Annotated in this window: 61 protein-coding genes (1 of these 61 running past the window's edge); 29 read left to right on the top strand and 32 right to left on the bottom strand. The window is 64.5% G+C overall.

Going from position 1 to position 54294, the window contains the following annotated elements; all coding sequences use genetic code 11:
- Nucleotides 1–207, bottom strand: the beginning of a protein-coding gene (gene dacB, locus L0V05_RS00815; RefSeq protein WP_234867455.1) for a D-alanyl-D-alanine carboxypeptidase/D-alanyl-D-alanine endopeptidase. Its footprint begins 1311 nt before the window's first position; the window shows 207 of its 1518 coding nt (coding positions 1–207); its start codon is at nt 205–207; the stop codon falls past the left edge of the window.
- Nucleotides 208–251: 44 nt separating this feature from the next.
- Nucleotides 252–845, bottom strand: a complete 594-nt coding sequence (locus L0V05_RS00820; protein ID WP_234867457.1) for a nicotinate-nucleotide adenylyltransferase — start codon at nt 843–845, stop codon at nt 252–254.
- Nucleotides 846–1031: 186 nt separating this feature from the next.
- Here L0V05_RS00820 and L0V05_RS00825 point away from each other — a divergent pair, with 186 nt between their 5' ends.
- The 6 genes from L0V05_RS00825 (at nt 1032) to L0V05_RS00850 (ending at nt 6119) form a co-directional block, all read left to right on the top strand.
- Nucleotides 1032–1418, top strand: a complete 387-nt coding sequence (locus L0V05_RS00825; protein ID WP_234867458.1) for a GNAT family N-acetyltransferase — start codon at nt 1032–1034, stop codon at nt 1416–1418.
- A gap of 72 nt (nt 1419–1490) precedes the next feature.
- Nucleotides 1491–3146, top strand: coding sequence for an energy-dependent translational throttle protein EttA (gene ettA / locus L0V05_RS00830; RefSeq protein WP_234867459.1), 1656 nt, complete (start codon nt 1491–1493; stop codon nt 3144–3146).
- A gap of 168 nt (nt 3147–3314) precedes the next feature.
- Nucleotides 3315–3860, top strand: a complete 546-nt coding sequence (locus L0V05_RS00835) for a DUF4256 domain-containing protein (protein WP_234867460.1) — start codon at nt 3315–3317, stop codon at nt 3858–3860.
- A gap of 149 nt (nt 3861–4009) precedes the next feature.
- Nucleotides 4010–4309 carry a YciI family protein gene (locus tag L0V05_RS00840; protein WP_234867461.1) on the top strand — a complete coding sequence of 100 codons (300 nt, stop codon included), beginning with the start codon at nt 4010–4012 and terminating at the stop codon, nt 4307–4309.
- Nucleotides 4310–4537: 228 nt separating this feature from the next.
- A complete protein-coding gene (locus L0V05_RS00845; RefSeq protein WP_234867462.1) occupies nt 4538–5482 on the top strand; it encodes an ATP-grasp fold amidoligase family protein in 945 nt (314 codons plus the stop codon).
- A gap of 118 nt (nt 5483–5600) precedes the next feature.
- Nucleotides 5601–6119 (top strand): hypothetical protein, encoded by a 519-nt coding sequence (locus L0V05_RS00850; protein WP_234867463.1) that lies wholly within the window; start codon nt 5601–5603, stop codon nt 6117–6119.
- A 33-nt stretch (nt 6120–6152) separates the two neighbouring features.
- On the opposite strand, the gene L0V05_RS00855 is transcribed toward L0V05_RS00850, so the two are convergent.
- Both L0V05_RS00855 and L0V05_RS00860 read right to left on the bottom strand, forming a co-directional pair.
- On the bottom strand, nt 6153–6470 hold the full coding sequence (locus tag L0V05_RS00855) for an antibiotic biosynthesis monooxygenase family protein (RefSeq protein ID WP_234867464.1): 318 nt from the start codon (nt 6468–6470) through the stop codon (nt 6153–6155).
- Between the two features lie 20 nt (nt 6471–6490).
- Nucleotides 6491–6745, bottom strand: coding sequence for a GlsB/YeaQ/YmgE family stress response membrane protein (locus L0V05_RS00860; protein ID WP_234867465.1), 255 nt, complete (start codon nt 6743–6745; stop codon nt 6491–6493).
- A gap of 124 nt (nt 6746–6869) precedes the next feature.
- Here L0V05_RS00860 and L0V05_RS00865 point away from each other — a divergent pair, with 124 nt between their 5' ends.
- Both L0V05_RS00865 and L0V05_RS00870 read left to right on the top strand, forming a co-directional pair.
- Entirely contained in the window at nt 6870–7508 is a 639-nt protein-coding gene (locus L0V05_RS00865; protein WP_234867466.1) for a nucleoside triphosphate hydrolase, read from the top strand.
- 66 nt (nt 7509–7574) lie between these two features.
- Entirely contained in the window at nt 7575–7853 is a 279-nt protein-coding gene (locus L0V05_RS00870) for a hypothetical protein (protein WP_234867467.1), read from the top strand.
- A 180-nt stretch (nt 7854–8033) separates the two neighbouring features.
- Here the strand turns inward: L0V05_RS00870 and parA are convergent, their stop codons facing one another.
- The gene (gene parA, locus L0V05_RS00875; RefSeq protein ID WP_234867468.1) at nt 8034–8708 is read right to left on the bottom strand and encodes a ParA family partition ATPase; all 675 of its coding nucleotides are present in this window, start codon (nt 8706–8708) and stop codon (nt 8034–8036) included.
- A 97-nt stretch (nt 8709–8805) separates the two neighbouring features.
- Nucleotides 8806–9093: a hypothetical protein gene (locus L0V05_RS00880; protein WP_234867471.1), complete on the bottom strand. Its 288-nt coding sequence runs from the start codon at nt 9091–9093 to the stop codon at nt 8806–8808.
- A 139-nt stretch (nt 9094–9232) separates the two neighbouring features.
- Between L0V05_RS00880 and L0V05_RS00885 the strand changes: the two genes are divergently transcribed.
- Nucleotides 9233–9655: a CBS domain-containing protein gene (locus tag L0V05_RS00885; RefSeq protein WP_234867473.1), complete on the top strand. Its 423-nt coding sequence runs from the start codon at nt 9233–9235 to the stop codon at nt 9653–9655.
- A gap of 4 nt (nt 9656–9659) precedes the next feature.
- Here L0V05_RS00885 and L0V05_RS00890 read toward each other — a convergent pair whose 3' ends face one another.
- A complete protein-coding gene (locus L0V05_RS00890; protein ID WP_234867475.1) occupies nt 9660–9824 on the bottom strand; it encodes a hypothetical protein in 165 nt (54 codons plus the stop codon).
- Nucleotides 9825–10301: 477 nt separating this feature from the next.
- On the opposite strand from L0V05_RS00890, the gene L0V05_RS00895 reads away from it, so the two are divergent.
- Entirely contained in the window at nt 10302–11345 is a 1044-nt protein-coding gene (locus tag L0V05_RS00895) for a hypothetical protein (RefSeq protein ID WP_234867477.1), read from the top strand.
- Here the strand turns inward: L0V05_RS00895 and lepA are convergent.
- A complete protein-coding gene (gene lepA, locus L0V05_RS00900) occupies nt 11340–13139 on the bottom strand; it encodes a translation elongation factor 4 (protein WP_234867480.1) in 1800 nt (599 codons plus the stop codon). The genes L0V05_RS00895 and lepA overlap by 6 nt on opposite strands.
- A 211-nt stretch (nt 13140–13350) precedes the next feature.
- Between lepA and L0V05_RS00905 the strand changes: the two genes are divergently transcribed.
- The gene (locus L0V05_RS00905; RefSeq protein WP_406565938.1) at nt 13351–13668 is read left to right on the top strand and encodes a hypothetical protein; all 318 of its coding nucleotides are present in this window, start codon (nt 13351–13353) and stop codon (nt 13666–13668) included.
- Here L0V05_RS00905 and L0V05_RS00910 read toward each other — a convergent pair.
- From L0V05_RS00910 to meaB, 4 genes are all read right to left on the bottom strand, one after another.
- Nucleotides 13653–14147 carry a low molecular weight protein-tyrosine-phosphatase gene (locus tag L0V05_RS00910; protein ID WP_234867482.1) on the bottom strand — a complete coding sequence of 165 codons (495 nt, stop codon included), beginning with the start codon at nt 14145–14147 and terminating at the stop codon, nt 13653–13655. The two genes, L0V05_RS00905 and L0V05_RS00910, sit on opposite strands and share 16 nt — an antisense overlap.
- Complete coding sequence (locus L0V05_RS00915) at nt 14128–14679, bottom strand: 2OG-Fe(II) oxygenase (RefSeq protein WP_234867484.1); 552 nt, start codon at nt 14677–14679, stop codon at nt 14128–14130. Before L0V05_RS00915 ends, L0V05_RS00910 begins: the two co-directional genes overlap by 20 nt.
- A 73-nt stretch (nt 14680–14752) precedes the next feature.
- A complete protein-coding gene (gene rpmB, locus L0V05_RS00920; RefSeq protein WP_234867486.1) occupies nt 14753–15040 on the bottom strand; it encodes a 50S ribosomal protein L28 in 288 nt (95 codons plus the stop codon).
- Between the two features lie 244 nt (nt 15041–15284).
- Nucleotides 15285–16262 (bottom strand): methylmalonyl Co-A mutase-associated GTPase MeaB, encoded by a 978-nt coding sequence (gene meaB / locus L0V05_RS00925; RefSeq protein WP_234867488.1) that lies wholly within the window; start codon nt 16260–16262, stop codon nt 15285–15287.
- Nucleotides 16263–16381: 119 nt separating this feature from the next.
- Between meaB and L0V05_RS00930 the strand changes: the two genes are divergently transcribed.
- From L0V05_RS00930 to L0V05_RS00940, 3 genes are all read left to right on the top strand, one after another.
- Entirely contained in the window at nt 16382–17095 is a 714-nt protein-coding gene (locus tag L0V05_RS00930; protein WP_234867490.1) for a DUF3108 domain-containing protein, read from the top strand.
- 7 nt (nt 17096–17102) lie between these two features.
- Entirely contained in the window at nt 17103–19544 is a 2442-nt protein-coding gene (gene hrpB, locus L0V05_RS00935) for an ATP-dependent helicase HrpB (protein WP_234867492.1), read from the top strand.
- An 85-nt stretch (nt 19545–19629) separates the two neighbouring features.
- Entirely contained in the window at nt 19630–20817 is a 1188-nt protein-coding gene (locus L0V05_RS00940; protein WP_234867494.1) for an MFS transporter, read from the top strand.
- A 23-nt stretch (nt 20818–20840) separates the two neighbouring features.
- Here L0V05_RS00940 and L0V05_RS00945 read toward each other — a convergent pair whose 3' ends face one another.
- The 4 genes from L0V05_RS00945 to L0V05_RS00960 all read right to left on the bottom strand — a co-directional run bounded on the left by L0V05_RS00945 (nt 20841) and on the right by L0V05_RS00960 (nt 24225).
- Nucleotides 20841–21335, bottom strand: coding sequence for a DUF1993 domain-containing protein (locus L0V05_RS00945; protein ID WP_234867496.1), 495 nt, complete (start codon nt 21333–21335; stop codon nt 20841–20843).
- A 74-nt stretch (nt 21336–21409) separates the two neighbouring features.
- Nucleotides 21410–21955 (bottom strand): cysteine hydrolase family protein, encoded by a 546-nt coding sequence (locus L0V05_RS00950; RefSeq protein ID WP_234867498.1) that lies wholly within the window; start codon nt 21953–21955, stop codon nt 21410–21412.
- A 4-nt stretch (nt 21956–21959) separates the two neighbouring features.
- Nucleotides 21960–22886: an ornithine carbamoyltransferase gene (gene argF, locus L0V05_RS00955; RefSeq protein WP_234867500.1), complete on the bottom strand. Its 927-nt coding sequence runs from the start codon at nt 22884–22886 to the stop codon at nt 21960–21962.
- Nucleotides 22887–23028: 142 nt separating this feature from the next.
- Nucleotides 23029–24225: an aspartate aminotransferase family protein gene (locus L0V05_RS00960; protein WP_234867502.1), complete on the bottom strand. Its 1197-nt coding sequence runs from the start codon at nt 24223–24225 to the stop codon at nt 23029–23031.
- A gap of 234 nt (nt 24226–24459) precedes the next feature.
- Here L0V05_RS00960 and L0V05_RS00965 point away from each other — a divergent pair, with 234 nt between their 5' ends.
- A complete protein-coding gene (locus L0V05_RS00965; protein ID WP_234867504.1) occupies nt 24460–24693 on the top strand; it encodes a hypothetical protein in 234 nt (77 codons plus the stop codon).
- Nucleotides 24694–24849: 156 nt separating this feature from the next.
- Complete coding sequence (locus tag L0V05_RS00970; RefSeq protein ID WP_234867506.1) at nt 24850–25464, top strand: GcrA family cell cycle regulator; 615 nt, start codon at nt 24850–24852, stop codon at nt 25462–25464.
- Between the two features lie 12 nt (nt 25465–25476).
- Here the strand turns inward: L0V05_RS00970 and L0V05_RS00975 are convergent, their stop codons facing one another.
- Both L0V05_RS00975 and L0V05_RS00980 read right to left on the bottom strand, forming a co-directional pair.
- On the bottom strand, nt 25477–27477 hold the full coding sequence (locus tag L0V05_RS00975) for an AsmA family protein (protein WP_234867508.1): 2001 nt from the start codon (nt 27475–27477) through the stop codon (nt 25477–25479).
- Nucleotides 27478–27570: 93 nt separating this feature from the next.
- Complete coding sequence (locus tag L0V05_RS00980) at nt 27571–28596, bottom strand: hydroxyacid dehydrogenase (protein ID WP_234867510.1); 1026 nt, start codon at nt 28594–28596, stop codon at nt 27571–27573.
- Between the two features lie 110 nt (nt 28597–28706).
- On the opposite strand from L0V05_RS00980, the gene rimO reads away from it, so the two are divergent.
- Nucleotides 28707–30101, top strand: a complete 1395-nt coding sequence (rimO, locus tag L0V05_RS00985; RefSeq protein ID WP_234867512.1) for a 30S ribosomal protein S12 methylthiotransferase RimO — start codon at nt 28707–28709, stop codon at nt 30099–30101.
- A gap of 124 nt (nt 30102–30225) precedes the next feature.
- The gene (locus L0V05_RS00990) at nt 30226–30603 is read left to right on the top strand and encodes a hypothetical protein (RefSeq protein ID WP_234867515.1); all 378 of its coding nucleotides are present in this window, start codon (nt 30226–30228) and stop codon (nt 30601–30603) included.
- Nucleotides 30604–30624: 21 nt separating this feature from the next.
- Here the strand turns inward: L0V05_RS00990 and L0V05_RS00995 are convergent, their stop codons facing one another.
- The 3 genes from L0V05_RS00995 to L0V05_RS01005 all read right to left on the bottom strand — a co-directional run bounded on the left by L0V05_RS00995 (nt 30625) and on the right by L0V05_RS01005 (nt 32456).
- Nucleotides 30625–31281: a PEP-CTERM sorting domain-containing protein gene (locus L0V05_RS00995; RefSeq protein ID WP_234867517.1), complete on the bottom strand. Its 657-nt coding sequence runs from the start codon at nt 31279–31281 to the stop codon at nt 30625–30627.
- A 112-nt stretch (nt 31282–31393) separates the two neighbouring features.
- Nucleotides 31394–31648 carry a DUF6455 family protein gene (locus L0V05_RS01000; RefSeq protein WP_234867519.1) on the bottom strand — a complete coding sequence of 85 codons (255 nt, stop codon included), beginning with the start codon at nt 31646–31648 and terminating at the stop codon, nt 31394–31396.
- Nucleotides 31649–31733: 85 nt separating this feature from the next.
- Nucleotides 31734–32456, bottom strand: a complete 723-nt coding sequence (locus L0V05_RS01005; RefSeq protein WP_234867521.1) for a M48 family metalloprotease — start codon at nt 32454–32456, stop codon at nt 31734–31736.
- Between the two features lie 131 nt (nt 32457–32587).
- Between L0V05_RS01005 and L0V05_RS01010 the strand changes: the two genes are divergently transcribed.
- On the top strand, nt 32588–32830 hold the full coding sequence (locus L0V05_RS01010; protein WP_234867523.1) for a DUF8831 family protein: 243 nt from the start codon (nt 32588–32590) through the stop codon (nt 32828–32830).
- On the opposite strand, the gene L0V05_RS01015 is transcribed toward L0V05_RS01010, so the two are convergent.
- Nucleotides 32831–33085, bottom strand: a complete 255-nt coding sequence (locus tag L0V05_RS01015) for a DUF167 domain-containing protein (protein ID WP_234867525.1) — start codon at nt 33083–33085, stop codon at nt 32831–32833. It lies immediately after the preceding gene.
- A 276-nt stretch (nt 33086–33361) separates the two neighbouring features.
- On the opposite strand from L0V05_RS01015, the gene L0V05_RS01020 reads away from it, so the two are divergent.
- From L0V05_RS01020 to L0V05_RS01035, 4 genes are all read left to right on the top strand, one after another.
- Nucleotides 33362–34015: a VPLPA-CTERM sorting domain-containing protein gene (locus L0V05_RS01020; protein ID WP_234867527.1), complete on the top strand. Its 654-nt coding sequence runs from the start codon at nt 33362–33364 to the stop codon at nt 34013–34015.
- Between the two features lie 120 nt (nt 34016–34135).
- Nucleotides 34136–35233, top strand: coding sequence for a class II histone deacetylase (locus tag L0V05_RS01025; RefSeq protein WP_234867529.1), 1098 nt, complete (start codon nt 34136–34138; stop codon nt 35231–35233).
- Nucleotides 35234–35330: 97 nt separating this feature from the next.
- Complete coding sequence (locus L0V05_RS01030) at nt 35331–35909, top strand: nitroreductase family protein (protein ID WP_234867531.1); 579 nt, start codon at nt 35331–35333, stop codon at nt 35907–35909.
- On the top strand, nt 35909–36610 hold the full coding sequence (locus L0V05_RS01035; RefSeq protein ID WP_406565954.1) for an EI24 domain-containing protein: 702 nt from the start codon (nt 35909–35911) through the stop codon (nt 36608–36610). Before L0V05_RS01030 ends, L0V05_RS01035 begins: the two co-directional genes overlap by 1 nt.
- On the opposite strand, the gene L0V05_RS01040 is transcribed toward L0V05_RS01035, so the two are convergent.
- Together L0V05_RS01040 and mce are read right to left on the bottom strand one after the other, a co-directional pair.
- Nucleotides 36561–36857 carry a DUF1467 family protein gene (locus L0V05_RS01040; protein ID WP_234867535.1) on the bottom strand — a complete coding sequence of 99 codons (297 nt, stop codon included), beginning with the start codon at nt 36855–36857 and terminating at the stop codon, nt 36561–36563. The genes L0V05_RS01035 and L0V05_RS01040 overlap by 50 nt on opposite strands.
- Complete coding sequence (gene mce, locus L0V05_RS01045; protein ID WP_234867537.1) at nt 36857–37261, bottom strand: methylmalonyl-CoA epimerase; 405 nt, start codon at nt 37259–37261, stop codon at nt 36857–36859. The genes L0V05_RS01040 and mce overlap by 1 nt, the downstream gene beginning before the upstream one ends.
- A 143-nt stretch (nt 37262–37404) precedes the next feature.
- Between mce and L0V05_RS01050 the strand changes: the two genes are divergently transcribed.
- Complete coding sequence (locus L0V05_RS01050) at nt 37405–38397, top strand: aldo/keto reductase (protein ID WP_234867539.1); 993 nt, start codon at nt 37405–37407, stop codon at nt 38395–38397.
- Between the two features lie 70 nt (nt 38398–38467).
- On the opposite strand, the gene L0V05_RS01055 is transcribed toward L0V05_RS01050, so the two are convergent.
- The 3 genes from L0V05_RS01055 to aspS all read right to left on the bottom strand — a co-directional run bounded on the left by L0V05_RS01055 (nt 38468) and on the right by aspS (nt 41640).
- Nucleotides 38468–39190, bottom strand: coding sequence for a GNAT family N-acetyltransferase (locus L0V05_RS01055; RefSeq protein WP_234867541.1), 723 nt, complete (start codon nt 39188–39190; stop codon nt 38468–38470).
- Nucleotides 39191–39280: 90 nt separating this feature from the next.
- Nucleotides 39281–39793: a DUF1993 family protein gene (locus L0V05_RS01060; protein WP_234867543.1), complete on the bottom strand. Its 513-nt coding sequence runs from the start codon at nt 39791–39793 to the stop codon at nt 39281–39283.
- Between the two features lie 50 nt (nt 39794–39843).
- Nucleotides 39844–41640 carry an aspartate--tRNA ligase gene (aspS, locus tag L0V05_RS01065; protein ID WP_234867545.1) on the bottom strand — a complete coding sequence of 599 codons (1797 nt, stop codon included), beginning with the start codon at nt 41638–41640 and terminating at the stop codon, nt 39844–39846.
- Nucleotides 41641–41863: 223 nt separating this feature from the next.
- Between aspS and L0V05_RS01070 the strand changes: the two genes are divergently transcribed.
- Nucleotides 41864–43036, top strand: a complete 1173-nt coding sequence (locus L0V05_RS01070) for a cyclopropane-fatty-acyl-phospholipid synthase family protein (RefSeq protein ID WP_319937668.1) — start codon at nt 41864–41866, stop codon at nt 43034–43036.
- Here L0V05_RS01070 and L0V05_RS01075 read toward each other — a convergent pair.
- Both L0V05_RS01075 and L0V05_RS01080 read right to left on the bottom strand, forming a co-directional pair.
- A complete protein-coding gene (locus L0V05_RS01075; protein ID WP_406565941.1) occupies nt 43012–43659 on the bottom strand; it encodes an aminotransferase class IV family protein in 648 nt (215 codons plus the stop codon). The genes L0V05_RS01070 and L0V05_RS01075 overlap by 25 nt on opposite strands.
- The gene (locus L0V05_RS01080; protein WP_234867551.1) at nt 43617–44759 is read right to left on the bottom strand and encodes an aminodeoxychorismate synthase component I; all 1143 of its coding nucleotides are present in this window, start codon (nt 44757–44759) and stop codon (nt 43617–43619) included. The genes L0V05_RS01075 and L0V05_RS01080 overlap by 43 nt, the downstream gene beginning before the upstream one ends.
- Nucleotides 44760–44992: 233 nt before the next feature.
- Between L0V05_RS01080 and L0V05_RS01085 the strand changes: the two genes are divergently transcribed.
- The 4 genes from L0V05_RS01085 to L0V05_RS01100 all read left to right on the top strand — a co-directional run bounded on the left by L0V05_RS01085 (nt 44993) and on the right by L0V05_RS01100 (nt 51700).
- The gene (locus L0V05_RS01085; RefSeq protein ID WP_234867553.1) at nt 44993–46552 is read left to right on the top strand and encodes an amino acid permease; all 1560 of its coding nucleotides are present in this window, start codon (nt 44993–44995) and stop codon (nt 46550–46552) included.
- 64 nt (nt 46553–46616) lie between these two features.
- Nucleotides 46617–47378, top strand: coding sequence for an MBL fold metallo-hydrolase (locus L0V05_RS01090; RefSeq protein WP_234867555.1), 762 nt, complete (start codon nt 46617–46619; stop codon nt 47376–47378).
- A gap of 76 nt (nt 47379–47454) precedes the next feature.
- On the top strand, nt 47455–50784 hold the full coding sequence (carB, locus tag L0V05_RS01095) for a carbamoyl-phosphate synthase large subunit (protein ID WP_234867557.1): 3330 nt from the start codon (nt 47455–47457) through the stop codon (nt 50782–50784).
- Between the two features lie 343 nt (nt 50785–51127).
- The gene (locus tag L0V05_RS01100) at nt 51128–51700 is read left to right on the top strand and encodes a hypothetical protein (RefSeq protein ID WP_234867559.1); all 573 of its coding nucleotides are present in this window, start codon (nt 51128–51130) and stop codon (nt 51698–51700) included.
- Here the strand turns inward: L0V05_RS01100 and L0V05_RS01105 are convergent, their stop codons facing one another.
- From L0V05_RS01105 to L0V05_RS01115, 3 genes are all read right to left on the bottom strand, one after another.
- Nucleotides 51701–52441 carry a hypothetical protein gene (locus L0V05_RS01105; RefSeq protein WP_234867561.1) on the bottom strand — a complete coding sequence of 247 codons (741 nt, stop codon included), beginning with the start codon at nt 52439–52441 and terminating at the stop codon, nt 51701–51703. It lies immediately after the preceding gene.
- Between the two features lie 45 nt (nt 52442–52486).
- Complete coding sequence (locus L0V05_RS01110) at nt 52487–52714, bottom strand: hypothetical protein (RefSeq protein WP_234867563.1); 228 nt, start codon at nt 52712–52714, stop codon at nt 52487–52489.
- 144 nt (nt 52715–52858) lie between these two features.
- A complete protein-coding gene (locus L0V05_RS01115) occupies nt 52859–53953 on the bottom strand; it encodes a choloylglycine hydrolase family protein (RefSeq protein ID WP_234867565.1) in 1095 nt (364 codons plus the stop codon).
- Nucleotides 53954–54294: the final 341 nt, after the last annotated feature.

A 54294-nucleotide genomic window follows, 5' to 3' on the forward strand; every position in this document is an offset into this window, starting at 1 on the left:
CAGCCGCGCCGCCTGGATGATGTCGTCTGCCGCTGCCGCGACCGGCTTGGTCAGAACAGCCGGGGCACCCACCGTTCCGCCGGGCACTGGTCGGGGAACCGGACGGACAGAGGTCGTGGGGGCCTCAGCCAGCGCGGGTACGGCCACACCCGCCATCAGCGCGCCGAGAAGCCAGCGCCGGGAAACGTCAGAGTCGGTCTTTGTCATGGCGCGGACCCTAGTCCACCGCCCACCCCGGCATCAAGCCGCGCCTAGCGCCGCCACTCGCCCCGGGCACGGATTTGTGAAGACGACAAGTCGCTCTGCGGCATCAGGGCAAAGGCCCAGGCCGGAGGCGCCGACCGCGCGAGTTGCCCGGCCTCGACCCGCGCTGCCGGAAAAACCCTCGCCGCCACCGAAAGCTGCGCCCGGATGTTGCTGCCCGGCCGCGCCAGCACTCCGACAGGCGCCAGTGCAAGGATCCGCTGCCACCGATCCCATCGGTGGAATTGCGCCAGGTTGTCCGCCCCCATGAGCCACACAAAGCGCACGCCGGGATAAAGCGCTGTCAACCGCTCCAGCGTTTCGGCCGTGTAGCGCGTGCCAATCTTCTCCTCGATCCCCGTGATGACCACGCGGGGGTCCCGCATCACCGTTCGCGCCCGCGCGATCCGGGCCGCAAGCGGCGCCGGCCCCTCGGTCTTCAGAGGGTTTCCCGGCGACACCAGCCACCAGACGCGATCAAGGCCGAAGCGCTTGAGAGCCTCGCGGGTGATATGCACATGCCCCTCATGCGCAGGATCGAACGACCCGCCCAGAAGGCCGATCACCATGCCTGACGGCGCTATCGGGAATCCTTGACGCACCACGCCCCCTTTGCATCGGGACAGACTGCCGACAAGCGTCGCCGCGTCAAGGACTTGCGCAGCATTCCTGCTTGCCGGAAGCAAGAGATCGGCTAGGCTCAGTGAATGGACCATTCCGTCACCATAGCCATGGTGGACCCGGAAGACCCACGGGCCCGGGATTGTCTGGCGGCATATTTCCGACTGTTGACCGAGCGGATCCCGGGCATTTCGGTCGGCCATGTGCCAAATCCAGACCCCGAAGCCTCGTCATTCCGGCCGCCAAAGGGTGCATTCCTTCTGGCCCTGCGCGACAGGGAGGTCCTCGCCTGCGTCTCGGTAAAGACGGTCAACACCGAGACCGGCGAGGTCAAGCGCCTTTGGGTTGCACCAGGCGCGCGGGGAATGGGCCTTGCCCGGCGGATGATGGAGGCGATAGAGGCCGAGGCCCGCGCTCTGGACCTCGCGCGTCTTCGTCTCGACACGAACGAGAACCTGCCCGAGGCGATCGCGCTCTACCGCAAGACCGGCTGGACCGAGGTCGCGCCCTTCACCGACTTCCCCGCGACCCACTGGTTTGCCAAGGACATCTGATGCGGCCCGTTGCAGATCGCGCCCCGCGCCGGTAGAAGCCCCTCCAACCCCTGAATTCACGGAGCGGACGCGATGGCCAGCTATCAGTATGTCTACCACATGGATCACGTCTCCAAGACCTATCCGGGCGGCAAGAAGTGCTTCGAGGACATCAGCCTGAACTTCCTGCCCGGCGTGAAGATCGGCGTCGTGGGCGTGAACGGCGCAGGGAAATCCACGCTCCTGCGCATCATGTCCGGCCAGGACAAGGATTTCAAAGGCGAGGCCTGGGCCGCCAAGGGCGCCAAGGTCGGCTACCTGCCGCAGGAGCCGTGGCTTGACCCGAACCTCGACGTGAAGGGCAACGTCATGCTCGGCGTCGCCGACAAGACCGCGATCCTGGAGCGCTACAACGAACTCGCCATGAACTACTCGGACGAGACCGCCGAGGAGATGGCCCAGCTGCAGGACCAGATCGACGCCCAGAACCTGTGGGAACTCGAGGCGACCGTGGGCGTGGCGATGGACGCGCTCCGCTGCCCGCCCGACGATGCCGATGTGACGACCCTTTCGGGTGGCGAGCGCCGCCGCGTCGCGCTCTGCAAGCTGCTGCTTGAAGCCCCCGACATGCTGCTCCTCGACGAACCGACCAACCACCTCGACGCCGAGTCCATCGCCTGGCTGCAGAAGCACCTGATCGACTACAAGGGCACGATCCTGATCGTGACCCATGACCGCTACTTCCTCGACGACATCACCGGCTGGATCCTCGAACTCGACCGCGGCCGCGGCATCCCCTACGAGGGCAACTACTCGGCCTGGCTCGACCAGAAGGCCAAGCGGATGCAGCAGGAAGCGCGCGAGGACAAGGCCAAGCAGAAGGCGCTCGAGAAGGAACTCGAATGGATCCGCGCCGGCGCCAAGGCGCGGCAGGCCAAGTCCAAGGCACGGATCCAGAAATACAACGAGATGGCCGGCCAGACCGTGCGCGAACGCGCCACGACCGCGCAGATCATCATCCCGAACGGCGAACGCCTCGGCAACAAGGTGATCGAGGTCCAGGGCCTGAAGAAGCACATGGGCGACAAGCTCCTGATCGAGGATCTGTCCTTCACCGTGCCGCCGGGGGCCATCGTCGGCATCATCGGCCCGAACGGCGCCGGCAAGTCGACGCTGTTCCGCATGATCACCGGGCAGGAGCCGCCGGACGAAGGCACCATCACCCTCGGCGACACCGTGAAGCTCGCCTATGTCGACCAGTCGCGCGACGCGCTCGACCCCAACAAGACCGCCTGGGAGGAAATCTCGGGCGGGGCCGAGGTCATCCACCTTGGCGATTTCGACATGAACAGCCGGGTTTACGCGGGGGCCTTCAACTTCAAGGGCACCGACCAGCAGAAAAAGGTCGGCCTCCTGTCAGGCGGCGAGCGCAACCGCGTCCACATGGCCAAGCTCCTGCGCTCGGGCGGCAACGTCCTGCTCCTCGACGAACCGACCAACGACCTCGACGTCGAAACCCTGCAGGCGCTGGAAGCCGCCATCGAGGACTTCGCCGGCTGCGTGCTGGTCATCAGCCACGACCGCTTCTTCCTCGACCGCCTCTGCACGCATATCCTGGCTTTCGAGGGCGACGCGCATGTGGAATGGTTCGAGGGGAACTTCGAGGCCTACGAGGAAGACAAGGTCCGCCGTCTGGGACCGGACTCGATCGAGCCGAAGCGGGTGAAGTACAAGCGGTTCTCGCGGTAAGTGCCGCAGGCAACTGCGGCGGCATTCCCTCTTAAACCGGCTGGGTGCGCGCGGAGGCGCGCCTGGCCGGGGGCCCTCCCCTTGATAAGGACCTGCTAGCGTCCCAAGCTATCGCTTGGGCGGATGCGGTTGTTCGTTCGATGGCTCGCGAATTCAGGAGATGAACAAATGGAAGCGCCTGAACGCACCCAGTTGCTGCAAATCCTAGCGGACCGCTTCACCGCCAACCGGGCCCGCCACCCCGGCATCGACTGGGCGGCGGTCGAGGCGCGGCTCCACGCCCATCCGGAGAAGCTCGCCACGCTTTCACTGATGGAACAGACCGGCGGCGAGCCCGATGTGATCGGCCTCGACGCGGCCACCGGGCAGGTGATCTTCTGCGACTGTTCCCCCGAAAGTCCGGCCGGCCGGCGCAGCCTCTGCTTCGACCGCGCCGCCCTCGACGCCCGCAGGGAGAACAAGCCCACCGGCTGCGCGACCGAGCGCGCGGCCGAGATCGGCATCACGCTGCTCGATGAAGACCAGTACCGCGCCCTGCAGAGCCTCGGCGCCTTCGACCGCAAGACCTCAAGCTGGGTCCAGACGCCGGACCGCATCCGCAAGCTCGGTGGCGCGCTGTTCTGCGACCAGCGCTACGATACGGTCTTCACCTATCATAACGGCGCGGATTCCTACTATGCGGCGCGTGGGTTCCGCGGGCGGCTTCTCGTCTGACCTGCGCAAGATTTGTTTCGAGCGCGGCGAAGGGCGGGGGCGACATTCTGACGGTCAGAACTTCCCCTCCTTTCCGATTGAACAGAGATGCCATAGGGTTTGACCATTGGCGCCAAGGGTCTGGCAGATCAAGAAAGCGGGTGTTCGCAATGGCGTGGCTCATCCTGTCAGAAGACGGCCCCGATGGCCCCCGCCTTCGCGCCGACGCCGAACTGATGGCGGCCCACTGGGCCTATGAGCTTTCGATACAAGACCGGATTCTCGCCGCCGGCAGTCTTCGCTCGGACGACGGCGAGACAAAGACCGGCAGCCTGCTGATCGTCGATGCATCCAGCCGTAAAGAGGCGATGGCGCTCATCTCGGCAGATCCCGCCACGAAGGCCGGGCTGCGCGGCCGGGTCACCATCCGCTATTGGAACCCGGCCATCCTGAACCGCGCCGAAGTCTGATAGCTCCGACGAATCGGCCGCGCTCTAGGCAGTGACCTCACGCAGTTCGGACGACCCATTGTGGCCGCCCGCAGGCCGCCGTGACACGCCACCGCGATCCGATCGCCGGCGACGAGCCCGGCACGCTGAACCGAACGGGCGCCGACGGCATCAAAAACGGATTGTTCACGAATCTTCGGCTTCCGGGATTGTGAAATTTGCGTAACTAATTTGTGACCAAATTGTGTCATGAGCCCCAAAGTGCGAATCCTTTCCAAGTTCCGCGATACCCTGTCCGACCTCCGCGAGCGCGTTGCCCATGACCTTTTGGTCTTGAGCGGAGTTGGCACACCGCTTTCGTTCAGCGCCATGGTTCGCGCCCGGCAGACCCGCTGGCGGCGGGGCAAGTACCGCCCACTTGCACGGTTATTCACCAGCAAGGTCGAGGGTGCCGAACTGGTCCGGAACCTGGGGTTCAGCATACCGGAAACCCTGCATTGGCTGCCCCGTGCCGAGAAGCTTCGGGATGTCGAACTGCCGGCGAATTACGTCTTGAAGCCTGAGCGCGGCCATTCCAGCCGGGGCGTGTTCATCATGCGTGATGGCGTCAACCAGTTCGGCGGGGAACGGCTGGATGTCGAGGCGCTCATCGCGCGGGCGTCAGAGGCAACGGATGGTGCCTATCTTGTCGAGGAGTTGCTCACTAACTTCGACGGAAATCCAGGAATTCCTTATGATTACAAGTTTTTCTGCTTCGGGGCGAAAGTCGTCGCGATCCAGGTGATTGACCGCAACGGCGCCGAAGTAGGTGAGATGAAGCGATCCTGGAGCCTGGGTCCAGACTGGCGGCCGCTTCCCTTCCACCTGCACCGCTCAGGCCGGTCCGATTGCGGCCCCGCGCCTGTTCCGCCTTTCGCGGACGAAATGGTTGCGATGGCCTCGGCGATCGGTGCCGAGATCGGGGTGTTCATGCGCATTGACCTTTTTGCGACAACCCGTGGGCCGGTCTTCGGAGAATTCGAGCCCTTCAGCCATCGCAACTACACATCTCAGGCAAATACCTGGCTCGGATCCTTCTGGAAGGGGCTCGAAGGCGGGCCGGTCAGGAAGACGCGGGTCCCTGCACTTCGGCCTCCCCACCTTGGCGCGCAGGCCAAGGGTTTTGCCGTCGGTCGCGATCAAGTGACGAGTTGATTGCGCTCTACTCCAGTTCGCAAGGACCGGCGCTTCTGCTCAGGTGCTGTTCGGGTGCCCTTGCCTAGGCCCGGGGAGTGGGTCTAGGCAAGGGCAGACCGACGCCAAAGAGTGACCGATGTCCGATACCCTTAGCGCCACCGTTGAACCCCTTGTCGAAACGGTCGGGGTCGCGGTTTCAAACGATCTGGCAAATCCTTCGCCGCTGACCGAGATAAGCCTTGCTGTTCCCGGCGTGGTTCTGGTGATCGGCTTGCACGGCTGGTTCCTGGGGCGCATCTCGCGCCGCTTTGCTCAGTCCTTCAAGAAGGTAGACAGCCATACCCCCCATTGGCGTGTGAATCTGCTCATGGGGTTGACGGTCGCAGCCCTCGCCAGCGCCCATCTGATCGAGACCTTCATCTGGGTCGTCCCGATCTGGTATCTTGGTCTGACGGACACCTTCCGTCACGCCTACAGCTTTACGCTCGAACAATACACAACACTAGGTGCCGGAACCGTAACGCTCCCTCCGGGGTGGAGTCTGCTCGGGCCATTGATCGCGATATCCGGGCTGTTCACCTTCGGATGGACAGGGTCTGTCCTTGTCTATGTCATGGGCGAGTTGTCGAAATGGCACGGCAACGACGACAAGTAACCTCGCGCGTGCCCATCGCAGATTGCCGTCAGGTCAGAACACACTCATCACGTCGTACATGACTGGCTCGAAGCGGGAACAGAGCGCCGAGATCTTTCGGTTGCGTTCACGCATTTCAGGTGTGCGGAGCATCGCCATGAAATCCTCGCGCCGCCGCCATTTCGAGTAATTGGCGATGCGGGTCTGCGCATCGTTCATGTGCAACCCGGCGCCGAGAAACCCGGGCTGATGGCGGATGAACTCCGAATAGGCCGATTGCAGCGCCTCCATCAGATCTGCTGCCGTGCCTGGCGTCATCTCGAAGGTCGTGATGACGGTCTGGCCATCGAATGATGTCGAGATCTCCGGCATTCCCTCCTCCTTCGGGTCGATCAGACCTTCTTCACAAGTCGTACCAGAGCAAGGAAAATCACGGCGCCAATGGTCGAATGGATGATCGAACTGAATACGCCCCCCGGGCCGCCGAAGCCAAGACGGGGCAGGACGAACCCGGCAACCAGCGCGCCGACGATGCCGACGACAATGTTGCCGATCACCCCAAACCCATAGCCCGCGACGATCTTGCCAGCCAGCCAGCCGGCGATCGCCCCGACGATCAGCATGGCGAAGACGCTTTCGACACCCATCTTGATTCCCCTCTGTTTGCTTTGAACTTACGGTGGAACCTCTGACACCAGAAGTCATTTCCGCGACGTCCTTGCATCCCTGACGCCAGTTGGCCAGTCTCTTGCGGACCGGGAGGAGCCTGTCATGCCAAGCGAAGAGATCGATACCAACCGTCTGGCTGACCTGCTGGCCAAGCGGGCAAGGTCGGGGCGGGTGATCGCCGCCATCGCCGGCGCGCCGGGGTCAGGCAAGTCGACTTTGGCAGAAGCCCTGGTAGAGACCTTGAACGCGGGTCAGCCCGATTGCGCGGCTGTGCTGCCGATGGACGGGTTTCACTATGACGACCTCTACCTCGTGCCTGCGGGCCTGCGCCCGCGAAAGGGCGCGCCCGAGACCTTTGACGTTGGCGGGTTCGCCCATGTGCTGAAGCGGCTGCGGTCCCGGGACGAGGCCTTTGTCGCCGTGCCTGTTTTTGACCGGTCCATCGAAATCGCAAGGTCCGGAGCGCGGCTGATCCCGGCCGAGGTGCCCATCATTGTGGCCGAGGGCAATTACCTCCTGCTCGACCGCAGTCCCTGGTCAGACCTGCGCCCGCTCTTCGACGTCACGGTGATGGTCGATGTGCCGGAGGAGATCCTGCGCAAACGGCTGACGGCGCGCTGGCAGGGCTACGGCCTGTCAGAGGCCGAGATCGCCTGGAAGCTTGATGGCAATGACCTGCCGAACGGGCGATTGATCCAAGCGGAGAGCGCCCTGGCAGATTACCGCATCCTGTCGGAGTGAGCGCTTGCGTCAGCGGCCCTATGCCCTAGCTTTCGCAGGCCGCGTCATCAACTTGGAAACACCCCAATGCGACTGCTGATCGTCCCCTTGCTTCTTCTGCCAGCCACGCTCGCCGGGGCCTCCACGGGTGACGCCTGGGATGAATTCCGCGACAATGTCAGGACGGCTTGCCGAGCCCTTGTCCCCGACACGCCGGGCGTGACGGTCGAGGTCAATCCATTCGGGTCCGAACACTACGGCGTCGCCATCGTTACGGTTGACGACGGGGCCGGTACGGACCGCATGATCTGCATCTACGACAAGGCAAGCCACGCTGCCGAGCTGTCCTCCCCTTTCGCCGAGTAGCACGATGTCCGATACACCGCCCCCCGCCAGACCGCCGTCGCGCTTTCTTGACGCGGACCACCCGTTCTTCCGTCCTGCCTGGCGCCGATGGGCGACGGCGCTCGTCCCTCTCGGCTGGGGAGCGATGGAGCTGGCGACGGGCAGCCCCGGCTGGGCGGTGATGTTCGGCGCGGCCGGGGCCTATGCCCTCTGGGTGCTGGTCATCCGGGGGCCGTCGACGCCCGCCGGATAGAGCAGCGCGAGGATCTCGTCGGCCAGCACCTCGACCTCGACCGAGGCCGGCGACTTGCCGAATTCCTGTGCGCCAAGGCCCTGCCCGAGCGTTTCGGCGAAAACGACGCGCTGGCCAAAGCGCGACTCGGCCACTTCGGCCTCGAGATTCGCCGCCGCAGCCGCAACTTCCTCGCCCAGGCGTGTCCCGGATTTAGTCCGGTTCAGAACGATCGTCGCCCGCTTGCGTTCACGTGCTGCCAGATCGAGTACACCGTCGGTCGCCCAGAGGTCGACATGGCTTGCCGCCACAGGGATGAGTACAAGATCGGCCTCGCGCAGGGCGGGGCGCAGATCGGCATCGACCTTGGGCGGGGTGTCCACGATCACCACGTCATTGGTCTTGCGCAGCTTTTCGCATTCGTAGGACACACCCCAGGCCGAGGCAGTGGAGAGGTCCATCCCCGGCTCGCCCAGCCTTTCGCGGCGGGTCAGGAACCAGCGCCCGAGGCTGCCCTGGGGGTCGGTGTCGAGAAGCGCAACCGTCATCCCCCGCCGGGTGAAGGCCACGGCGAGGTTCACGGCGAGCGTCGTCTTGCCCGATCCGCCCTTCTGCTGCGCGATGGTGATGACCTTGCCCGCCATGCGTCTGACCTCCTATGCCGCATTGCAGCATAGACTACGGCGCGCCGGAATGCACCCGGGATGCGACGATCTGGCCGGATTTGTTGAGGGCCTGCGATCAGGGGCAGTCGAGCCGTCCGCGCATCACCCCGGAATCGCCGGTGACCGAGGCGGCGACGGGCTCGCAACCCGTGGCCTGCGCCACGGCTGACAGCATCGCCGCCCGCGCGGCGTCGTGGCCGCCATGGGCGACCCGGTCCAGGCGGATCGCCTCGAAGGCCGGCCCCTTCCGATAGACGGCATAGGTCTTGCCGGCGACGCGCATCTCGGCCCGGTCGGCCCCGATCATCCGCGGCGAGGGGCTGTCGCAGGCTGCCAGACACAGAAGCAGGACCAGATACCGCATGGCGATGCCCCTCCCCCGAGACCGGCCAAGGGTGGCGGTGAACTGGTTAACCTGCGGTTAATCGGCGCGGCAGGCCCCCTGCCCCTCGCCGTGGCCTCGCGATCTCTGCTAGCATCCGGGTCTCATCCGGGGAGGCGAGATGAAACCGAAATCGATCCGCGAGGTTCTGGCAGGGCGCGAACTGGCCCAGGTCGAGACCGGCCAGAGCGTCGGCGAGGCGGCGCGCGTGCTGGACCGGCTGAATGTGGGCACGGTGGTGGTGCTGTCGGGCGGGCGCCTGTCGGGCATCCTGAGCGAGCGCGACATCATCCGCAAATGCGTGGCGCAGGGGCTGTCGCCCGAGACGACGCCGGTCGACAGGGTGATGACCGCCGGCCCGCATTGCGTTGGCATCGACGACGGGTTGGCCGAGGCGTTCCACATCATGCGCGACGGCGGCTTTCGCCATGTACCGGTGGTCGAGGGCGACCGGGTCGTCGGCCTGATCTCGATCCGCGACATCCCGACCGAATACCGCGCCATGCTGGAGCAGTTTGAGGCTTTCCGCTCCGGCGCCGACTGACCGTTCAGAAGACCCCGCGATAGCCCTGGATCAGCGCCCGCACCTCGGGCGTGATGTCATGCACCCTCGGCGCGCCGATCCGGCGCACCTGCCGCGAGGCGCGGGCCAGGCGCAGGCCGATCCGGCGGCGCGAGCGGCGGAGAAGGATGGGGAGTCTCGTGGCGGACATGGGCGCCTCCCTCACAAGGTTCCGGGAAGCGTGGCAGGGTTGTGCGACAGGGGTGTGAAGGGTGAGGCGCGACCCCGGCCCTTGCCGGGGTGAAAACGGTCCAGTGGACCGTTTTCAGCGCCGAGCGCCCGATCCGCAAGGATCGGGCCGGGTGGGGTTCTCCGCTTGTCCCGTGGCTAGGCTCAGGTCGCGCCGGACCGCCGGGTGGGCGCGAACGCGCCCGCCCGAGGGGGGTGAGGGGCGCCCCGACGATCTTCCAGTGGAAGATCGTCAGCCCCGAACGCACGCCACGCAAGCGGCGGGCCGGGAGACGGGCGCGGCCTGATTTGACTGGGGTCAAATCAGGCAGGTGCATGAAGGGCGATGTTGGGAGTTCTTGGATCAGGTGGGGTGAGCATTCCTTGCTCACCTACGGCTTGCTTGTTGAAAACGTGAACTCCCCGCAGCTAGGATCAAGTGACCATGGAGAGGACCCGAATGCACTATGGTTTCTGCTGTACGTTTCCATTCGCTATTTTCTGCGAGTTAGATGCTATCAAATGGACCGTCTGCGACATCAAATTTGAAGATGTACGCTTGAGAATCTCGCCGCCCTTTCGCAGCGAATCATATCTACGCCGTGGCTCTCCGGATTTTGACTATTGGAGTTCTCCAATACTGAAGGAAAGAAGCGCCAAGACCCCCGAGCAGTACTCCCGGCCATTTTCTGTGTACCCAACACTAACTCAAGACGTGCACGGAAAGACGAAAGCAACTGTTGTCGTAAGAGATGATGCAAGATTTGAATCTCTTCCACTTAATTCAATTCAGTTCGATATTTTCACCACTGATGAAAATGAAGCGCATGCACTGTTTGAAAAAGTGAAATCAAGGGGATTAAGAAATATCAAGAGAGGCAGCCATCAATACTGGATACTTCAAAACCCTAGCTACTTTGAGAGTGATCTGAAGTCCACCTTTTGCGCAGACGAGAACTACACTATTCACGAGCCTCCATGGAGTAGCACTTTTATCGTTACTCCATCAAAGTTAAGTAAACCCATATCGCATGAACTATGGCAAAAATCTTGGATAGATGCATCAACTTCACAACCTATAGATTGGCTCGATTATCTCTTAGAGGCGGAGCACTACTCAGCATCGAAAGAGAAGGAAAAATCTCTTATGCAACTTGCGTTGTCACTTGAACTTCTAAAGTCAGACCTTTGGGAGGCATTGAATCAGGCTGGAAAATGCTCTCGACGAGAGATGCGCAAAGCTCAAGATAGTACGCAGGAAATCTACCACTACTTCGCCGACAATCTTTACTCTGCCTGTGGCGACAGCATAGAGCGCTTCGATCGAGATTCATTCGCTTCGATAAAGCAGATTTGGATGTTGCGCGGCCTAATCGCCCATGGCCGCGCAGAACGAGTCAGCAGTATGGTTGGCCAGCGTCTAGATGACATTGACTTTGAGACACTTATCGAGGGCGTACTAGGAGCCGCTTATTTTGTGGAGCATGTACGCCGAAGCTTATGAATCCATCTTCAGCGCATTGATGAACGCCTGCTGCGGGATCTCGACCTTCCCGAACTGGCGCATCCGCTTCTTGCCCTCTTTCTGCTTGTCCAGCAGCTTGCGCTTCCGGGTGGCGTCGCCGCCGTAGCACTTGGCCGTCACGTCCTTGCGCATGGCGGAAATCGTCTCGCGCGCGATCACGCGACCGCCGATGGCCGCCTGGATCGGGATCTTGAACATGTGGCGGGGGATCAGTTCCTTGAGCTTCTCGACCATCGCCCGGCCGCGCAGCTCGGCGCGGGCGCGGTGGACCATCATCGACAGGGCATCGACCGGCTCGTCGTTGACCAACACCGACATCTTCACCAGGTCGTCCTCGCGATAGCCGGTGATCTGGTAGTCGAAGCTCGCATATCCCTTGGTGACCGATTTCAGCCGGTCGTAGAAATCGAAGACCACCTCGTTCAGCGGCAGGTCGTATTCGACCATCGCGCGGTTGCCGGCATAGGTCAGGTTCAGCTGGATGCCGCGCCGGTCCTGGCAGAGCTTCAGGATGTCGCCCAGGTATTCATCGGGCACCATGATCGTCGCCTTGATGCGCGGCTCTTCCAGGTGGTCGACATGGGTCAGGTCGGGCATGTCGGCGGGGTTGTGCAGCTCCATCATCGAGCCGTCGCGCATGTAGATGTGGTAGACCACGGAGGGCGCGGTGGTGATGAGGTCGAGGTCATATTCCCGCTCCAGCCGGTCGCGGACCACCTCGAGGTGCAGAAGGCCAAGGAAGCCGCAGCGGAAGCCGAAGCCGAGCGCGGCCGAGGTTTCCATCTCGTAGCTGAAGGAGGCGTCGTTGAGCGCGAGCTTCTCGATGGCGTCGCGCAAAGCCTCGAAGTCGTTGGCATCGACCGGGAAGAGGCCGCAGAACACCACCGGCTGCGCCGGCTTGAAGCCCGGCAGCGGCTGGTCGCAGGGTTTCTTCTCATGGGTGATGGTGTCGCCGACGCGGGTGTCGCGGACCTGCTTGATCGAGGCGGTCAGCACGCCGATCTCGCCCGGCCCCAGTTCGGCGATGTCGACCATCTGCGGCTTCAGCACGGCGAGCTTGTCGATCCCGTAGATCGCGCCGGTCTGCATCATGCGGATGCGGTCGCCCTTCCTGATGACGCCGTCCATCACCCGGATCATGACGACAACGCCGAGATAGGCGTCATACCAGCTGTCCACCAGCATCGCCTTCAGCGGCGCATTCCGGTCGCCCTTGGGCGCCGGCAAGCGATGCACGATCGCCTCCAGCACGTCAGGGATGCCGAGGCCCGACTTGGCCGAGATCAGCACGGCATCCGAGGCATCAAGGCCGATCACATCCTCGATCTGCGCGCGCACGCGGTCGGGCTCGGCCGCCGGCAGGTCGATCTTGTTCAGGACCGGCACGATCTCGTGCCCCGCATCGATCGCCTGATAGACGTTGGCGAGCGTCTGCGCCTCGACCCCCTGGGAGGCGTCAACGACGAGAAGCGAGCCTTCGACGGCGCGCATCGACCGGCTGACCTCATAGGCGAAGTCCACGTGGCCGGGCGTGTCGATCAGGTTCAGCACGTAATGCTGGCCATCCTTCGCCTTGTAGTCGAGGCGCACGGTGTTGGCCTTGATGGTGATGCCCCGCTCGCGCTCGATATCCATGCTGTCGAGCAACTGCGCCTTCATGTCGCGGTCGGCCACGGTGCCGGTCGACTGGATCAGGCGGTCGGCCAGCGTGGATTTGCCGTGGTCGATATGGGCCACGATCGAGAAGTTGCGGATGTGCGAAAGCTGGGTCATGCGCGGCTTATGGCAGGTTTTATTGGGCGGTCAAGCAAGCGGATGTGCGCGGAAATCCGCCGCCCGGCAAGGGGTCAGACCCGCGTCCGCGCCCCCCGGATCGGCAGGAACTTGCCAGTCGGGGCCGCGGGTTGAAGTTTTTCCGCCGAATCGGCATACTGCGTGGCAGAAAAATCGCAGGTTCAGCTGCGGAAACCACGAGGCAGAGCAGATGACGTCTTTGATCCGTGTTGCGGTTATGGCCGCGCTTTTCCTTCCCCTTGCATCCGGCATCGCTCTTGCCGGTGGACCGATCGAGAAGGCTTGCAACCGGTCCGATCGTAACGGTGCGACCCGCAGCATGTGCAGCTGCATCCAGCAGGCCGCCGACCAGACCTTGAGCAACGCCGACCAGCGCCGCGCGGCCAGCTTCTTCGAGGACCCGGACAAGGCGCAGGACGTGCGGCTGTCCACCCGGTCCTCCGACGATGCGTTCTGGGACCGTTACCGGAATTTCACCAACGCCGCCTCGTCCTACTGCGCCGGCTGAGACAGGCGGCGGATCAAGGCGCGGCAGCCGTCCTCGATCAGGTCGAGCGCCCCGTCGAAATCGCCAGAGTACCAGGGGTCCGGCACGTCCATTGACTTGGCGCCGGGCCTTTCTGCATCAAGCAGGCTGCCGAACAGCAGAAGCTCGGCCGTCGCCCGTGCCGGGCGACGCTCCTCGGCCCCGCGCAGGTTGGAGCGATCCATGGCAAGGATAAGATCGAAGCGGCTGAAATCCTCGGCCGCCAGCTGACGCGCCCGCAGGGCCGTCAGGTCGTATCCCCGCTGCGCCGCCGCGGCAATGGCGCGGCGGTCGGGTGGTTCGCCTGCGTGCCAGTTCCCTGTCCCGCAACTGTCGACGGTCAGGTCGAGCCCGGCCGCATCCGCCATGTGGCGCAGGACCGCTTCGGCGGTGGGCGACCGGCAGATGTTGCCAAGGCAGAGGAACAGGATGCGGGCCATCTCAGCGGAAGGCCGGTCCATGCGCCCAGAGCGTCAGCGACCAGCGCTCGCCGGCGGTCACGGGCGTGACGCGGTGCAGCACGAAGCTCGGGAAGACGGTGGCGGTGCCACAGTCCCGCGGGGCGGCGTGGATGTTGCTGTCCGGGCGGAGTTCGAGCGTGCCGCCCTCATAGCTATCCGGATCGGACAGTTGCAGAACGATGGTCAGCTTTCGCTTCGCCGCCCAGTTTCCGGCGCCGATGTCCGAATGCCAGTCGAAATGTCCCTCTCGCTCGGACCCGTAGCGGGCGATCTGCGCGCTTTCGCCGAAATCGGTGAGGTCGAAACCATAGCCGTCTCGGTTGGCGCGCGCGACGAGGCCGATCAGCCTGTCCATCACCCAGGCGCCGCCTTCGAGATCGTCGAGCCAGGCAATGTCGGCCCGGCGGATGCCATGCCGGGTCGTGCCACCGACCAGACCAGCATCGCGCAACTGCGCGGCTCGGGCCAGCGCGACGACATTCTCGCATTCGGACGGCGAGAGGGCGGCAGGCAAGGTCAGGAAAGGCGGCATTCCAGGGTCCGGCAAAGGAAAAGGCCCCGCCAAGTGGCAGGGCCCATCACTGTCCGTCAAGGCCGGAAAAGGATCAGGCGGCCGCTTGGGCCTTCTCGATCTCTTTCTTGATCTTCAGGGCGCGATCCGACAGCTCGTCATCCTTCGCCTTGACGAGGAAGGCGTCGAGGCCGCCGCGGTGATCGACGGTGCGGAGCGCCGCAGCCGACACGCGGAACTGGAACGACTGGCCCAGAACGTCGGAGATCAGGGTCACATCATTCAGGTTCGGCAGGAAGCGCCGGCGGGTCTTGTTGTTGGCGTGGCTCACCTTGTTCCCGGTGATCGGGCCCTTGCCACTCAGTTCGCAAACGCGCGACATCGGTCTTATCCTTGTTCTGAACCGGCAGGGCTGGTCTGCCGAAGTCTTCCGTCAAGCGGACAGACCACCCCAAAGAGGTGCGCCCGCAATTCCATCGGGGCCGTTTAGGGGCAAAGCGCGGCGGCGTCAAGCGATTCACCCCCCGGTTTTCCGCGGGACGCACCGAAAGAAGGGGGCTTTCCGCCCCCTCTGTCCCTGTGGGACATTCACCCCCGAGGGTATTTCAGCCAAGAAGAAACTGGGCTCAGGCGGATTTCAGGGCCGCAAGGAATCGCTCGGCCGCAGATTCGGGGGTGAGCTGTCGCCCGGCGACCTCGGCCCCTAACTTGTCGAGTGCGGCGCGCGCCTTTGTCGTTTCGAGCACTGCAAGAAGACCGGCGCGCACTTCGGCCTCGAACCAGTGTCGGGCCTGCGCCGCGCGGCGCGCCTGCCAGTGTCCGCTCTCGCGGCGCCAGCGGGCGAGGGTCTGCATCTCGGTCCATGCCGCGTCCAGGCCCGACCGCTCGACGGCCGAAACGGTCATCGCCTTGGGAAAATCCGGCGGGTCCTGCGGGCGGTGGCGAAGCAGACGCAAAGCCCCGGCATAATCGGCGCAAGTGCGGATCGCAGCCGGCTTCAGATCACCATCGGCCTTGTTGACCAGAATCAGGTCGGCCATTTCCATGATCCCGCGCTTGACGCCCTGCAACTCGTCCCCGCCCGCCGGAGCCAGCAGCAGCAGGAACAGGTCGCACAACTCGGCCACCATGGTTTCCGACTGACCGACGCCGACCGTCTCGATCAGGATCACGTCAAAGCCGGCTGCCTCGCAGATCGCCACCGCTTCCCGCGTGCGGCGGGCGACGCCGCCCAGATGGCTTTGGCTGGGCGAGGGCCGGATGAAGGCGCGCGGGTCACGGGACAGATGCTCCATCCGTGTCTTGTCGCCGAGGATCGAACCACCCGATCGTGCCGAGGAAGGATCGACCGCCAGAACGGCCACCCGCAGCCCCTGCCCCGTCAGCATCAGGCCGAAGCTCTCGATAAAGCTCGACTTGCCCACCCCCGGTGTGCCCGACAGACCGATGCGCAGCGCCTCACGCCCCGCGCCGCGCAGGATGTCGATCAGGAGAACCGCCTGCGCCCGGTGATCCGCCCGGGCGCTTTCCACCAGCGTGATCGCACGGGCCAGCGCCCGTCGATCGCCGGCGATCACGCGACTGGCAAGATCCGACACATCCATGGGCACCCTCCGGCGAAGTTCCGCCTGACAAGCACCGTCCCACACCGAATTGTCAACGCCGGCGGGGCTGCCCCTGTCACAAAGCCGCGCTAGGCTTCAGTCAACCACGGGAGAGTCCGATGCGTTCACTGCTTCTCGCAAGCGCCCTTGCCTTGTCATCGCCCGTGTTGCCGGCGAATGCCGGGGAGTCCGCCACCTACGACCTGTCGATACGTGGGCTTCGCGTCGGGACGGTCAGCTATTCCGGCGAGATCACGGATGGTCGTTATTCCGTCACGGGGCAGTTGCAAAGCGGCGGTGTTTTCGACTGGGTGAAGCACATCCGCTACGACGCCAGCTCTACCGGCCTGGTCCGTGGCGACCGTTTCACCCCGCAGCGCTACGTCGAAGCCGCCGATACAGGCAAACGCCAGTCGGAAGCGGTGATGGAGTATCGCAACGGCGTGCCGCAGGTAAAGGTCTACAACCCGCCGCGCGAGCCCGGCAGCGGCGGCCTTGACCCGGCGAAACAGGTGGGAACCGTCGATCCCTTGACCGCGATGTTCGCGGCATTGCGCGATGTGCCGGCCGCCGACGCCTGCGACCTGACGCTGCAGCTTTTCGATGGCAAGCGTCGCAGCCTCGTGACGATTGGGCCGCTGACAGCCTCCGCAGAGGGTGCGACCTGTGCCGGAGAGTATCGGCGTGTCGCAGGATTCAGCGACTCCGACATGGCCGAGAAGACGCGCTTCCCCTTCACTCTGGCGCTCGAGCAGGCCGGGGATGGCAAGCTGCAGGTGTCCGAGATTACCATGGACACGCTCTATGGAAAAGGCCGGATGAAACGGCGATAAGGCGGGGGTGACCAACCCGCTTCCCATCGACGAGGCCCTGCCCGGATTGATCGCCGCGTTGCGCGGCCGGGGGATGGCCGTGCTGCAGGCCCCGCCCGGCGCCGGCAAGACCACCCGCGTTCCGCTTGCCCTGCTGCCCGAGGTTCCGGGTCGGATCGTCATGCTCGAACCGCGCCGGCTGGCCGCGCGTGCTGCGGCCGAACGCATGGCCGAGACGCTTGGCGAAGGCGTGGGGCAGACCGTGGGCTACCGCATCCGGGGCGAGGCCAAGGTCTCTCGTGCGACGCGGATCGAGGTGGTGACCGAAGGTATCCTGACGCGGATGCTTCAGTCTGATCCGTCGCTCGACGGGATCGGCGCGCTGATCTTCGACGAGTTCCACGAACGCTCGCTGAACGCCGATCTCGGCCTTGCGCTGGCGCTCGAGGTCCGGGGCGCGCTGCGCGAGGATCTGCGTCTGATCGTGATGTCGGCGACGCTCGATGCCGAACCGGTGGCAGCGCTGATGGGAGACGCGCCTGTTGTCACCTCGGCCGGTCGGGCCTTTCCGGTCGAAACCCGGTGGCTGCCGCGACCGCTTCCCGCCGGAGCAAAGTTCGAGCCGGCGGTCTCTGACCTCATCCTGCAGGCGCTCGACGATACCTCGGACGGTGGGCTTCTGGTCTTCCTGCCGGGTGAAGGCGAGATCCGCCGCGTGGAGGGGTTGCTGAAAGGGCGCCTGCCAGACGGACTCGAGGTGCGGCCTCTGTTCGGGGCGATGGACTTCACGGCACAGCGCGCAGCCGTCGCCCCCGCGATCTCGGGACGAAAGATCGTGCTGGCAACATCGATCGCCGAAACCTCGCTGACGCTGCCGGACATCCGTGTGGTCGTCGATGGGGGGCGCGCAAGACGGGCACGTTTCGATCCATCGTCGGGCATGTCGCGACTGGTGACAGATCGTGTCACCCGGGCCGAGGCCGAGCAGCGGCGCGGGCGGGCGGGACGCGTGGCAGAAGGGGTATGCTACCGGCTCTGGGCGAAGGCCGAGGAAGGTGCACTGGCGGCCTATCCCCCGCCGGAAATCGCGGCTGCCGATCTGACGGGGCTTGCGCTTGAACTTGCGCTCTGGGGCGGCGGCATGGGGCTGGCGTTCCTGACACCGCCTCCCGCCCCGTCCCTCGCCGAAGCGCGGGCGCTGCTGCGCGATCTCGGGGCACTCGATGCGGAGGACCGCATCACCGATCACGGACGGCGACTTGCGCTCATGCCGTTGCATCCGCGGCTGGCCCATATGCTCGTTCTGGCCGGCCGGCAGGCGGCACCCCTCGCCGCGCTGATGCAGGAGCGCGACCCTTTGCGCGGCGCTCCACCCGACTTGACGCTGCGGCTGGACGCAGTTCAGAACCCAAAGCGCTTTGAAGCGGATCGCCCCTACCCGGTTCACCGGCCCACGCTCGAACGGGTGCGCGATGAGAGTCGGCGCCTCGTCCGACTGGCGGACGAAGAAGCCAGTCCGATGACCGCAGGGGCGATGGCGGCACTGGCCTATCCCGACCGGATCGGCCTCCGCCGCAAGGGCGATCAACCGAGATGGGTACTGGCTGGCGGAAAAGGCGCGGCGATGGAACCTGGCCTGCCCCTGTCCGACACCCGCCTGGTCGTGGCCACCGACCTCGACGGGGACACCCGCGAGGCCCGGATCCGCCAAGCGGCCGCCCTCAGCGAAACCGAGCTGAGGGCGCTATACGGCGCGCGGATCGAAAGCCGCTGCCTCTGCGAATGGTCCCGGCGGGACGGGCGCGTGCTGGCGCGCCGGCAGGAAGTCCTGGGAGCGATGGTGCTGAGCGATCAGCCCTGGCCGGACGCGGCAGACGAAGATGTGGCCCGCGCCGCACTCGATGGCCTGCGGCAGATCGGCCTGACCTGGAGCGAACCTGCCCGCCGCCTGCGCGCGCGCATCGAACTGGCCCGCGCCGATGGAGCGGACTTGCCCGATTGCCGTGACGAGGCACTTCTGGCGCGCGCCGAAGACTGGCTGCTGCCCTGGCTCGGGAAACGACGAAGCGAGGCGGATCTGCGCGCGCTCGACCTTGCGGAACCGCTGCGCCAGTCGCTGGACTGGGAACAGATGCAAGAGGTTGACCGCCTTTGCCCGTCGCATTTCGAAACGCCACTCGGGCGGCGAGTCCCGATCGACTACGAAGGCGAGGCGCCGTCGATCGAACTGAAGCTGCAAGAGCTTTTCGGCGTCACCCGCCATCCGACGGTGGCACATCGCCCTCTGCGCATCACCATGCTGTCGCCGGGCGGCAAGCCGGTGCAGGTGACGATGGATCTGCCTGGCTTCTGGGCCACATCCTACGGCGATGTCCGCAAGGACATGCGCGGCCGCTATCCGCGACACCCCTGGCCCGAGGACCCGACCCAGGCCGAACCCACCCTTCGGGCCAAGCCCCGCGGCAACTGACGGAATTCCCAAAGCGCTTCGGATGAGACCTTTTCTTGCCTGCTTTTTCGGCATAAGGATAGGCTGGCGAGCGGGAGGTTCCGGAATGACGAGTGAGATGCAGGCTGCTGTCCGTGGCCGATGGGCCGTGGCGGCGATGTTCCTGTCCAACGGGTTCCTCTTCGGCTCCTGGGCGCCGCAGATTCCCCTGCTGCTTCCCGTCCACCAGATCACCGAAAGCACGCTTGGGCTCTTGATCCTGGTGCTGGGTCTCGGCGCGGTCGCCGCCATGTCCTTTTCCGGTCGCCTCATCGCCCGCTACGGGTCACGGCGGATGGTGCGGATCTTCGCGCTTCTGTCCAGCATCACGCTTGTGTCGGTGATCTTTGCCCCGACAGTGCCGGTGCTAGCCGTAATGATGGCGATGATGGGGGCTTTCCTCGGGACCATGGACGTCTCGATGAACGCCAACGCCGTCCAGGTCGAACGCAAGCTCAATCGGGCGATCATGTCCTCTTCGCATGGGTTCTGGAGCCTTGGCGGCTTTCTGGGCGGCGGAATCGGCGGCTACCTCATCTCCCATGTCGGGCGCGAGCCGCATGCGGTGGGGGCCAGCATCATCGCTCTGCTGGTGATGCTGGCGGCGATGCCATTCCTGGTCAGCGACGAGAAGGCGCCCGCTGTATCGGTGCCGCACAAGAATCAGAGCGCGGGCACACGGGACGTGGCCCTTTACGTCCTGGGGCTGATGGCGCTGTTCTCGATGGTGCCCGAAGGCGGCGTGCTCGACTGGGCGGCGCTCTATCTCACCAAGGAACACGGCTCGTCCCTGTCCACCGCCTCCTTCGCCTTCGCGCTCTTCGCCGGCACAATGGCGCTGGTGCGCTTCCTCGGGGATTCCGTCCGCAACCGCTTCGGCGCGGTCACGACACTGCGCATTTCGGGGGTCGTCGGGGCGATTGGGCTTATGGGTGCCAGCGCCGCCCCGAGCGACCTGATCGCGATCCTCTGTTTTGGGATCGCTGGCCTCGGGGTAGCGAATATGGTGCCGATCGTGCTGTCGGCGGCGGGCAACCATCCTGGCGCCAGTGCGGGCAGCGGCATCGCCACCGTCTCGATGATGGGCTATGCCGGCATCCTGTTCGCGCCGTCAGCGATCGGATTTGCCGCAGAACACATCGGCTACCGCATGACCTACTTCGTGCTGGCCGTCCTGCTTGCCATCGTCGCGACGCTGGCGTCGCGCGTTGCTTCCGCGGACAGGATTGGTGCCCATCCTCATCCGGCCGAATAGAGGACCAAGACCCGGATTCGCGGTCAGGCCGCCATGAAATCGCGCTTGCCCAGATCGACGCCGTTGTGACGGAGGATGTCATAGGCCGTGGTCGCGTGGAAATAGACCTGCGGCAGCGAATAGACCGTGACAAAGGTCAGACCCGGCAAGGTCACGTCTTCGCCGCGGATCTTGATCGTTATCGGTCGGTCTGCGGCACCGGCAAAGCGATCGGGAGCGAAAGAGGCGAGATGGGCGCGGGCGGCGGCCACCCTGGCCCGCAAATCGGCAAAAGTGGTCTCGGTATCGGCAAAGCTCTTCAGCTCGTCCCCCGCGAGCCGCGATGCGGCTCTGGCGCAGAAGTCGCAGGTCAGTTGCACCTGCCGGGTGAAGCTGAACATGTCTGGATACAGCCGGAAACGGAGAAGGGCCTGAGGATCGATCTTCTTCGCCTCGCAATGCGCCTCGGCCTTGGCAAGGATGTTCGACAGGGCCACAAGCATGCGGTCCATAGGCTGGATGGCAATCTGATGGATCATCGTGTCCGCTCCTCTTCCGGCCGCGCATATGACTGTCCTGCGCGGCTGTCGTCCAGCCCCGTGTCACGGGGGGATCAGATTGACCGCGCGACCATGTCCGTCGGCAGGACCCGCGCGAAATCCGCCCCAAGGATCGTAAGCGTCATGTCGAGCAGGGCATCGGCAGGGATGCGGCTGCCATCGGGGCGCGGAATGTCGAACCCGATCAGGGAATCTCCCGGCAGGATCACCTGATAGCCAAGATCCGAGGCAGCCCGCGTCGTCGAGGTCACGCAAAAGGCCGCCACCGCCCCCGTCAGCACCAGCCGGTCTATCCCCTGCACATTGAGGTAGTCGTCCAGCCCGGTTCCCGCAAAGGCAGAGGACCGCGATTTCACGAAGATCTTCTCACCCGGCAGCGGCAGCGCACAGGGCATCACCTCGCCCCCGGGCTGGCCAAAGGCGACCGGCGTGCCCGGCTCGTTGTGGTGCACATGGATGACCGGCAAGCCACGCTCGCGGAACAGCGCCAGCAGCTCCGCCACCCGATCCTCGGCCTGCGGATTGGCCCGTTCCCGCCCTGCGGTGGTGCGATGGGCCATCTCCATCTGCATGTCGATCACGAGAAGAGCCGTGGTCATCGCCCTAGACCCCCAGACACCAGCGCATGACCGCCTTCTGTGCGTGAAGGCGGTTCTCGGCCTCGTCGAAGATGACCGAATGAGGGCCATCCATGACCGCGCTCGTCGCCTCGTCGTTGCGATGGGCCGGCAGGCAATGCATGAACAGGGCGTCGGGCTTGGCGTGTTCCATCAACGCCTCGTTCACCTGATAGGGGCGCAGCTGGTTGTGGCGGCGTTCCTTGGCGCTTTCGGGGTCGTGCATGCTGACCCAGGTATCGGTCACGACCAGATCCGCACCGCTGACCGCCGCGACCGGATCGCGCTCAATCCGCACCGAACGGCCCTTTTCGCGCGCGAAGCCAACGAAACCGGGTTCAGGGTCAAGCGTCTCGGGCCCGGTGAAGGTGAAATCGAAGCCGAACTGGCCGGCGGCGTGCAGGAAGCTGGCGCAGACGTTGTTGCCGTCGCCGCACCACACCACCTTGCGCCCGGCGATCGGACCGCGATGTTCCTCGTAGGTCATCACGTCGGCCATGATCTGGCAGGGATGGGTGCGGTTGGTCAGGCCGTTGATGACCGGGACCGAGGCATACTCCGCCATCTCGAGCAGCGTCGCCTCCTCGAAGGTGCGGATCATGATGAGATCGACATAGCGGCTGAGCACGCGGGCGGTGTCGGCGATGGTCTCGCCATGGCCGAGCTGCATCTCCTTGCCCGACAGCACCATCGTCTGCCCGCCCATCTGGCGCACGCCGACATCGAAGCTGACGCGGGTGCGGGTCGAGGGTTTCTCGAAGATCAGCGCCACCATGCGGCCGGCCAGCGGCTGGTCGTCATCGGGCATACCCTTGGGCCGACCGTTGCGGGCGGTCTTCATGGCATGAGCGGTGTCGATCATCGTCCGCAGCGCGGCGGGATCGGTCGTGTGGATATCAAGGAAGTGGTTCATCGGACTGGTCTTTTTGACTGGCGGTGGCTCCGGGGGCTGTCTGCCCCCGGAGCCCCGAGGATATTTGCAAGCAGAAAATGCTCAGAACTCTGGCGAAGACCCGCCGGATCGTCGGTACTGGAAGGCGTAGGACATCACCGGATCAGCCGACATGGGCTGTCGCCAGATCCCGCTCCACCTGGACAGCCGCACGGTCGAGGCGCTGGACGGCCTCGGCGATGTCGGCGTCGGGGATATTGAGTGCGGGCAGGATGCGGATCACGTTGTCGGCGGCAGGCACCGTCAGCAGATGTTCGCCATAGGCCGCCTTCACGATGTCCGTGTTCGGCACCTTGCACTTGAGCCCGAGGATCAGACCCTGCCCCCGCACCGCCTCGAAGAGGTCGGGATGGGCCGCGACGAGACCTTCGAGCCGTTGCCGGAAGAGCGCGCCCTTGCGGCTGACCTCGTCGAGGAAGGCAGGATCGGCGATCTCCTCGACCACCGCCGCGCCGACCGCGCAGCCAAGCGGGTTGCCGCCATAGGTCGAGCCGTGGGTCCCTGCGACCATACCGGAGGCCGCCTCTTCCGTCGCAAGGACAGCGCCAAGTGGGAAGCCGCCGCCGATGCCCTTGGCGACCATCATGATGTCGGGCTCGATCCCCGCCCATTCATGGGCGAAAAGCTTGCCGGTCCGTCCCATGCCGCATTGCACTTCGTCAAGGATTAGGAGCGTTCCGCTGGCATTGCACACGGCGCGCAACTCTTTCAGGAAGGTGTCGGAGAGGACCCGGATCCCGCCCTCGCCCTGGATCGGCTCGACGATGATAGCGGCGACCCGGTCGTTCAACGCGGCCTTGACGGCAGCCAGATCGCCGAAGGGCAACTGGCGGAAGCCGGGCAGGAGCGGGCCAAAACCCTTGGTCATCTTTTCGGATCCTGCCGCAGCGATAGCGGCACTGGAGCGGCCGTGGAAGGCACCGTCGAAGGCGAGGATGTCGGTGCGGTCCTTCTGGCCTTTCTCGTACCAGTATTTCCGCGCCATCTTCACCGCGAGTTCCATCGTCTCGGTGCCCGAATTGGTGAAGAAGACCGTATCGGCGAAGGTGTTGGCGACGAGAAGGTCGGCCAGCCGCTCCTGTTCCGGGATGCGGTACAGGTTCGAAACATGCCAGAGCTTTGCGGCCTGATCCGCGATGGTCTTCACCAGCTTGGGATGCGCATGACCGAGCGCGTTGACTGCGATGCCCGCGCCCAAGTCCAGGTATCGGCTGCCATCCTCGGCGACCAGCCAGGAGCCTTCGCCCCGGACGAAGGCGAGGGGGGCGCGGTTGTAGGTGGGCAGGACGGCGCTGATCATGAGCGGGCTCCGTATAGGAAGGCTAAGGGGTGCCAAGCGGCGAGGAAAACGTCAAGGAAGATGACGGATGGCCAAAGGCCGCGATCGCCTTATCGGCGTCGCGTAGAAAGGAACCGGATGCTGTTCAGGTTCAGGGCCATGCCACGCGCTTTAGCCGCAAGCGGCGACGCGGTCAAAGGATTTTCGCGGCGAGGAGCAGTGCGGGCGGACAGGCCGGCCAATCAGCGCCTGAAGGTGTGGGGCCCTCGCCTGCGGGACTTTCCGGAGTGGGTCGAACGGCGGCTGGCCTACCGCGCTCCGTATAGCGTGATCGCCGCAGCGGGTCATGCCGCACTGACGGCCGCGGGCCTGGCCGAACGAGATGCCGTGCCACTTGACCTCTTTTGCACCCTGGGACACGTGCTGTTCGCGCCGGATGGCAAACTGAGCGGGGACGGCGGCACGGCGCTGGCCGAACTGGGTCGGTAGCGGCGGATCGCGGCAAGCCTGCCCTCGTTCGCCGGCGCGGACCCGGGCGCAGCGGCCCGTGCTTTTGCCGGGGCTTGTGCCGGGAGGCCGAGACGCGGTAAAACCTTCGGGTTGTGCCGGGCATTCCCCGGCGGCTTGCGAATATGCGGGGATAGCATGTCCTGGACCGACGAGCGCGTCGAGACGCTCAAGAAGATGTGGGCCGAAGGCCAGAGCGCCAGCCAGATCGCCAAGGAGTTGGGCGGCGTCACCCGCAACGCTGTCATTGGCAAGGTGCATCGCCTTGGCCTGTCGAACCGCGTCGGCGGCAAGGGCGACGAGGACGAGGGCGAAAGCGCAACTGTCGCCGCCGCGGCTCCGGCGCGTCCCGAACCTGCGCCGCGCCCCGCGCCTGAACCGGCCGAGGCCCGCGCACCCGAACCGCGCCCGGCGCCCGAGCCGCGTACAGCCGCCCCCGCGTCCGGCGCGACCGTTACGCCGCTAAACCCGCGCAAGGCGATCATTCCGGCGGGCCAGCCGCTTCCGCCACAGCCTTCGGCGAACGAAATCTCGCCCGAGGCGCTGGCCTCGGTGCGCGAGGTCGAGAAACGCGCGCGCCGGCTGACGCTGATGGAACTGACCGAACGCACCTGCAAATGGCCGATCGGTGATCCGGCGACCGAGGACTTCTGGTTCTGCGGCCTGCCTTCGCAGGCGGGCAAGCCCTATTGTGACGCCCATGTTGGCGTGGCCTTCCAGCCGATGAGCGCCCGGCGCGACCGCCGCCGCTAAGGGAATGGCGGCCTAGTTGCCGCCTCCCAGCAGCTTTTCCAGCTGTTTCTGGGCTTCCTGCTTCAGGAATTCCTCGCCTGCGCGCCGCGCGGTATCCTCGATGCTTTCGCCTTCGACCGGCGCCAGCCCAAGCTTCTCGGCCTGTTTTTGCAACTCTTCCTGGGCGCGGGCCTCAAGCTTGGCGCGCGCGATGCTCTCGAGGTCCAGACCGAAACGCGGCTTCGACCAGGGCCCGGTGATCGTAACGGGCACCTGCCCGTCGGGGCCGAGCGCCTTGCCGCCCAGGCTGGTCGGGATCAGCCGATAGTTCAGGCTTTGCCCGCCGATATCCACCTGGCCCGAGCCGGTCGCGGTCAGAAGCGGCGCCTGCACGGCGAGATCGCCGTTCGAGAGCACCCCGCCATTGACCGTGAAGCTCCCGGTGATCCTGTCAAAGACGGTCTTCTTCCCTTCGCCCACATAGTTCGGGTCCATGTTCAACAGCATCCCGGCCAGATCCAGCCCCAGAACCTCGCCCTTGCCGAAGCTCAGGGCCCCGTCGCCGGACAGGCTGCGCATCAGGTCGGCCTGACTGTTGCCGGAGGCCAGCAGGTTGAAGCGAATGTCACCGGTGCCGACGAGCCGCTGGAAATCGGCCATATCGGTCAGAAGCGGCTGGAGCGCGAGACCGCTCAGCGACAGGTTGGCCCGGGTCGAGAGGCCGCCGCGGCCGTTGACCACGACCTGCCCCGACAGAGAGCCGCCGTAAAGCGCCATCTCCTTGACATCGACCACCGCCCGCGCTGCCTCGTTGACGATGCCAAGCCGGGTTCGGCCAAGCTTCACCGACCCCAAATCGATGCTGTCGGCGAAGAGGGTCACCTCCGCATCTGCCAGTCCAAGCGCGCTGACATCGATCGGCGCAGTGGACCAGCCTGCAGGCGCCGCCGTTCCACCGCCCGCGCTGCCACTGCCCCCGCCGCCACCCGCAGGGGCCGCACCGCCGCCGAACGAGGACAGATCCAGCGCCTCGGCTGAGAGCTTCGCCACGATCTTCATCCGCTCCTTGCCCGGGACCAGATCAGCCGCGCCGCTCAGGCGGTTGCCGTCGAGATCGAGCGTTCCGTCCCGCAGGTGCATCGTGCCTTCCGCCGTCAGGGTCGCCTGTCCCTGCAAGGTCAGCCCGCCCTGCCCCAGCCCCCGCGGCAAGCCAGGATCGTCAAACCCGGCCAGCCGGAACCCCGCGCCCGGCGTGCCGAGGGTCAGCGACAGGTCGCCCTCGGCGGCCGGGGCAAGGCTCATCCGGCCGACAAAGCCGAGGCTGTTCTTGCCGCTTGTCGCCTCGAGACTGCCATCGACGAGCTTGCCCTCGACGAAGCCGGCCAGCGAGGACAGGTCCAGCGACACATCAAGGTCGGCGCCGTTCATCTGGCCGGTCGCCGCAATCTGAACCGGACCAGCGTAGTCGGGGATGGACAACTCGGTCGAAAGCCCCGTCACCTCGCGCCGGTCGCCGGTCGCATGGTCAATCCAGATTACGGTGCCGTCGGTGATCTCGGCCCGGTCGAGCGAGAAGGCCGTGCCTTGCCCCGTGGCGGGGGTGGTCTCGGTTGATCCCTGCGAAGGTTCGGCCTTGGCAGCCGCAGGGGCGGTGCCGAATTCCCAGTTTCCGCGCCCTTCGGCGGCCCGCTCCAGAACCAGACGTGGCGAAACCAGTTCAAGTCCGGTGACCCGCACATCGCCTCCGATCAGTGCCATCAGATCGAGCGAGATATCGAGCGACCGCGCGGTCAGCATTGGCCCATCCTTGGACCAGTCGGCATTGGCAAGCGTCACGTCCCCCGCGGATACCCCGAGGACGGGCCAGAGTGTCGGGCGAACAGATCCGCCAATCGTCAGCTCTCGCCCGGTGGCCTCGCGAAACTTGCCGGTGGCGATAGCCGCCACTTTCTCGGTCGGAATGAAAAAGGCCCCTACGACCAGCAGCAACGCGACCGCCACGAGAATGCCGAGAACGCGGAAGGCAAGGCGCATTGAAACCTCCGGAACGAATACCGGAATCCTAGTGCCAACCCGCCCGCGCACAAGCGGTTAGGGGCGGAACCGGCGCCCGCCCGCCGAAATCGGTCAGTTCACCTTGACCGGCTTCGACCGCATCCGGGCGACCGTCTCGCGTTCGGCCCGGCGGCAAAGCTGCGGCGGCAGGCCCTTGTCGAGCAGCGCCATGTCCTGCAGCACCATCTCGCCCATCTCGGCGAAGACCACATCCATCGCCCCGGCCCGGTGGGCGGAGCGGAGAAAGCCGTCGAGCTTGCGCACACGGTGGTCCAAGGGCAGCGGTTCTTCGGGGAAGACATCGCTCGCAGCAACGATGTGGCCCGAGGCCACCGCATCCATCAAGGCCTCGAAATCGACCACGCCGGCCCGTGAAAGAAGGATGAACGCCGCCCCGGGCCGCATCGAGGCGAAAGCCTTGGCTCCGAGGAACCCTTCGTTCTCCGAGGTGACCGACGCCGTCACGAAAATGACGTCGCTCTGCGTCAGGGCAGTGTGCAGGTCCACCGGCTCGGCCCCCGCGGCGCGGATCTGCTGTGGGGCAAGCCAGGGGTCGTAGACCCGCAGCCTTGGCCGAAACCCGGACAGAACCCGGGCCGTCGCCTTGCCCAGATCGCCAAACCCCAGGATCGCAACGTCTGAGCCCGCGAGCAGACGCGCCCTAGTGTTGCCCTCGCCGCCCCATTTCTCGCGGCCGGCGCGGAAATCGGCATCCGCTTCGGCGATCTGGCGAAGGAGCGACAGCGCGAGGCCAAGGCCGATCTCGGCCACCGGCTGCGCGAAGACCGCGCCGGTCGTCACCACGTGGATTCCACGCTGGAAGACCTCGTCATAAGGCATGTTCATGTAGAGGTTCGACTCGACGTTGAAGATGCAGCGCAGGTTCGCAAGCCTGGCCAGCAGGGCGCTGTCGATGGGCGGCTGCCCGATGATGTACCGGGCTTCGGCCAACACACCGGCGGGCAGGTTCGGCAGTTCTTCGTCGGTCGTCTCGACAATCCGGTAGTGCGCCCGCAATTCGGCGAGGCGCTCGGGCGTGAAGATCAGATCGAGCGTCCGGGGCAGTGGCGACGAAATCACCAGTGGCTTTTCGGTCATGGCGCATCCTCCCATTCGACCGTCACCTGACCGCAGCTTGGGTCAATGCGCAAGGGGCCGAAGCGACCGCCCTTTGCGGAGACCGCGGCCTTGCTGTATAGCACCGCCCCATGTCGCAGAACCCGCCCAACCTCCGCCCCGACCTTGCCCATGCCCATGTCCCCGACGTGCGGCGTCCCCGATCTGATGGAACGGCCCAGCCGACCATCGGCATGGTCAGCCTCGGCTGCCCAAAGGCCCTCGTGGACAGCGAGCGGATCCTGACGCGCCTTCGGGCCGAGGGCTATGCGATCTCGCCCGACTACAAGGGCGCCGATGCGGTGATCGTGAACACCTGCGGCTTCCTCGACAGCGCCAAGGCCGAAAGCCTCGACGCGATCGGCGAGGCGCTGCGAGAAAACGGGCGTGTCATCGTGACCGGCTGCCTCGGCGCCGAACCCGACTACATCACCGGGGCTCACCCAAAGGTGTTGGCGGTTACCGGCCCGCATCAGTACGAACAGGTGCTGGATGCCGTGCATGGCGCGGTTCCGCCCTCGCCCGATCCCTTCGTCGACCTGCTCCCGGCCTCGGGCGTGAAGCTGACACCCCGGCACTATAGTTACCTCAAGATTTCAGAGGGTTGTAACAACAAGTGCAAGTTCTGCATCATCCCGGACATGCGCGGCCGGCTCGTCTCCCGCCCCGCCCATGCCGTGCTGCGCGAGGCCGAGAAGCTGGTCGAGGCCGGGGTGAGGGAACTGCTCGTCATCAGCCAGGACACCTCGGCCTATGGCGTGGATCGCAAGCATGACTGCTCGACCTGGAAAGACCGCGAGGTGCGCGCCCATATCACCGACCTCGCCAGAGAGATGGGTCAGCTCGGCGCCTGGGTGCGCCTCCACTACGTTTATCCCTACCCACATGTCCGCGATCTGATCCCGCTGATGGCCGAGGGGTTGGTGCTGCCCTATCTCGACATACCGTTCCAGCACGCCCACCCCGACACGCTGAAACGCATGGCCCGTCCCGCCGCTGCGGCGAAGACCCTTGATGAAATCGCGGCCTGGCGCGCGGTCTGCCCCGACATCACGCTGCGCTCGACCTTCATCGTCGGCTACCCCGGCGAGACCGAGGAAGAGTTCCAGACGTTGCTGGACTGGCTGGACGAGGCCCAACTCGACCGGGTCGGCTGCTTCCAGTATGAAAACGTCGCCGGTGCACGCTCGAACGCCCTGCCCGACCATGTTCCCGACGATGTGAAGCAGGATCGGTGGGAGCGCTTCATGGAAAAGGCGCAGGCCATTTCCGAAGCCAAGCTTGCCGCGAAGGTCGGCTCCACGATCGAAGTGATCGTCGATGAGGTGGACGAGGAAGGCGCAACCTGTCGCACCAAGGCGGATGCCCCCGAAATCGACGGCAACCTCTTCATCGACGAGGATTTCGAGACCCTCGCGCCGGGCGACATCGTCACCGTCGAGGTCGAGGATGCCAGCGAATACGACCTCTGGGGCCGTCGGGTCTGACAGGAAGACGCGCTCTGGAAGCCCAATGGAAATCCAATATTCCAGATGAGTGTTTTCGCAGCGCGGCAGTAGACTCCCTCACCGTTACATCCGGCACAAGACCCGGATGACAGGAGGGACAAAAATGAACGTATCTCGCGGCTTTCTGTCGATCGCTCCGATCTATCTCATCATCGGGATGCTGATCGGCGGCTATATGGGCGCCTCGCAGGACCACAGCCTTGCGCCTGCCCATGCCCATATCAACCTGCTCGGCTTCACGCTGATGATGATCTTTGGCCTTTACTACGCCGTCTTCCCGGCGGCAGCCCAGACGGCGCTGGCCAAGGCACATTTCTGGCTCTTCCAGATCGGCGCGGCCATTCTCGCGGTGATGCTGGTCCTGCTCTTCAGCGGCCGCCTCCTGGAGGAACAGATGTTCCCGGTCGCTCCGCTGGCAGAACTGGCTGTCCTGCTTGGCGTCCTGGCCTTCACGATCAACGTCTGGCGGCACACCCGCTGAACAAAGCCGTGCGTCGGGCCGTCAGGCCCGGCGCCTCCGACCGGCCACGGCAATCACGCCCAGACCGGCCGCCAGAAGCGGCAGTGCCGCAGGCAGCGGCACTTCGGCCGGCGTTGCCGGCGGACCGTCGAGCACGACATTGTCGATGCGGAAATGCGAACAGGGCGCGCCATCGCAATAGCCAAAGTCCGGATGGTCGGCAAAGCCGATGACAAGCGAGGTCAGGTTCGTGAACGCGTCCGAAAACAGGATCTCGCCGAAGCTTGTCGACATGTCGAAGATCAGGCTTGCGACTTCCGCCCCGCCGTTGAAGCCGGTCACCTTCACATTGGCGAAGGATGTCGGCTCGCAATCGTCGTCATCCCCGGGTTCGCAGTCATAGAAGGCAAACCCAAGCGGAATCAGATCAAAGCTCTTGGCGGTAAACGGGCCGCCCATGGTGAAGGTCACGAAGGCCGGATTCGGCGTTCCGCCGTCATCAAGATGCGCCGTACCCTCGTCATCGTAATCGCCTTCGCCATTGAACTGGCCCAGGCCTGCGGTGGCTACGATGCCGTCCTCGAAGTACGAGGTCGACAGAAACTCGAGTTCGGAGAAGGTCATGGTCGCCGCCTGACCGGGCGAGGCGAGAAGCAAGGAAGCAGCAAATGCGCTAAGCGAAAGGGTCGTCGATCGCATGTCGGACCTCAATTCTTGTTCACAAGTTCATGAATTAGGCGCGCATTTGATCGGTCTGTCAACAAAACGTGACTTTCCCGGCTTTTGTCACCCTTCCTCGACAGCCTGTCGGCTACGGGCGGAATTGGATCGCTTCAAGCCGCGGCTTGTTCTGACAATAGGCCGGCAAAGGTGCCTCACCTGGCATCGCCAGCCAGCGCGTACAGCTGACGTGATGGGCGCAGGAGGTGCAACCGTCGACCATCTGGGTCAGATCGCGGCGCGTCAGCCATCCCTCGACCAAGGCTTCCTGAAGATTAAGTCCGACCTTACGCGCCATGCCAATCGTCAGCCAGAAGGCATGGGGCATCTCGACATTCCCGATCATGAACAGCCCTCCTGTTGCCGGCCGAATTCTGCCAGGTTGCAGGGGTGATGGTGCTGTCCTTCGGGCGCGGAAGCCTTGACGCAGATCAACGCGCCCCAGTCTTCAGGGCGTCGAGCGTCTGATTGACGGTCTGGATCCGTTGTGCGTTTGGCGGATGCGAGCCCAGGAAGCGGTTTCCCGGATCCGGCAGTCGCGTAAAGAATTGTGCGCCATTCGCCGGGTCGAATCCCGCGCGCCAGGCGATCTCGGTCCCAAGCGCATCGGCCTCGAGTTCGTAGTCCTTCGAGAATGACCGCGCCCCGAGTTGGGCCCCCATGCTCTGGGCTGCCTCCACATCCGCAGCGCTGCCTCCGCCAAGACTGGCCAGCGTGCCGGCCAGCATCGCCCCGGTGATTGCCGACTGTTCCTGCCGGGACATGTGCCCGAGGATATGATGCGCCGCTTCATGGCCCATCACGAAGGCAAGCTCGTCTTCATTCCGCGCCTCGAAGATCAGGGCGAGAGTAAACACCAGCACCGGTCGACCGGCGTCATCCAAGGTCTGGAAAGCGTTGGGGGGCGCCTGAAGCCGGTCATCGATGGCGATCTGGAACTGGCAGCGCTGCGGTGACAGGTAGGCGCGGCAGACCTGCTCTGCCGCAGGCTCGACTCGCGTGACGACGTCGACGAAGGCGCGCGCGGCCTGATCGGGGTTGTCGATCTGGGTTGCCGCCTGCGGAACGGGCGCGGGTGCCATGGGCACGGTTGCTGTCGGAACGCATCCAGCCAGCATCAAGGCTGCCAGCATCCCCGAAACCAGAACCCGCATCTTGTCGTCCGTCTCCCACCGACTGCGCGTTATCTAGCAATATGAGTGTTCCGACACATCCCCTTCACGTCGATTTGCTTCTCGCGGCGAAGCCGGTTGAGTGCACTGCAAACGCCGCGTAGTCTGCACCCATGTTCACCATCGAGCACGACTTCGACGCGACCATCATAACCCTTGTCGACGAGGGTGACGAAGCGCCACTGCAAGAAGACGTCACGATCCTCGCCTTCGAGGATTGCGTCACCATCGAACAGGTCGATCCGCAGTCCGACGAGGTGCTGAAGATAACGCTTTCGAACCGCCAGGTTCGCGAACTGGCGATGGCGCTCGACCTGCCCGAAGGCAGCTATCGCCTGTCGCCCCGCAAGGAGTGATCAATCAAGCCGGAACTGCTTGTCGCGGCCCGTCGCGCCGCGCAGCAAGGTCAAACGCGAAGGCGCAACGCCAAGCGCCTTGGCCAACAGGCGAGTTACCGCCTTGTTGGCCTTGCCATCTTCGGGCGGCACCGTCACACGGATCACGAACCGCGAACCATCTCGGGTCACCTGCTCGCGCGAGGCATTCGGGGTAACGCGGACCTCGATGATCGCGCCCGCGTCTGGCTTTTGCGGTCCAGAATCACTGTTCATGCCTGCCCTTTCGTCAACACACCCAGAGTGATTCTGCAGCCGCGAAACGCGCTTGCTGCACTTGCTGCAAACTTGGGCGATTTCGCAAGCATTCCGACACGCGATTGTTGCCAAGATCGGATCAATCGAGTTCATTTTCAACGATTTATCACGCCCGAAGCTAGCGCCCCAACAGCGAGCCATTTCTGCCGCATTGTTTGCACATTTGGTTAAGAAATAGGGTCGAGGGCAAAGTCTGGCCCGATCACAAGAACCAATTGTCGGCGGGAAATGACGATGAAGTATTTCAGCAAGATGACCCTCGCGGCCCTCGCGCTCGGCCTGACCTCCAGTCTGGCGCCGTCGGCGGAAGCGGCTACACTCCTTGGGACGTTCACTCACAAATATGGCAGTGACGCGGGCCGGATCGATCCGGCCGGCAGCGACACACTCAACGCCAAATCGGTTACGGTAAGCGACGCGAGTTCGCCGCGCTTCTCGGACACCATCAGCTTCGGATCGCTAAACTACGCCAGCATAAGCTACGTGAAGCTTTCGCTGAGCTATAGCGGCGCCACTCCGGATTTCGCGCAAAGCTGCCCGACCTGCTTTGTCTACTGGCGCGAGCGCTGGACCACCGATTTCCTTGGTCTCGACGACTCTTCCACCGGCGACAACCTGCGCACCCTGCTGGACGGCTCGCCGGTTCAGGTCATCAAGTTGAGCCTCGCTAAAGACATCGGCGCCGTGACGGCCTTTGCCCGCCTTCTGGCGACCGAGGCTCTGTCGTTCCGCTTCAACGAGTGGAGCAACGGCAACGATACCTTCCGGCTGTCGTCGGCGAAGCTGGAGGTCTACGGCGCCCCGGTGCCGCTTCCCGCCAGCGGCCTGATGCTCGCCGGCGCGCTTGGCGGCGCGGCCCTGATCCGTCGGCGCAAGGCGCAGGCCTGATCCACGGCTGACCAGATCTGGCGGGCGGCTCCCAGTCGGGGGCCGCCCGTTCCTTTTGGCGGGCGGTTTTCCCCGCCGCCCTCATCGCCTAAGGTCCACCAAACCGGACGGAGACCCGCGATGACCACCGCTTTCTATTCCGATGAACGCTGCTTCTGGCATGGCGGGGGCAACTATGTGCTGACGGTACCTGCCGGCGGCCTCGTCCAACCTGGCGGCGGACTGCCCGAAAACCCGGAAACCAAGCGGCGGCTCCTGAATCTGCTTCATGTCTCAGGCATGATGGCGGACCTGTCATCCCGCAAGGCCGAACCGGCCGATTGGGACGACCTGCGCCGCGTCCACCCGGAAAGCTACCTCGGCGCCTTCAAGACCGCCTCGGATGCAGGCGGCGGCGAGCTTGGCCTCCGTACCCCCTTCAGCAAGGGCGGCTTCGAGATCGCGGCCCTGTCTGCGGGCCTCGCGAAGGCGGCGCTTGTCGATGTGCTGACCGGTAGCGCAACGAATGCCTATGCGCTCAGCCGCCCGCCGGGGCATCACTGCCTGCCTGACTGGCCCAACGGGTTCTGCCTGCTCGCCAACATCGCCATCGCGATCGAGGCCGCGATGACGCAGGGGCTGGCGGGCCGGATCGCCGTCGTGGACTGGGATGTCCACCACGGAAACGGGACCGAGGCGATCTACCTTGGCCGGGGCGACGTGCTGACGATCTCGCTGCATCAGGAACGCAACTACCCGATGGATACCGGCGGCGCCGAGGTGCGCGGCATCGGCGCGGGCCTTGGCGCCAACATGAACATCCCGCTGCCGCCCGGAACCGGCCATGCCGGCTATCTTATGGCCATGGATCGACTGGTCCTGCCGGCGCTTCACCGCTTCAAGCCGGACGCCATCGTTATTGCCTGCGGGTTCGATGCCTCGGCGGTCGATCCGCTTGGCCGGATGATGGCGACTGCCGAGACCTTTCGCCTCATGACGCGCGCCGTAAAGCGGGCGGCGGAGGAGCTGTGCAATGGTCGCCTCGTGCTGGTGCATGAGGGCGGCTATTCCGAGGTGCATGTGCCTTTCTGTGGCCACGCAGTGATCGAGGAGCTGTCGGGCAGCACCATCTCTGCCCCCGACCCGCTTGGCGAGACGCTGGCGAAACGCCAGCCCGGCCCGGCCTTCGACGCCTTCCTGTCGGGCTGGCTGGACGAACTCGCCCGGCACTTTGTCTGAGCGCGCCGCCCTTGCATCTTGCCGGATGACCGCCAAATTCGACGGAAGGCCCGGTTGCCAGCCGTTCAAGCCGCCGGAACACCAACAAGGACCGTAAATGCCCGACCAGAACACTGCTGCGCTCGATTTCCTGCTGACCCGGCAATCCCGCCCCGCCAAGACCTTCACACTTCCGGTCCCGAGCCGGGACGAGTTGATCCCGATCCTGACCGCCGCTGCCCGTGTCCCCGATCACGGCAAGCTCGAGCCGTGGCGATTCATCGTGCTGGAAAAGCCTGCACTGCGCCGTCTGGCCGATCTGGCCGAGGCACGTGCCATCGAAAAGGGCCTTGATGCCGAACAGGTGGCCAAGGGACGCGGTCAGTTCGATGCGAGCCACCTGGCTGTGGTCGTCGTTGCCAGCCCCAAGCCTTCGCCCAAGATCCCAGAGATCGAACAGACGCTTTCGGCGGGGGCCGCCTGCCTTGCGCTACTCAATGCCGCAACCGCTGCCGGCTGGGGGGCGAACTGGCTGTCGGGCTGGCCAAGCTACGACCGGCGCTTTCTCGAGCAGGGCCTTGGCCTGACACCCGAGGAATTCGTTGCCGGCATCGTCCATATCGGCACCGCACCGCTGACCCCGCCCGACCGACCGCGCCCGGATCTGGGGCGCATCGTCGCTTGGGTCGGGGCATGATCCTCGACAGCTTTCTCAAGGCGCTCGGGCAACTGGGCGACGGCCGGTTTCAGCGGGTGCTTTGGCTCGGAATCGGCCTGACGCTCGGCCTCTTCATCGCAGCCTTCGTCGCGCTGCGCTGGACGATCCGCTGGATCGTCCCCGACACCGTCACCCTGCCCCGCCTGGGCGAAGTGCACTGGATCGAGCGCGTGCTGGAATTCGGGGCGATCCCGGTCATGCTGCTGGCGTCGGTCTTCCTGATGGTGCCGGTCGCCTCGGCCTTCTGCGGCCTCTTCCTCGACGATGTCGCCGAAGCGGTCGAGGACCGGCACTATCCCGGATTGCCCCCCGCTCCACGCATCCCGATCTCCAGCCAGATCTGGGATGCGATCCGGTTCTTCGGCACCGTCGTGGTGGTCAACCTCGTGGCGCTGCTGGTCTATCCCTTCTCGGGACCCTTCGCACCGATTGTGTTCTGGATCGTCAACGGCTTCCTTCTGGGTCGAGAGTATTTCACCCTCGCCGCCATGCGCCGTATTGGCCCCGAAGGGGCGCGGGCGCTGCGCTCACGCTATTCGGGCACGATCTGGCTTGCCGGCGCGCTGATGGCTGCGCCGCTCTCCATCCCTGTCGTAAACCTGCTGGTGCCGGTCCTTGGGGCGGCGACCTTTACCCACCTGTTCCATCGGCTGCAGGCTCAGGTCCCATCACGCCCCTGAAATCCAGGTCGCGGATGGTGATGACGCCAGAAATGATGATGGCGCAGATCGCCGCCGAAACCGGGACCGCGATGAAGGTGGTGATCCAGGCCTTCTTCTTTACGTTCTCCTCGGCGGGCGCACTTTTCGGCGTGCCCGGCACCACCGAGCCGCTGTCCGCCTGCGAGCGGAAGCGGAATGGCAGGACCAGAAAGAACACCATGAACCAGGTCACGGCAAAGACGACAAGAATCGCGGTGATCGACATCACACTTGTTCCAGTTCCACCAGGCAGCCGTTGAAATCCTTCGGGTGAAGGAACAGCACCGGCTTGCCATGCGCGCCGATCTTCGGCTCGCCCGAACCGAGCACCCGGGCACCGGCCGCCTTGAGCCGGTCGCGCGCAGCAAGGATATCCTCGACCTCATAGCAGATGTGGTGAATGCCGCCCGCCGGGTTCTTCTCGAGGAAGCCGGCGATGGGCGAGTTGTCTCCCAGGGGATAGAGCAATTCGATCTTGGTATTCGGCAGCTCGATGAACACCACCGTCACCCCGTGATCCGGCTCGTCCTGCGGGGCGCCGACCTTGGCGCCAAGCGTCTCGCGATACTGGCGAGAGGCGGCGTCGAGGTCCGGAACGGCGATGGCGACATGGTTCAGGCGGCCGATCATGGGGAGGTCTCCGTGCAAACTTCCCGGGCGTTATGGGGTCAGGAGCGTCGTTCGGCAAGGTCTGCATCGCCGCAGTGGTCCGGCCCTACTGGCGGGTCTCGGGGCGGCGCGCTACATCATCGCTGCACAGCAAAGGACCCGCCATGACCCTTTCCACCCGCCCCTTCGGCCATTCGGGCCGCGACGTGTCTGGCATCGGCTTCGGCGCCTGGGCCATCGGCGGCTCTTGGGGCGATGTCTCCGAGGCGGATGCCAAGGCCACGATCCATGCGGCGCTCGATTCTGGCGTGACCTTTCTCGACACGGCCGATGTCTATGGCGACGGCCGATCGGAGCGGTTGATCAGGGACGTGCTGGCTGAACGCGGCGGCCCCCGCCCCTTCGTCGCGACCAAGGCCGGCCGCCGCCTGTCCCCGCATGTCGCCGAGGGCTACACCGCCGCCAACCTCGAAGCCTTCATTGACCGCAGCCGCGCCAATCTCGGCATGGACTGCCTCGATCTTGTCCAGCTCCATTGTCCGCCGACCGACATCTTCTACCGCGCCGAAGTCTTCGACGCGCTCGATGACCTGAAGTCGCGCGGCAAGATCGCGGCCTATGGCGTCTCGGTCGAGAAGGTCGAAGAGGCGCTCAAGGCCATCGAGTTCCCGGGCGTCGTGTCAGTCCAGATCATCTACAACATTTTTCGCCAGCGCCCCGAACGGCTCTTCTTTCCGGAGGCGAAACGTCGTGGCATCGCCGTCATCGCAAGGGTGCCACTGGCCTCGGGCCTGCTGAGCGGCAAGATGTCCGCCGCTAGCACCTTCGCCGCCGACGACCACCGCAACTTCAACCGCCATGGCGAAAGCTTCGACATGGGCGAGACCTTCTCGGGCGTGCCCTTCGATGTAGCGCTCGAGGCGGTCGAGGCGATCCGCCCGCTGGTGCCGCAGGGCGCAACCATGGCGCAATTCGCGCTGCGCTGGATCCTGATGCAACAGGCGGTGACAACCGTCATACCCGGCGCGCGCCGCCCCGATCAGGCGCTGTCCAACGCCGGTGCCGACGCGCTCGCCCCCCTGACGGACGAGACCATGGTCGCGCTCCGCGACCTCTACGAGGAAAAGATCGCGCCGCACGTCCACCATCGCTGGTGACGGGTAAATCTCATTTTCTGAGTGCAAGTATGCTCGGGGATGCGGGGGCAGACGGCCCCCGCTCCGGCCCCTACTTCTCGCCGAGCGACGGGTCGGATGTGAAGCGCACCAGCTGAGTGAGGTCCGACAGTCGTTCCTTCTGCCGCCCCTTGGCGTCGAAGTTTGCGGGCCGCAGCCAGGCCTCGTAGCATTCCTTCAGCGCCGGCCATTCCTTGTCGATGCAGGCGAACCACGCGGTATCGCGGTTGCGCCCCTTCACGATCACCGCCTGCCGGAAGATGCCCTCGTAGCTGAAGCCCAGCCGCTGTGCCGCACGCCGCGACGGCAGGTTGAGCGCGTTGCATTTCCACTCGTAGCGCCGATAGCCCGCCTCGAAGACCCATTTCATCATCAGGTACATCGCCTCGGTCGCGCCGCGCGTGCCCTGCAACTCGGGCGAGAAGCAGATATGCCCGACCTCGATCGTCCCGGCGTCGGGGGTGATCCGCAGGAAACTCGCCACGCCGCAGCAGCGCCCCGTGGCCAGATCGCGGACGACATAGAACATCGGATCGGCCGAGCCCTCGAAATCCTTTGCCCAACGGTGATAGCGGGCCGAGGAACCGAAGGGACCGTAAGGCATGTAGTCCCAAAGCGAGTCGTCGCCTGAAAAGGCGCGGTAGAGGTCGGCGGCATGGGCATCCGCATCCAGCTTCTCGAGCTGGACATAGCGCCCGGTCAGCGTCTCGCCTGACGGCCGCGGCGGTGGGGTGAATCCGGGCACCGGTGTTCCGAGGCGTTCGTCTTCCGTCATGCGGCTCTCCATCTCTGCCCCGCCGTTATGCGGCTGCAACCCCCGGTCATCAACGCCATTTGCGACCGCAACCGCCGGGAAAAGAGCGGATCAGAAGCGAAAGCCCGGCGGATAGTCATGCTGGCCATCAAAATCCGCCTTGCCGACCTCGATTCCGTTGGCGCGCAGGATCGCGAAGGCAATGGAGCTGTGGAACAGGAAGTTCGGCATACCGAACACATGAAGGAAGGTCGCGCCATCCTGATCAAGCTGTGCGAACCCGGCCCGGTGCCGCACCCGCCGCTGTTCGGCGCCGGCAAATTCCGCCGGGTCCAGCGCGCGCAGCGCCTCCTCGGCCTCGGCGACGCGGGCGAGCAATCCGTCGCGATCCGGTGGCGGTTCGCTGACCTTCGGCTGTCCCCGACCCGCCAGAGGATAGGTCACGCGCAGGGCAAACCCCGTCGCCGTCGCCAGTTGCTGGCCGCAGGTGAACATGTCGGGCTGAAGGCGCATCCCCAGCACTTCCTCGCGCCCGCGCACCTTGTCCAGCAGGCCGCGCTGGCGGTCGAGATAATGCAGGAACACCGGAACAGAGGCAGTATAGAGCGGCGGATGGTCGGCCATCTTGCAATTTCCTTGCGGTCAGGGCCGGGCGATCACGCCGCCCGTCCCGCTTACGCTTCCTTCGGCAGCACCCTGAGCCGCAACTCGCGCAACTGCTCGTTGGTTGGCTCGCTCGGCGCGCCCATCAGCAGGTCCTCTGCACGCTGGTTCATCGGGAACATGATGACTTCGCGGATGTTCATCTCATCGGCGAGCAGCATCACCGCCCGGTCGATGCCCATGGCGCAGCCGCCGTGCGGCGGGGCGCCATACTTGAACGCCTTGACCATCCCACCGAAGCGCTTGTCCACTTCCGAGTTCGGATAGCCGGCAAGCTCGAAGGCCCGGTACATGATTTCCGGCTTGTGGTTGCGGATCCCGCCAGAGATCAGCTCATAGCCGTTGCAGGCCAGGTCGTACTGATAGGCATGGACCTTCAGCGGGTCGCCCATCAGCGCCTCGAGTCCGCCCTGCGGCATCGAGAAGGGATTGTGGCTGAAGTCGATCCGGCCATCGTCGGTTTTCTCGTACATCGGGAAATCGACGATCCACGCAAAGCGGAAGGTGTCGGTCTCTGCAAGGCCCAGTTCGCGTCCGATCTCGTTGCGCGCCTTGCCCGCAACCGCCTCGAACTGCTCAGGTTTCCCGCCAAGGAAGAAGGCGGCGTCGCCGACTTCGAGCCCAAGCTGCTGGCGGATCGCCTCTGTCCGCTCGTGGCCGATGTTTTTGGCCAGCGGCCCGGCGGCTTCCATGCCCGAGCCATCCTCGGCCTCGCGCCAGAAGATGTAGCCCATGCCCGGCAGGCCCTGCGCCTGCGCAAACGCATTCATCCGGTCACAGAACTTGCGGCCCACCGGTTCGCCCGACGGCCCCTTCGGCGCCGGGATCGCCCGGACCTCGGTGCCTTCGTTTTCCAGCAGCTTCGCGAAGATCGCAAAGCCCGAGCCGCGGAAATGCTCGCTGACCACCTGCATCTTGATCGGGTTGCGCAGGTCGGGCTTGTCGGAACCATACCACAGCATCGAGTCGCGATAGGCGATGCGCGGCCAGTCGCCCGGCACCTTCATGTCGGGCCGGAATTCCTCGAACAGGCCCTGGATCACCGGCTGGACGGCACCAAAGACGTCCTCCTGCTCGACGAAGCTCATCTCGATGTCGAGCTGGTAGAAATCGGTCGGGCTGCGGTCGGCGCGCGGGTCCTCGTCGCGGAAGCAAGGCGCGATCTGGAAGTAGCGATCAAAGCCCGCCACCATGATCAGCTGCTTGAACTGCTGCGGCGCCTGCGGCAGCGCGTAGAACTTGCCCGGATGCAGGCGCGACGGCACCAAGAAATCGCGCGCGCCTTCCGGGGAAGACGCCGTGATGATCGGCGTCTGGAATTCGTTGAAGCCCTGCGCCCACATCCGGTTGCGGATCGACCGAACCACATTTGACCGCAACATCATGTTCTGGTGCAGTTTTTCGCGCCGCAGGTCGAGGAAGCGGTAGGTCAGGCGGGTTTCTTCGGGGTAGTCCACATCGCCGAAGACCGGCAGCGGAAGCTCGTCCGCTGCACCAAGCACCGTCATGCCCGTTGCATAGACTTCGATCTCGCCAGTTGCGAGCTTGGGGTTGACCATAGAGGCATCCCGCGCCTTGACCCGCCCGTCGATGCAGATGACCCACTCGGCCCGCACTTTCTCGATCTCGGCGAAGGCGGGGCTGTCACTGTCGGCCAGCACTTGGGTGATGCCGTAATGGTCACGCAGGTCGATGAACAGCACCCCCCCGTGATCGCGCACCCGATGCACCCAGCCCGAGAGACGCACGGTCTCGCCGACATTGGCTTTGGTCAGTTGAGCGCAGGTGTGGCTGCGATAGGCGTGCATGGTCGTCCCCTTGGCCCGAGGCTTTTCTTCGTCGCGCCGATACACAGCGGCACGGGCGGGAAGTCAAGCGACGACGGGCAGACATGAGGTCGGCGCCTGTGCGGAAATGTCGCAGTTAGACTGGAAAGTTCACTTGCCGGCGTTAAGACTCGCGCGGAAATCGGCAGGAAACGGTCTTGCAGGGATGTGGGACAAGCTTTTTGAACGGCTCGCTTCCGCCGTCGTGCGTGACGGTCTTCTCGTGATGCACATGCCCGACGGATCGACCAGACGGTTCGGCAACGGCGTCGGTCCAAGTGCCGAAATGACGGTCCACGATCCCGACCTTTTGCGCCGCATCGTGCGCAATCCCGATCTGGGCCTTGGCGAAGGCTACATGGACCGCGCCTATTCCCTGCGCGATGACGATGTGGCAGGGTTCCTGGCCTTGCTGATGGTGAATGTCGGTAAGGGCCGCGGCGAGGCCTGGCGCTTTCCGATCTCCCGGCTTCAGCGCGTGCTGGGTCGGCTGGAGCAGATTGCCCCGGCCCATCGGTCCCGGCAGAACGTGGCACATCACTACGATCTGTCGGGCGATCTCTACCGGCTGTTCCTCGATGCGGACCAGCAGTACTCCTGCGCCTATTTCCGCTCGCCCGACGACACGCTTGAACAGGCACAAGCCCAGAAGAAGGCCCATATCGCCGGGAAGCTATTGTTGCAGCCCGGAATGCGGGTGCTGGATATCGGCTGCGGCTGGGGCGGCATGGCCCTGACCCTGGCGCGGGACTATGGCGCAAGAGTGCTCGGCGTGACCTTGTCCGAGGAACAACATGCCGTCGCGACCGCGAGGGTGGCGGAGGCTGGGCTTTCCGACCGGGTCGAGATCCGCCTTCAGGACTACCGCAAGGTTAACGGGCAGTTCGACCGCATCGTGTCGGTCGGCATGTTCGAGCATGTCGGCCTGCCGCATTACGGCGAGTATTTCTCCAAGGTGCGCGACCTGCTGCCCCCTGACGGGGTGGCGCTGATCCATACGATCGGACGGACCCTTCCCCCGGGGCGGACCAGCCCCTGGATCACCAAGTACATCTTTCCGGGGGGCTATGTGCCGGCTCTGTCAGAGGTGACCCCGGTGATCGAGTCGGTCGGCCTCATTCCCACCGACATCGAAATCTGGCGCCTGCATTATGCCGAAACGCTCCTGCACTGGCGCCGCCGCTTCGAGGCGAACATCGCCAGGGTCCGAACCTTGTATGACGACCGCTTTTGCCGGATGTGGCGCTATTACCTCGCGGCGTCCGAGATGACCTTCCGCCACAATGGCCAATGCGTTTTCCAGTTTCAGCTTGCCCGCGACCAGCGTGCGGTGCCGCTGACACGGGATTATCTTTATCGCGGCAATGCCATCGGCTGAACCGCCGGGATCAGACCGCGAAGCGAATTTCCGACGAATAGCTTGCAGTCGGCCAGTTGCCCGAGTGGAAGAACGCATTCGCGCGCCTGGCCTGTTGCAAGCATTTCCTCGCGCAGGATCCCGGGAAGGAGTCCGCAGGCAAGCGGAGGCGTGCAAAGCCCGTCGCCGGCATCGAAGAAGACATTGGTGATCGTACCCTCGCACACCTCGCCGCGCTCGTTCAGGAACAGGACCTCGTGGATCCCCTCGGGCATGGCGGCTCGTGCGGCAAAGTAGACCTGCCGGCGCGTGGTCTTCAGTCGAAGCCAGGGATCGTCCGAGCGCAACCTCACGTGACCGAAGGAGAGGTGCCAAGGACCCGGTGCAGAAAGGATCGGCCCCGAAGTCACCTCGATCTGGCCCGAGGCATCCAGCGTAAGGCGCAGCCGTTCAGGACCGGCGCGGTCGGCCAGAAGGGCCTTGCGGGCGGCTGACGCGTCGCAAGGCCAACCAAGCAGTGCGGCAGACCGGGCCAGTCGCGCCAGGTGCCGGTCGCCGCGAACGAGCTGCGCGCCGTCCCAAGCGAGCGTTTCGATCAGCCTCAGCCCCGGCTCACGGCCGCCTTCACGAAGCGCGCTTTCCACAGCGCCTCCTCCCATTCGCCCTCGGCGGTTGAATCCATCACCACGCCGCCGCCCACATTCATCGCGATCCTCCCGCCGGGAAAGACCGACAGCGTCCGGATGGCCACAGAGAAATCCGCCGTCCCGTCGGGCGCCATCCATCCGATTGCGCCGCAATAGATGCCACGCGGATGAGGCTCGAGTTCGCGGATGATCTCCATCGCCCGGATCTTCGGCGCCCCGGTGATCGAGCCGCAGGGAAAAAGCGCCGTCAACAGGTCCCCGAAACCGCGGCGGCCGGACAGGCGCGCCTCGATCAATGAGGTCATCTGATGCACCGTGGCATAATGCTCGATCCGGAAGAGTTCGGGCACACGGACCGATCCGACCTCGCTCAGGCGCGACATGTCGTTGCGCAGAAGATCGACGATCATCAGGTTCTCTGCGCGGTTCTTCTCGCTGGCCTCAAGCTCTGCCGCAAGCTCCATGTCGCGAACGGGGTCGGGGTCGCGCGGTGCTGTCCCCTTCATCGGCCGCGCGGAAATGCGCCCCCCCGCATCAACGCGAAAGAAAAGCTCCGGCGAGCGGGAGACGACAACCGGCCCCACGCCCAGATCGGCATAGGCGCCATGGCCAACCGCCCCGGCGTGCCGCAGGCGTCCATAAAGGCCAAGCGGCGTCCCCGAAACGAGCCGCGATGCCAGCGGGAAGGTCAGGTTGATCTGGTAGCAGTCGCCTGCCGCCAGATAGTCCAGCACTCGCGCCAGAGCCGCGTCATAGTCGGCGCGGGCTATCATCGGTTCGGGGGCTGCCATCCGGGCATCCCCCGCGGTCCGCGCCGCGCGTTCCAGGACCGGCGCAGCATCTTCCGGGCCTGCGAAAACCCCCATCACCAGCAGCGGTGCCTCGCGTCCACCCGGCATGAGCGCAGCGAGCTTCGGTTCAAGCGCGTATCCGGCCTCATAACCGACCCAGCCCGCAATCCAGCGGCCGCGCGCGCGCGCCGCGTCGAGCATCGCAAGCGCGCCGGGCATATCCTCGGCTGCGGTCGCCGAGATCACGGCCTCGGCGCGGTCAAAAAGCACCGGACCCCCGCCTGGCCCGAATTCACACAGGATCACGCCCGACCCATCCCTGTTTTCCCGCTGCCACTATTCCGCGTTTGGGGTAGCGCGGACGCGCACGTTTTCCACCCAAAGCGGGACAATTGCGACACCCCGGTTCTGCCGAATGCTGGGTTCGACTAAATATTGTTGCCAGATTGCCGGTTTCAGGCTTCCCTAGCGTCGAGGTCCGGCACGAACTGGATCCGAACAATAATGACTGGAACGTCGCACAGACCAGGGGGAACCAAATGTCGTCCGACGACTATACCGACAAGCATCACCATGAGGATGTAAAAATCCTGCATGGCATGGGCTATGCCCAAGAGTTATCCCGCTCGATGTCGAAGTTTTCGAACTTCGCCATCTCCTTCTCGATCATCTGCATCCTGTCCGGAGGGATCAACTCCTTCGCGCAGGCGATCTCGTCCGTCGGCGGCGCCGGCGCAGGGATCGGATGGATCGTCGGCTGTCTGCTGTCGGGGATGTTTGCCCTGTCGATGGCACAGATCGCCTCGGCCTTTCCGACCGCGGGCGGGCTCTATCACTGGGGATCGATCCTCGGGAACCGCTTCTGGGGCTGGCTGACGGCATGGCTCAACCTGCTCGGCCTCATCACCGTGCTGGGCGCCATCAATATCGGGACGGCTTACTTCTTCGCCGGCACCTTCGGCGCGAATTTCGGCTTCACCGGCACTGACGGTCAGGTGGTCGCCTTCGTCGCGGTTGTCACCATCGTCCAGGCCATCTTCAACCATATCGGCATCAAGGCGACGACCTTCCTGACCGATATCTCGGGCTACATCATCTTCGCGACCACGGCCGTTCTGGTGGTGGCCTGCCTGTACTTCGCCCCAGCCATCGACATCTCGCGGCTGTGGACCTTCCACAACTTCTCGGGCGAGGCCGGCGGCAACGTCTTCCCGCAATCCGACAGCATGGGCTACCTGTTCCTGCTCTGCCTCCTGCTGCCGGTCTACACGATCACGGGGTATGACGCCTCGGCCCATACCTCGGAAGAGACCCGCAATGCGGCCCATTCGGTGCCGCGCGGCATCGTGCACGCCGTCTTCTGGTCCTCGATCGTGGGCTGGGTGATGATCTGCGCCATCACGCTGGCGATCCCCGATCTGGCCACCGCAGCCAGCCAGGGCTGGGGCATGTTCTTTGCCACCATGGACGCGATCATGCCAAGCGGCCTCAAGGTCATCCTCTATCTCGGCATCCTGATCGCGCAGCTGCTCTGCGGCCTTGCCACGGTGACTTCGGCCAGCCGGATGCTGTTCGCCTTCTCGCGGGATGACGGGATGCCGGTCGGCTCCAAGGCGCTTGCCACGGTATCGCCGAAGTACCGGACGCCCGTGAATGCGATCTGGACGGCGACGGTGCTGTGCATCCTCTATGTGATCCTCGCGATGATGATCAAAGTCGGCGAAACCTCGATCTATGTCATCGTGGTGAACTCGACACTGGTCTTCCTGTTCCTGTCCTTCACCGTGCCGCTGGTTGCGGGCATGCTCGCCTATGGCGGGCCGAAGTGGCCGAAACCCGGCCCCTGGGCCATGTCGAACGGCACCTACAAACTGGTAACGCTTCTGTCGGTGATCGGCATGGCGGTCATCCTGTTCATCGCCATCGCTCCGCCGAACGAGCGCGTTCTCTATGTCGTGCTGGGCTTCATCGCCCTGGCCCTGGTGTTCTGGGTGACAGTCGAAAACCGCCGCTTCGAAGGCCCGCCGACCGGCGAGCGCATTGCTGCCCGCAAGGCCGCGATCGCCGCCGCCGAAAAGGCCGTGGGCGAGACGGGCTGACAGAACACACACTTCGGAAAAGGCGGTCGGTCTTCGACCGCCTTTTTTCTTTGGGAGAACAGCCATGACCGCGTCCGACTGGTTCCGCTTCACTGAAACGGCCCCGGGCATCTGGCGGATCGACGAGCCCTTCGTCTCGGAGTTCATGCAAGCCAATGCCTGGCTGGTACGGGGCAGCGACCGCTGGTTTCTTGTCGATACCCTGAACGGGATCGAACGGCTGAAGGACGCTCTGCCCCCTGATGCGCTGCCCGATCTTGCCGTCGTGCTGACCCACGGCCATGCCGACCATGCCGGATCGGCCCACGAGTTTGCCCATGTCCTTGCCCCGAAGGCCGAGGCGGCCGGCATCGCCAACGCCGATCCGACGGTGACCCTTGCCGGTCCGGGCTATGGCATACAAAGCCTTGGCGGTCTGATCGTAGGCCCCCCGCGCCTATCAGGTCCGCTGGTGACCAAGGCGCCGCCATCCGGCGCACCGGGCTTCGCGGGCCCCCGTCCGGTCGCGCTGGCCGGAACGCTGACCGAAGGCGATGCGATCCAGCTCGGCGACCGAACGCTTACCGTACTCGACCTTCCCGGCCATTCCCCCGGCAGCATCGGCCTTTGGGACGCGGCAAACGGGATCCTGATCGCCGGGGACGCCATCTATGACGGTGGTCTCGTGGACGATCTTCACCACTCGGACCGCGCCGCCTACTGCCGCACGATGGAGCGCCTACTGTCGCTTCCCGTCACGGAAGTCTGGCCCGGCCATGGCGCGGAATTCGGTCCAGACCGGCTGAGAGAGATTGCACAGGGATACCTTGACGCCGCAGGGGCGTGACATGGCCTGAATCGGCTTGCGCCCGGTCCGACCTTGACTATAACGCCGGACAATTTGCGCGCAGATGGGGGCCACGATGCCGAAGAGAACCGACATCCGTTCGATCATGATCATCGGAGCCGGCCCCATCGTCATCGGGCAGGCCTGTGAGTTCGACTACTCCGGCGCCCAGGCCTGCAAGGCCCTTCGCGAGGAAGGTTACCGCGTCATCCTGGTGAACTCGAACCCGGCGACGATCATGACCGATCCGGGCCTGGCCGACGCAACCTACATCGAGCCGATCACGCCCGAGGTCGTCGCAAAGATCATCGAGAAGGAACGCCCCGACGCGCTCTTGCCAACCATGGGCGGGCAGACCGGCCTTAACACCTCGCTGGCGCTTGCCGACATGGGCGTGTTGGAAAAGTTCAACGTGGAGTTGATCGGAGCCAATCGCCGTGCCATCGAAATGGCAGAAGATCGCAAGCTCTTCCGCGAGGCGATGGACAGGATCGGGCTGGAAAACCCCCGCGCCACGATCATCGCCGCCCCGAAACTGCCGAACGGCAAGTACGACATTAACGCCGGTGTCCAGCAGGCGATTGCCGCAATCGAGGTGGTGGGCCTTCCCGCCATCATCCGCCCCGCGTTCACCCTAGGCGGCACCGGCGGCGGCGTCGCCTACAACCGCGATGACTACGAGGCCATCGTGCGCTCGGGCCTCGACGCCTCGCCGGTCGCGCAGGTGCTGATCGACGAATCCCTGCTCGGCTGGAAGGAATACGAGATGGAAGTCGTGCGCGACCGCGCCGACAACGCCATCATCGTCTGCTCGATCGAGAACGTCGATCCCATGGGCGTCCATACCGGCGATTCCGTGACCGTCGCCCCGGCGCTGACGCTGACCGACAAGGAATACCAGATCATGCGCAACGGCTCGATTGCCGTCCTGCGCGAGATCGGGGTCGAAACCGGCGGGTCGAACGTCCAGTGGGCGATCAACCCAGCCGACGGCCGCATGGTGGTGATCGAGATGAACCCCCGCGTCAGCCGCTCATCGGCGCTGGCGTCCAAGGCCACCGGCTTCCCCATCGCCAAGATCGCCGCGAAGCTCGCGGTTGGTTACACGCTCGACGAGCTTGACAACGACATCACCAAGGTCACGCCCGCCTCCTTCGAGCCGACCATCGACTATGTCGTGACCAAGATCCCGCGCTTCGCCTTCGAGAAATTCCCCGGCGCCAAGGCCGAACTCACCACCGCAATGAAATCGGTGGGCGAGGCGATGGCCATCGGCCGCACCATCCACGAGTCTCTCCAGAAGGCGCTCGCCAGCCTCGAAACCGGCCTGACCGGCTTTGACGAGATCGCCATCCCCGGCGCGCCCGACAAGGCGGCGGTCATCAAGGCGCTCTCGCCCCAGACCCCCGACCGCCTGCGCCTGATCGCCCAGGCCATGCGCCACGGCCTGTCCGATGACGAAATCCAGGCCGCCACTGCCTTCGATCCGTGGTTCCTTGCCCGCATCCGCGAGATCGTCGAGGCCGAAGCCGCCGTGCGCCTGAATGGCCTGCCCCTCACCGCCGAGGGCATCCGCAAGCTCAAGATGATGGGCTTTACCGACGCCCGCCTGGCAAAGCTCACCGGCCGGGACGAGGCGCAGGTGCGCCGCGCCCGCCGCAACCTTGGCGTCCAGGCGGTGTTCAAGCGCATCGACACCTGCGGCGCCGAGTTCGAGGCGCAGACTCCCTACATGTATTCCACCTACGAACACCCGGTGATGGGCGAGGTGGAATGCGAGGCGCGTCCGTCGAAGGCGAAAAAGGTCGTCATCCTCGGCGGCGGCCCGAACCGCATCGGTCAGGGCATCGAGTTCGACTATTGCTGCTGCCATGCCTGCTACGCGCTGACCGCGGCGGGCTATGAAACCATCATGATCAACTGCAACCCCGAGACGGTCTCGACCGACTACGACACCTCGGACCGCCTGTATTTCGAGCCGCTGACGCTGGAGCATGTGCTCGAAATCCTGCGGGTGGAGCAGGAGAACGGCACGCTGCACGGCGTCATCGTCCAGTTCGGCGGCCAGACGCCCCTCAAACTCGCCAACGCCCTGCATGACGAGGGCATCCCGATCCTCGGCACCACGCCCGACGCCATCGACCTCGCCGAGGACCGCGAGCGCTTCCAGCAGCTTCTGCACAAGCTCGACCTCAAGCAGCCGGTCAACGGCATCGCCGCCAGCCGCGACGAGGCCTTCGCCATCGCCGCCCGCGTCGGCTACCCGCTGGTCATCCGCCCGTCCTACGTCCTCGGCGGCCGCGCGATGGAGATCGTCCGCGACGACGCCCAGCTCGAGCGCTACATCACCACCGCCGTGCAGGTCTCGGGCAAGAACCCGGTGCTGCTCGACAGCTACCTGTCGGGCGCGATCGAGGTGGACGTCGACGCTCTCTGCGACGGCGAAAACGTCCATGTCGCCGGCATCATGGAGCATATCGAAGAGGCCGGCGTGCATTCGGGCGACAGCGCCTGCTGCCTGCCGCCCCATTCCCTTGCCCCCGAGACCGTCGCGGAACTCAAGCGTCAGACCGAGGTCATGGCCCGCGCCCTGCATGTCGTCGGTCTGATGAACGTCCAGTTCGCGATCAAGGACGGCACGATCTACGTGCTCGAGGTCAACCCCCGCGCCAGCCGCACCGTGCCCTTCGTCGCCAAGGCCACCGACAGCGCCATCGCCTCCATCGCTGCACGGCTGATGGCGGGCGAGAAACTCTCGGCCTTCCCGATGCGCCCGCCCTACCCGACCGGCGTCGGTCCCGACAGCCCCCTGCCGCTCGCTGACCCGCTGACGCTGGCCGACCCGAAAACCCCGTGGTTCTCGGTGAAAGAGGCGGTCATGCCCTTCGCCCGCTTCCCCGGCGTCGACACGCTCCTCGGGCCGGAAATGCGCTCGACGGGCGAGGTCATGGGCTGGGACCGCACCTTCCCGCTCGCCTTCCTCAAATCGCAGATGGGCGCGGGCGTGACGCTCCCGACCGAAGGCCGGGTCTTCATCTCGATCAAGGACGCCGACAAGACCGCCGCCATGGCCGGCGCCGCCCGCGACCTGACCCGGCTCGGCTTCGAGATCGTCGCCACCCGCGGCACCGCCAGCTGGCTTACCGCCGAGGGCATCGCCGCCACGCCCGTGAACAAGGTCTACGAGGGCCGCCCGAACATCGTCGACCGGCTGAAGAACGGCGACATCGCGCTCGTCATGAACACCACCGAGGGCAGCCAGGCCGTCAGCGACAGCCGCGACATCCGCGCCGTCGCCCTCTACGACAAGATCCCCTACTACACCACCGCCGCCGGCGCCGTGTCAGCCGTCGAGGCGATGAAGGCCGAAGGCGAGGGGTATGGGGTGAGGACGTTGCAGGGTTGACCGCGACCCCGGCTTTGCCGGGGGCAAAACGCTCCAGTGGAGCGTTTTGAGCGGGCGACGGGAGCGAAAGCATTCGCTCCCCGGATACGTGCCCGGATGATCTTCCGGTGGAAGATCGCCAGCGCCGAACACCCGATCCGCAATGATCGGGCCGGGGGACTGCGACCCCGGCAACGCCGGGGAAATCGCCCCAGTGGAGCGACTCAGTTAGCGACAGGCAAGCGGGGCTCGCAGACCGGGTCTCGACATAACTCGTCTTGCCAAATCGGCTTTCAAACTCGAGCTTATTGACAGGAGTTTATTTCAACTCCAACTTAGTGGCTGTTTCTGTTGGGGGTGGGTTATGCCGCGTCTTGTTATCGATATTCGGGCTGGGCACCTAGAAGTTGAAGGTTCCGAGGAGTTCATTAGATCGATATTCGAGGATTTTCGCACTAACATAGGTGGCAAACTGGGCGAGACGGAAGACGCCGCAAGCGAGTTGCCGGACGATGATCGGGCTATCGCTCCCACTTCAAATAGGCAGAGACCCAAGAGGCGGCGGTCCAGCAGTACCGCAGCTTCAAATGGCTCTGAAGGAAAGAAATCCCCCCTTAGCAATCCGGAGATTGACCCAACTCTCAAAATCGATGATCTAAAATCATTCTTCTTGCAGAGAAAACCGACGGGAAATCCCCAAATTCTTCTCGTGATAATAGCTTACCTTCGCGACACATTGGATATGTATCCCGCCACCGTAAATCAGATTTATACTTGCTACTGGGCCCTTAGATCGGAGATAAAAATCCCCGCCAAATTTAGACAAGCAATTATCGACACTGTCAACAAAAAGAAATGGCTGGAGTGGAAATCGCAGGAGACAGTCGCAATCACCAACATCGGCGAGAACGCCCTTAATCACGAGATTGGTAAATAGCTATATCTGGTATCCAGCCTTCGATATTAACTCTTCAATTGTCGCCCTAAATTCCAGCGCGACTTTTTCAATGTCGCCACGCCTTGTAATAAACTCGATCTTGTGTGCGGCGAAATTGCCCAAATTGCGATAGTCGTCCAATCTGTTCTTGCTGTTTCTAGAAAGCCCTAGAGCTCCGCTAACCTTGGCCTCAGCGACTATAGCTTCGAGTTGCTTGTAAGTGCCGTCCTGGCTCTTTATCGCTGACCCTTGGCCGATCTTCTCGAGGGAGAGGATAAGCATTATTTCAAGCAAGCGGCGCATAAGAACGGCGCAGCCGTCAAAAACATTTCTTTCGTAACAGGTGTTAATTTGATCGGCAAGCCGAGAAGTATAAGATGGAGTATTCTTGTAGGCCTCGCGAGGTATCAACTCTGCGCTGAAGTGTAAATCTTCTGACTTTATTCTGAGCTGCGGAAATTCTGCCCACAAACCAGCAACTGAATTGGCATGAAGTTTGATTTTCCCGTTTGCAGCACTAAGGAATCTTCGAGAGTTCCTTACCTGCAATCGCAAGCGAGATAGATTCAAGTTTGGATAGTGGAGTTTGGAAAATGCATCCACAATTTGCGAGAGATCGCATTCATGCACTTCAGCGTCACGGGTCAAATAAAAAGTAAGATACTCTACCTTTTCAATAATTGACTTTTTGTCCAGTGAAGCGATCTTCGCGAAAGCTGATAAGGTCACAACTTGCTGCATCTTGCTCTCAATTCACCGCGAACGTCTCTCTCAAACTCATATCCCCTACGGACACCTCCCCATCACACCCGTCCGACACGCCTCCTGCATCGAGGGATCGGCCTTGATGTCCTGTGCATAGTTGGCCGCGGTGTTCGTTCCCGCCGGCGGGGCGGAGAGGCTCGCCGCACCCGGCGGCGGCAGGGCGCCGCCTGCGTCCGGCGCGAGGGGCTGCGAACAGCCCGTCACAAGCAACAGCCCCAGACCGGCCACTGCCCCGACAGATGCCCGCATCGTCTCCCCCTGTGTCCTTGCGTTCCTCCCAGCCTACCACGCCCACCCGAGCGATCCAGCGCGCCGGTGCCGCAGCTTGACCCCGCGCGCCAATGGGGGCGCGGCGCTTGACCAAGGCCGGCCCATCAGGGTCAGAAGGGCGTTTCAGTTCCCGAAGGCCCCGATTGCCTCCGCCCCGGGATAGGGCAGGTCCGTGACCAGCACCGAACTTGCCTTGCCCGAGGCAAAGACCTTGTCGAGGTCGATGGTCAGGAAGCTCGTCCGGTGCGCGTAGTCCGAGATCAGCAGGCGGTTGTGGGTCAGGTCCTTGATCGACACCCATTGGGTGTAGTCCGACACCACCTGGTCGCCATCCTTGCTCTGCGCGATGCCAAGCGGGATGTCGACGGTGTTCAGGATATGGTCGATCGCTTGGATCGCGTCGTCGCCGGTCGCAGGCGGGGTGATGTTGTGGCGCAGGAAGGCCGCGCGGATGAAGCGCGAGGGCGGCGTGTAGTCGCCCGGCAGCCCCATCATCCCGCCGCCCTGCCCGAGGGCGGTTACGTTGACGTTGCCGATGTTGACCGACTGCACGCCGACCGTCGACAGGTTCAGGTAGTTGCGCGCGTTCAGGAGGTGCCAGTCATAGGTCGGTGCGTTGGTCAGCACATGGGCGACGTTGTCGTGGATCTGTAACTCGCCCCCGACATACTCGACGACCATCCCGTCGCCCGAGCGATCGGTGAAGATCATGTGGATCGTGGGCGGCGTCGGCCCGCTCGGCAGCGACGGATCGGCCCAGACCTTGATCCTGGGCAACGCCGCCCGAAGCTCAGCGACCGTCGCATGGTTGCCAAGCGCCCAAGAGCCGAAGCCGAGGATCGAGACATAGTCGGTGTCGTCCTTCGTCACCGTCTGGTACTCGGTGAAGCCGGGCAGAAAGTTCGCACTCATCCCCAGCCCTTCGGAGTTCTGCCCTTCCAGCAGCGCGCCGCCCGGGATGATCCCGGCGCTGACGCCGACCACCGCGTATTTCGTCGCCTCGGTCTTGGCCGGCAGGCCGGTCGAAGGCGGCGCGGTCAGGCTCAGTTCGGTGCCCTTGGGCTGGCTGACCAGCGCCCATTTCATGTCAAAGGCCCATTCCATCGTCCGCCCGGCGATGACGGTCTTGTCTCCGGCAACGATATCGACCGCGGTACAGGCGAGACCCGCGTTGACGGTGGCGATCAGGGAAACGGCGGACAGCAGGGATTTCAGCATCGGTGGTATCCTTGTGTTTCGGCCGACTGGCCCGGCCTGGCGCTATGCCGCCCTTCCCTCCCGAAGGTGTGGCGGCGGGACATCGTCCTACAACCAGAGCTTGAAGGCTTTCTTGTGTCCAGCCATCGAAAAAAAGCTGGCCGCGGATGACGCACCTTGTCGCAGGGGCGAGCGCTCTTTCGCTGCGGGTTCGCATCGAATGCTTGACTTATCGGGTGTGAGGCATCATCTCCCCCTCATCCAGCGCCCGCTGCCGCGTGAGCAGCCGCCGTTTTCTGCCGCATCCATCGGATGCCGAAGGGGCCAGGGCCGGAGACATCGCAAGGTTCCCACCATCACGC

It is taken from the genome of Alitabrizicola rongguiensis, from assembly GCF_021491355.1.
Lineage (GTDB): Bacteria > Pseudomonadota > Alphaproteobacteria > Rhodobacterales > Rhodobacteraceae > Aliitabrizicola > Aliitabrizicola rongguiensis.

Bases quoted from the DNA above. Each gene is read 5' to 3' on its own strand.
- L0V05_RS00860 (WP_234867465.1), bottom strand. From the start codon at position 6,745: ATGGGTGTCGAAAGCGTCTTCGCCATGCTGATCGTCGGGGCGATCGCC.
- L0V05_RS00940 (WP_234867494.1), top strand. From the start codon at position 19,630: ATGACGAGTGAGATGCAGGCTGCTGTCCGTGGCCGATGGGCCGTGGCG.
- L0V05_RS01115 (WP_234867565.1), bottom strand. From the start codon at position 53,953: ATGCTGAAATCCCTGCTGTCCGCCGTTTCCCTGATCGCCACCGTCAAC.
- L0V05_RS00975 (WP_234867508.1), bottom strand. From the start codon at position 27,477: ATGCGCCTTGCCTTCCGCGTTCTCGGCATTCTCGTGGCGGTCGCGTTG.
- L0V05_RS01040 (WP_234867535.1), bottom strand. From the start codon at position 36,857: ATGTCGATCACCGCGATTCTTGTCGTCTTTGCCGTGACCTGGTTCATG.
- L0V05_RS00845 (WP_234867462.1), top strand. From the start codon at position 4,538: ATGAGCCCCAAAGTGCGAATCCTTTCCAAGTTCCGCGATACCCTGTCC.
- L0V05_RS01025 (WP_234867529.1), top strand. From the start codon at position 34,136: ATGACCACCGCTTTCTATTCCGATGAACGCTGCTTCTGGCATGGCGGG.
- L0V05_RS00850 (WP_234867463.1), top strand. From the start codon at position 5,601: ATGTCCGATACCCTTAGCGCCACCGTTGAACCCCTTGTCGAAACGGTC.
- L0V05_RS01005 (WP_234867521.1), bottom strand. From the start codon at position 32,456: ATGCGGGTTCTGGTTTCGGGGATGCTGGCAGCCTTGATGCTGGCTGGA.
- L0V05_RS00895 (WP_234867477.1), top strand. From the start codon at position 10,302: ATGCACTATGGTTTCTGCTGTACGTTTCCATTCGCTATTTTCTGCGAG.
- parA (WP_234867468.1), bottom strand. From the start codon at position 8,708: ATGGCGGGCAAGGTCATCACCATCGCGCAGCAGAAGGGCGGATCGGGC.
- L0V05_RS01110 (WP_234867563.1), bottom strand. From the start codon at position 52,714: ATGCGGGCATCTGTCGGGGCAGTGGCCGGTCTGGGGCTGTTGCTTGTG.
- L0V05_RS01055 (WP_234867541.1), bottom strand. From the start codon at position 39,190: ATGACGGAAGACGAACGCCTCGGAACACCGGTGCCCGGATTCACCCCA.
- L0V05_RS00970 (WP_234867506.1), top strand. From the start codon at position 24,850: ATGTCCTGGACCGACGAGCGCGTCGAGACGCTCAAGAAGATGTGGGCC.
- L0V05_RS01090 (WP_234867555.1), top strand. From the start codon at position 46,617: ATGACCGCGTCCGACTGGTTCCGCTTCACTGAAACGGCCCCGGGCATC.
- L0V05_RS00840 (WP_234867461.1), top strand. From the start codon at position 4,010: ATGGCGTGGCTCATCCTGTCAGAAGACGGCCCCGATGGCCCCCGCCTT.
- aspS (WP_234867545.1), bottom strand. From the start codon at position 41,640: ATGCACGCCTATCGCAGCCACACCTGCGCTCAACTGACCAAAGCCAAT.
- L0V05_RS00990 (WP_234867515.1), top strand. From the start codon at position 30,226: ATGAACGTATCTCGCGGCTTTCTGTCGATCGCTCCGATCTATCTCATC.
- argF (WP_234867500.1), bottom strand. From the start codon at position 22,886: ATGAACCACTTCCTTGATATCCACACGACCGATCCCGCCGCGCTGCGG.
- L0V05_RS01020 (WP_234867527.1), top strand. From the start codon at position 33,362: ATGAAGTATTTCAGCAAGATGACCCTCGCGGCCCTCGCGCTCGGCCTG.
- rimO (WP_234867512.1), top strand. From the start codon at position 28,707: ATGTCGCAGAACCCGCCCAACCTCCGCCCCGACCTTGCCCATGCCCAT.
- lepA (WP_234867480.1), bottom strand. From the start codon at position 13,139: ATGACCCAGCTTTCGCACATCCGCAACTTCTCGATCGTGGCCCATATC.
- L0V05_RS01060 (WP_234867543.1), bottom strand. From the start codon at position 39,793: ATGGCCGACCATCCGCCGCTCTATACTGCCTCTGTTCCGGTGTTCCTG.
- L0V05_RS00930 (WP_234867490.1), top strand. From the start codon at position 16,382: ATGCGTTCACTGCTTCTCGCAAGCGCCCTTGCCTTGTCATCGCCCGTG.
- L0V05_RS00945 (WP_234867496.1), bottom strand. From the start codon at position 21,335: ATGATCCATCAGATTGCCATCCAGCCTATGGACCGCATGCTTGTGGCC.
- L0V05_RS01015 (WP_234867525.1), bottom strand. From the start codon at position 33,085: ATGAACAGTGATTCTGGACCGCAAAAGCCAGACGCGGGCGCGATCATC.
- L0V05_RS00890 (WP_234867475.1), bottom strand. From the start codon at position 9,824: ATGTCCGCCACGAGACTCCCCATCCTTCTCCGCCGCTCGCGCCGCCGG.
- carB (WP_234867557.1), top strand. From the start codon at position 47,455: ATGCCGAAGAGAACCGACATCCGTTCGATCATGATCATCGGAGCCGGC.
- L0V05_RS00950 (WP_234867498.1), bottom strand. From the start codon at position 21,955: ATGACCACGGCTCTTCTCGTGATCGACATGCAGATGGAGATGGCCCAT.
- L0V05_RS00885 (WP_234867473.1), top strand. From the start codon at position 9,233: ATGAAACCGAAATCGATCCGCGAGGTTCTGGCAGGGCGCGAACTGGCC.
- L0V05_RS00960 (WP_234867502.1), bottom strand. From the start codon at position 24,225: ATGATCAGCGCCGTCCTGCCCACCTACAACCGCGCCCCCCTCGCCTTC.
- L0V05_RS01000 (WP_234867519.1), bottom strand. From the start codon at position 31,648: ATGATCGGGAATGTCGAGATGCCCCATGCCTTCTGGCTGACGATTGGC.
- L0V05_RS01030 (WP_234867531.1), top strand. From the start codon at position 35,331: ATGCCCGACCAGAACACTGCTGCGCTCGATTTCCTGCTGACCCGGCAA.
- L0V05_RS01010 (WP_234867523.1), top strand. From the start codon at position 32,588: ATGTTCACCATCGAGCACGACTTCGACGCGACCATCATAACCCTTGTC.
- L0V05_RS00980 (WP_234867510.1), bottom strand. From the start codon at position 28,596: ATGACCGAAAAGCCACTGGTGATTTCGTCGCCACTGCCCCGGACGCTC.
- L0V05_RS00855 (WP_234867464.1), bottom strand. From the start codon at position 6,470: ATGCCGGAGATCTCGACATCATTCGATGGCCAGACCGTCATCACGACC.
- L0V05_RS00915 (WP_234867484.1), bottom strand. From the start codon at position 14,679: ATGCCGCCTTTCCTGACCTTGCCTGCCGCCCTCTCGCCGTCCGAATGC.
- L0V05_RS00995 (WP_234867517.1), bottom strand. From the start codon at position 31,281: ATGCGATCGACGACCCTTTCGCTTAGCGCATTTGCTGCTTCCTTGCTT.
- L0V05_RS01105 (WP_234867561.1), bottom strand. From the start codon at position 52,441: ATGCAGCAAGTTGTGACCTTATCAGCTTTCGCGAAGATCGCTTCACTG.
- L0V05_RS00905 (WP_406565938.1), top strand. From the start codon at position 13,351: ATGACGTCTTTGATCCGTGTTGCGGTTATGGCCGCGCTTTTCCTTCCC.
- ettA (WP_234867459.1), top strand. From the start codon at position 1,491: ATGGCCAGCTATCAGTATGTCTACCACATGGATCACGTCTCCAAGACC.
- L0V05_RS01100 (WP_234867559.1), top strand. From the start codon at position 51,128: ATGCCGCGTCTTGTTATCGATATTCGGGCTGGGCACCTAGAAGTTGAA.
- L0V05_RS01085 (WP_234867553.1), top strand. From the start codon at position 44,993: ATGTCGTCCGACGACTATACCGACAAGCATCACCATGAGGATGTAAAA.
- L0V05_RS00910 (WP_234867482.1), bottom strand. From the start codon at position 14,147: ATGGACCGGCCTTCCGCTGAGATGGCCCGCATCCTGTTCCTCTGCCTT.
- mce (WP_234867537.1), bottom strand. From the start codon at position 37,261: ATGATCGGCCGCCTGAACCATGTCGCCATCGCCGTTCCGGACCTCGAC.
- rpmB (WP_234867486.1), bottom strand. From the start codon at position 15,040: ATGTCGCGCGTTTGCGAACTGAGTGGCAAGGGCCCGATCACCGGGAAC.
- L0V05_RS01050 (WP_234867539.1), top strand. From the start codon at position 37,405: ATGACCCTTTCCACCCGCCCCTTCGGCCATTCGGGCCGCGACGTGTCT.
- L0V05_RS00865 (WP_234867466.1), top strand. From the start codon at position 6,870: ATGCCAAGCGAAGAGATCGATACCAACCGTCTGGCTGACCTGCTGGCC.
- L0V05_RS00870 (WP_234867467.1), top strand. From the start codon at position 7,575: ATGCGACTGCTGATCGTCCCCTTGCTTCTTCTGCCAGCCACGCTCGCC.
- L0V05_RS00835 (WP_234867460.1), top strand. From the start codon at position 3,315: ATGGAAGCGCCTGAACGCACCCAGTTGCTGCAAATCCTAGCGGACCGC.
- meaB (WP_234867488.1), bottom strand. From the start codon at position 16,262: ATGGATGTGTCGGATCTTGCCAGTCGCGTGATCGCCGGCGATCGACGG.
- L0V05_RS00880 (WP_234867471.1), bottom strand. From the start codon at position 9,093: ATGCGGTATCTGGTCCTGCTTCTGTGTCTGGCAGCCTGCGACAGCCCC.